This is a genomic window from Halorubrum sp. CGM4_25_10-8A, assembly GCF_005435025.1.
In the GTDB taxonomy this organism is placed as follows: Archaea; Halobacteriota; Halobacteria; order Halobacteriales; family Haloferacaceae; genus Halorubrum; species Halorubrum ezzemoulense.
The window spans coordinates 1-51,849 of the sequence record NZ_SGTX01000018.1 but is presented as its reverse complement, the minus strand read 5'-3'; the positions used below and the strand labels follow the sequence as shown (position 1 = coordinate 51,849).

The following is a 51,849-nucleotide window of genomic DNA, read 5'->3' as shown; positions in this document are numbered from 1 at the left end:
GAGAGCGAAGCGGAATTCAAAGACCTCGTTCAGGAAACTTTTGAGAAAATAACGAAACGCGTCAGCTTCGCAAAGAAGTGGTGTGAACAGTTCCTTGACTTTCGAATGTTATCTTAATCATTACCGGTGACGGGCGCGTGGGATAGCATCAAGTTGCTCGGTGTAGTCAGCGACGGCGGTGAGACGTTCTTTCTGCCGTGTGCAGAGAACTTCAACAGCGACACAACAATCCGGTTACTCGACGCACTCCAGACAGAGTTCGGCGAGAAAATCTGCGTCGTCTTGGACAACGCCTCGTATTTCACGGCGAACAAGGTGTAGGAATTCGTCGAAGACACACCGATCGAGCTGTGTTACCTTCCGCGGGGTTCACCAGAGCTGAACCCCGCGGAAGAGTGCTGGAGACAACTCGATCAAGAACTTGGGAACCGTCTGTTCGAGACGCTTGACGATCTCCGTGATGCTGCTCTCTCTGTACTCGACCGCATCGAAGTTCCTGATATCTTTATGTATTCATGTCTGTGAGTATCAGCAATCGTGATCTCTACCACTCGTAGCTACCACCGTTCACAGTGTTTGCTTGACAAATTCCGACACGATACGATCCTCTGCGGTTCGTAGTCGATATTGAACCGTAGAACGAGGTTCATCAAGTATCGACGCAAGATCGGAGACAGAAACTTCTCTCGGCCGTTCATAGTATCCGTGCTTGACCGCTGCCTTTAGCACTTCCCAGTGTTCTGGCGAGAAGTCTGTCGCGAGGCGCTCGGTCGCCTTCCAGTCGCTGCCAGTAGTGATATGGGACACCGAAACCGACACGCCCTCCCGAATCTGTGCTTCCATTGTATCGTAGATGTCTCCAATAGGAGAATCACTAGGGAAGAGAATGCGCCACCGGTACTCGTCACCGACCCGGCGGGATTCGAATATAGTTCCTGTCTGAATATGATCGAGTACAATATGCGGAAGTGAATGACAACTGTTAATTTCACGACGAAGTGTATAGATAGTTCGGCTAGTCTCTTGACGATCTAGGACGCGATATGATCGGTCCGTATCACAATCTACGACATCGAAGCACTCGTTACAGCGGGTTTTGTCAAGAAATACCTCATCGAACGCGTCCAGCGCTTCGCTCGTCCCCTTCGCATAATCGAGCCGCCACATATAGCTATCATTCACGAAGATCGCGGACGACCACAACGAGAGGCTCTCGTACTGTCGGAACACATCCATCAACTCATCGGCTCCTGACTCGAACTGGAGGACAAACTCAAACTCACGTGTCTCTTGCGCGGGTTCAGGCTTACCGTTCATTTATCTATTGCTAAATAGTAGATACACAAAAGAATTGTTCTTAGTGCTGTTTCATTCTTTTGGCAGATAATATCATCTATTGCTAAAACAATTCTGATTACTGTTACCGGGGTATGTAGAGATGCGATGGCAAACGAGAAAGAACACGGCAGCGGTTCCGTGGAACCGGGCGACACGAGCAAGCGAGTCGGTGCCGAGGTCATCCGCGAACGAGGCGTCGATCCCGAGGAACTCCGGGAGAAACTGATCGACGCGATCGGCGCCGAGTTCACGACCTACTACTACTACACGAACCTCCGAATGCACCTCGCCGGGGAGGAGGACTACAAGGAGATCACCGAGGACGCCCGTCTTGAAGACCGGGCCCACTTCGAGCTTGTCGTCCCCCGGGTGTACGAACTCGAGGGGTCGCTGCCGAACGACATCAGGGACTTCGCCGACCGGGCCTCCTGTCCCGACGCCGAGGTACCGACGCCGATGGATGGTAGTGGTGAGTTCGACACATCCGAGCTAGAAGTCGAAGACATTCTGGAAGTACTGCTCGAAGCGGAACGGTGTGCGATTCGTACTTGGAGCGAGATCTGTGATATGACTCGTGGGGCCGATCCGCGAACCTACGACATGGCCCAGCGGATCCTCAACGAGGAGATGGACCACGAGGCCTGGTTCATCGAGCTGCTGAGCAAGGAACGGGACGACGAGATTAATCCGGCCGGGCACTTCGCGCGTGGCGAGCCGGGCGACGCACCATATACGAAGAACAACCCGTTCAACGACTCCGCCTGAGCGAGTAACAACGGTCTCCACTCTCCCCTTATTTATGACACAGTCGTCGGACGATACGTGGACCATCACGATCGTTGTTCCCGAAGAGTCGTCGCTGGACGAAGCCGGTGAAACACACGAACTTGAGGTCAGTGAGAACGAGACGATTCTGGCGGCCGCGCGTTCGGCGGGTGTGTGGCTCACAGCTGACTGTCAACAAGGTTGGTGTATCACCTGTGCTGCTCGTTTGGTTGACGGCGACGTTGTCCATCCAAACGCGCGTCGGTACGATACTGAAGACCGAGAGGCAGGCTACGTACTCACCTGTACTGCGAAGCCGCGGGCGGACTCAACACTTGTCGTTGAACAGTACGATGAGTTCCTCGAATATAGAGCAGCCAATAACAAACCACCAGGAAATTCGAAGCTAAGTGACTAACATGTCCGAAAACATAACCCGAAAAGAACGAGATAGTTCGTTAACCACTCCGTACAGTGTTCGAAATCGTGGCATACAACTGGTATGTTTTGATGGCCAAGTACCTAGCAAAGAGACAGTATCAGATCAGGGTGTCCGAAAACAGACACTCAAGGCGCTTGAACGTGTTCGCACTGTCGCTGCTGAGGCTGGCGTCAATCGTCACGAACTAATGCGAACCACAGTATACCTGACTGACATGAGCCAATTAGAGGAAGTTACGCAGGCGTATGACGAATTCTTTGAGGGTCAACGACCGTCACGGACCTTCGTTGGCGTCAAGCAGTTGCCGAACGGTGCTACAGTTCAAATTGAGGCTACTGGTGTATGTGATTGAAATCCTACATCCGTCTTCAGTCAAGCCCCACACTTGGGTTGTGTAGCGGGGGTTAGTGTCGCTTGTAATCAGCCGTCCTTTGTGGATCTTCTGGGCACCTTCGATCAGCCGGTCAAGAAGTGACGGCGGTGAGTAGCTGAGATAGTCACTACGCTCCTGCGTAGCACATTGTTGATGACTTGCTGTGTTTCGATTTTGGTCCATCTTAAGTGAACACTCATTCGTCTTTAGTTAATATCTTCAGTAATACTCGATAGCTGTGGTTTTTGCTCAAATACGGCCCAGCCACACCAGATACGGCAAGAAAACGCCGTTTGTGATGGTTGCTTATCGCTCGATCTCGCCGGTACTGGTGTCTCATCTGTGGCTTCTCCTACATCTAATACTGACAAGCATACTTTTGGGAATTGTATTACTATCAAGCTTAACTAAAGACGAATGAGTGAACGCTGTTTGGCTTAGAGGCTGTGTTAAATCGCGATACAGCAGCGAGGTAGACTGCTAACGTTCGTGGGAGGTCGGATTGGCATATGATAAACAACAGTTGATTGGTTTCACCTACATACATATAATTGGATAATCCATATGTCTGGAGAACATTCAGCCAGCGGAAGTACAACACAGGATTGGTGGCCAGAATCACTCAATGTAGAAATACTTGATCAGAATGCCAGCAATGTTGGGCCGTACGAAGACGAGTTCGATTACGCTGAAGCATTCGAGTCTCTCGATTTCGAGCAAGTGAAAGCAGATATTGAGGACGTATTAACTGATTCCCAAGAGTGGTGGCCAGCCGACTACGGACATTACGGACCGCTCATTATCAGGATGGCTTGGCACAGTGCGGGCACGTATCGTACTGGTGACGGTCGCGGTGGTGCGTCAGGTGGCACACAGCGGTTTGCACCTGTCGAAAGTTGGCCAGACAACGCAAATCTAGATAAAGCCCGGCGACTGCTCTGGCCAGTCAAGGAGAAATACGGTCGAAAACTCTCCTGGGCTGACTTGTTAGTCCTCTCCGGAAACGTTGCCATGGAATCGATGGGATTCCAAACGTTCGGCTTTGGAGGGGGGCGTGAGGACGCATACGCACCAGACAAAGGCGTCAACTGGGGGCCTGAAGAGGAGATGATGGAAGACAAACGCCACGATGAGGAGGGGAACCTCCAAGGCGACCTCGCCGCAGACCACATGGGGTTGATTTACGTGAACCCAGAAGGTCCTGGTGGCAAACCAGACCCTCTCGAGTCCGCGAAGTACGTGCGACAATCCTTTGATCGGATGGCGATGAACGACGAGGAAACCGTTGCCCTCTGTGCCGGCGGACATACGTTTGGGAAGGTACATGGCGCTGACTCTGACGAAAATCTTGGTGGTGAACCTGAAGCGGCGCCTATCGAACAACAGGGCCTCGGCTGGAAAAACGAGTATGGTGAGGGCAAAGGTGCCGACACGATCACAAGCGGCATTGAAGGCCCGTGGACCCAGTCCCCAACTAGCTGGGATATGGAATATGTTGATCTCTTGCTGGATCACGAGTGGGAGCCACACAAGGGACCCGGCGGAGCTTGGCAATGGCGGCCCAAGGACGCGGAGGTACATGGCTCTGCAGAGCCAGCACACGACGAGATTGAGAGTGCAACTCCGATGATGCTGACGACGGACGTCGCACTGAAGCGGGACCCAGACTATCGGGAGGTTCTCGAACGCTTCCAAGAGAACCCGATGGAATTTGGAATCAGTTTCGCAAAGGCATGGTACAAGCTTATCCACCGTGATATGGGGCCACCGGAGCGGCTCCTTGGCCCAGAAGTGCCTGACCAGGAAATGCTCTGGCAGGGACCCATCCCCGACGCCGATTACGAACTCGTCAATGAGGAACAGGTAGCCAAGCTCAAAACGGAAATCCTTGACTCCGATCTGTCCCGTACTCAGCTTGTCAAAACTGCTTGGGCTTCAGCATCAACGTATCGGGATAGCGATAAGCGCGGCGGTGCGAATGGAGCCAGAATTCGCCTCGAGCCACAACGAAGCTGGGATGTTAACGAACCGAAAGAACTGGAAACAGTACTTGACACGCTTGAAGATATTCAACGAGAGTTTAACGACTCTCGATCAGACGGAGTCCACATCTCACTTGCCGATATTATTGTGCTCGGCGGGACCGCGGCCATCGAGCAGGCGGCAGCCGAGGCCGGATACGAGATTGAAGTACCGTTCGAACCGGGTCGGACTGATGCGCTTGCGGAGCAGACAGATATCGAATCTTTCCAAGCTCTGAAACCGGATGCCGATGGCTTTCGCAACTACTTCACCGATGGAGATGGACTAAACCGCTCACCTGAAGAACTGCTGGTCGACAAGGCAGATCTCCTGGACCTGACACCGGCCGAGACAACGGCCCTTGTTGGCGGCATGCGCACGCTGGGAGCCAACCATCAGAATTCGGAGCTTGGCGTCTTCACAGATGACGTGGGGGCCCTGACTAACGACTTCTTTGAAACCGTACTTTCGATGGATTATGAGTGGGAGGCAGCTGACAGCGAAGATAACAAACAGGTGTACGAACTCAGAAACCGTGAAACGGATGAAGTCGAATGGACGGGGTCACGTGTAGATCTTATCTTCGGGTCGAACTCACGGCTTCGTACCCTCGCAGAGGCCTATGCTGCTGAAGAGGAGAAGTTCATAAATGATTTTGCTGATGCTTGGCAGAAGGTTATGACGAACGATCGCTTTGACCTGAATTAACGTCCACCTTCTCGGCGCTTTTTATACGCTATATGAGGGTGTCATCATCCGTCTTTAGCTAAGCGAAGAACCGCGTGACAGCAGCGGCTTATCGAGGCTACTTTTCGGAAGGAATGAGGAGGTGTCGAGTGTGTACAACGAGACCTCCTCATCGAGAATCTTGCGTCGTCTCACTACACTGTTTCCCTCTGAGTTCCTTGAAGAGCACGCCGAGGAACTCGGCGTGGTCGAACGGGAGGGGAAGCTTCAGATTCCCGTCCTCGTGTGGGCGCTCGTGTTCGGCTTCGCCGCAGGCGAGAGCCGAACACTCGCTGGGTTCAGACGTAGCTACAACTCCACAGCCGATGAGACGATCTCTCCTGGTGGCTTCTATCACCGGTTGACGCCGTCACTTGCAGAGTATCTCCGCGACCTCGTCGAGCGTGGTCTCGACGAGGTCGCCGTTCCCGACGCTGTTGACGTTGATATCGACCGATTCAGGGACGTGATGATCGCTGATGGAACGGTGTTGCGGTTACACGAGTTCCTTTCCGACGAGTTCCAAGCTCGCCACGAGGAGCAGGCTGGAGCGAAGCTCCACCTGCTCCACAATGCCACCGATCAGACGATTGAACGGATTGACGTGACCGATGAAAAAGCGCACGACAGCACGTTGTTCAAGACGGGATCGTGGCTGCATGGACGGCTAGTTTTGTTCGACCTAGCGTACTTCAAGTACCGCCGCTTTGCGCTGATCGACGAGAACGACGGCTACTTTGTGAGCCGGTTGAAGCAGAACGCGAATCCGGTGATAACAGAGGAACTACGGGAATGGCGCGGTAATGATCAAGATAACTTCTGAACGCTAAGAAACTTCTCACACCACTTTCTGGCGTAGCTGACTCGCTGTGTCACTTGTTCAAATACGTCTTTGACGAGTTCGTGAAATTCGTCCTCGTCGTCGACGATGATCGGCGACATCGTCCATTTCAGCTGTTTCCAGACTTGCTCGATTGGGTTGAGATGCGGCGAACCTGATGGAAGGAAGATCAGGTCGATCCCTAGTTGATGTGCGCGCTTGCGCGTGTATTCACAGATGTGCGATCCGTGCTTATCTAAGACGAGCAGAATCCGCTGTCCCGGATTCTGCTCGCGGACCGTCTCTAAGACGCTACAGATCTTCTCTTTCTCTTCTGTTTCGGTCCAGCGAACCAGGCTTACTCCGTTCAATGCGTAGAATCCAACCGCCGAATCTTCGGTCTTGACTAGCTGCCGTTCAACGTGCGGATCATCGACGTACCACACCCGCCGCGAATTATCGTACGGCTGGGGGTGTGAGGCATCGAAAAAACCGACGACCGTACCGCCGTCTGTACAAACATCGTCGTCGACAATCCATCCGTCTTCTTCGTCACCCTTCTCCTTGTTATGGGGTTCGTCGTCAGTCTCGTCGAGCGCGTCAGCGACGCGCTCGTCGAGGACTTCCTCGGGATTCTCCGGCCTATTCGGCCGTTTCGGCCGGGGTTTCGCGTACGACAACCCAAGATCTCGGAGAAACTTCCCGAGGTAATCTGGGTGGTACTCGACACCGAACTCCTCAGCCAGAAGGTGCTGTATCTCCTGTGATTTCCATGGCTGCCCCTCTTGGAGAAGTTCAAGCAGTTCTTCTTGTTCGTTCTCAGCAAGTTTCGGGGGCCGACCGCCCCCGAAACTCGGCATCAATTCATCGACTCCGCCTTCGTTCCACGCATTCGCCCATCGGCGGCCGGTCGCTGCCGACCGAGCTTCCCGGTCGGCAGCTTCCGCAATCGTGTCGCCTTGGTAGAGATTCTTCACGAACCCGAGACGCCGAATCCTGTGCTTATCTTCGGCGTCACGGAGAAGCTCGTCGAGCTTCTCCTCCGAAAGGTGACGCTTGATCTCTTTGCGTCGATTGCTTCCCATTACCAGCACATCGAGTCCACCCCACAAAAGATTTCTCACTCATTACCGCGCCATTCCCTTGGAAGGCGAGCAGATCCAAGATGTGGTCGCTGACCTCTCACGGCAGTACATTGACGTAGAGGTCGAAGCGGAGTTCAAGCGGGGTCAGTACGAGGGAACACGGTCGCTAGACACGAAGCGGTTCCGCGTCGTCGGCGTCCGGGACGAGGACGCCGACGACTACCATCTGTACATCACAAATCTACCGAGAGAAGAGTTTCTCCCGGCAGATCTAGGGACGCTGTATCGGTGTCGATGGGAGGTAGAAACGCTGTTTCGTGAGTTGACGACGCAATACGAACTAGATGAGTTCGACACGAGCAACCCTGTTGTGGTGGAGATTTTGCTGTATGCGGCGTTGCTGTCGCTGCTAGTGAGCCGTGAGTTGTTGGATCTGGTCTCCGAGCAGGCTGACGACGAGATCGTGTTTCCACCGGAACGCTGGGCGGCGACCTTCCGGTCGCACGCCCAGCTCATTCTTCACGAACTCGGTGAGTTCCTCGGCTACTCACCACCGCCGCTGTTGGAGCGGCTGATCGAAGACGCACAGAAGATCCACCAGCAACGACCGATCTTACAAGAGACGCTCGCTACCGCTACTCAACCAAGGTGTGAGGCTTAGCTAAAGACGAATGGAGGGTGTCATAGAACATTCCATGCCCTGTGTATAGCGATTTGTATCAAGAGTAGGTTTATTTTCTGACCCTATACTTCAAACTCAACTGCGCAGATGCCCCCTCGTGTTATCCATATAACTGTTCTATGACACTCTCACTATATGATTTTTGAACCGACTTAGATTATGTCGAGATAAACGATATAGCCAGACAACGTCCGAATTCTTTGAAATCAGCGATCCAGTCCACAGACGGCCTCGTTATTCAACGGACTAGGGATTTCTGACTAGCCGTACAATCGTGCTCATAAGAGTGTTTAGTGTCTTTTATGAACAGCAAGTTTGTTCAAGAGTTACTCGCAGATCACTCGCAGAATCCCCGGAACTACGGTGAGCTTCCCTCTCCCGATGTTGAGGCAGCAACGACGAACCCACAGTGTGTCGGCCCAACGCACCCTGAAGGAGACCTCAGGTAGCTCTCAGTGATGATGGGACCACAGTCGAAACAGTCCGCTTCACCGGTGACGGGTGTACACTGTCACAGGCCGGTGCCTCACTATTGTCTGAGCAGATGGTTGGTGTCTCCGTCTCGTTGTTGTAATCACCAACTTCGAGCGGGGAGACGACCCTGGCCGCGAGAAGCTCAAGCTATGAGATGGTTTCTATGACAGGCTCTCGTATGGGTGTAACTCAAGGAATCCATACTCTGTTACCACGGGTTACTTTTCTGCTCACGCATTAGGTGGTCGCATGTGGATATCTCTCCTCACAGTACTGTCCAGGGGCGGCCTCCTCCAGTACACCGTGCCAGTCGTCGGCGCCGAACTGAGCCAAACGGCAGTCACCACGGTCGGTATCGGCTTGATTCTGCTTCTCTTGGTAGGGTCGGGATTCTTCTCGTCGTCGGAGATTGCGCTGTTCTCCTTGCCGTCCCATCAGGTAGATGCGATGGTTGAGCAAGGCCTGCGTGGCGCACGGGCGGTCAAATCTCTCAAGGAGGATCCCCACCGCCTTCTCGTAACAATTCTCGTGGGGAACAATATGGTCAACATCACGATGTCCTCAATCTCGACGACTATCGTTGGCTTCTATTTCGACGCGGGCACGGCAGTTATCGTCTCGTCGCTCGGCATCACGTCGGTGGTGTTAATATTCGGCGAGAGCGCACCCAAATCCTACGCCGTAGAGAACACTGGACTACACGCACGGCGTGTCGCCCGGGGGCTAAAGATCGTCGAGAAGCCACTGTGGCCGCTTATCACCGTATTCCACTACCTGACGGGCGTCGTGAACAGACTTACCGGCGGCAGCCCGTCCATCGAGTCGACCTACGTCAGCCGAGACGAGATTCGAAATATGATTCAAACGGGCGAGCGTGAGGGGGTCCTCGACGAGGAGGAACACCAGCGGCTCCAACGCGCCCTTCGATTCACCGATGCCACTGCCAAGGAGGTGATGACCCCCCGCCTCGATGTGGCGGCTATCTCCAGTGATGCGACCGTTGAGGAGGCAATCCAGAAGTGTATCTCAAGTGGTCACGCGGACCTACCAGTTTACGATGGGTCGCTAGACAGTGTGATCGGCGTCTTCGACATCCGTGACCTACAGAATTCGAACTACGACACTTTCGACGACCTCGACGTAGAGGACGTAATCGCTCCGACGCTCCACATCCCCGAGTCGAAAAACGTCGACGCGCTCCTCTCGGAAATGCGCGAGAAACGGATACAGATGGCTATCGTCGTCGACGAGTTCGGTGCCACTGAGGGCCTCATCACGATGGAGGATATGACCGAGGAAATCGTCGGCGAAATACTGGCGGGTGACGAAGACGATCCGATCGAATTCGTTGACGATGACACCGTCCTCGTGAACGGTGGGGTTAACATCGAGGAAATCAATGAAGCGCTCGACATTGTACTGCCAGAAGGCGAGGAGTTCGAGAGTATCGCGGGCTTCGTTTTCAACCTTGCGGGCCGCCTTGTCGAGCAGGACGAAGAGTTCAACTACGAGAACGTCACGCTCCGGGCCGAACAGGTGGATGACACACGTATCCAGAAGGTCCGGGTAACTGTCGACCGTGACACCGCCGAGATCGAAGAGGAGACGCCGGTAGGCGAGGGCAGTTCCGAGTGACCGGGAATACCTGAGCGCCCGAATCAGCAGGTCCTCAATGAGCGCGTCCATCCGGTCAAATGTCTGTGCTACGACGTCGATATGGTCACTCGCACACTCGTCCCGAATCAGTTCCAACCATCCTTAGGCCACACAGAGTGGGTTCCATAAATCGTGGCTGACGATGCTGGCGAACTCTTCCAAACGCTCGTTCTGTCGTTACAATTTTTCTTCGTACTCTTTCTGCTCAGTAATGTTGGTGGCGATGCCACAGGTGGCGTATACGGAGCCATTGTCAAACAGTGGGACAATCCGGGTGAGAAAGTACTGACGACCGTCGTCGGTCTGAATGACCTCTTCGATCTCGACCTGTTCTCTCGTCTCATACACTCTTTTGTCGTTCTGCTGAAATTTCTCAGCCACTTCCGCCGAGTGTAAATCTGCTGCCCGTTTTCCGGCGATGTCGGTATCGTCAGCAATGTCAAACAGGTCCCGATGATATTGATTCATATACACGTACTCGTGATCGGTGTTTCGAATCCACATCGCTGACTCAACGCTATCGATAACACCCTGTAGTTGGTTGGTGGTCTGGCGGAGTTCGGCTTCACGTTCTCGTTGCTCGGTGACATCCCGGAGTGTGCCGACCGACCCGTTGAACTCCTCGCCATCGTACGGAAGGACGCCCATATGATCTTCGCAGACGATTGGATCGCCTTCGCGGGGGTGGACCGTCACTTCGAATGTTACCGCTTCCGGGCCATCGCTCGATAGTAACTGTCCCAATTCCTGCTCGGCCCGTTGGACGGCCTCTTCGTCTTTGATCAGCGATGGTGTGTTCCCGAGAATCGTTTCCCGGTCGTAGCCGACTAATTCCACCAACTCGTCGTTAACGTAGGTGAACTGCCCCTTTTCGTCAACCACGTACACCGCATCACTGAGTGCCTCGATGATCGTCTCGTACTCTTCTAATTCAGTCTTCCGCCGCTCTCGGTCGGTAACATCCTGAAACTTCGAAAAAATCGTCTGGACGTCCCCATCTGCGTCGGTGACGACACGGTTGTGCCACTCGCAGGTGATTACCTCCCCATCCTTTCGGACGTTCCTATTGATCACGTGGGTTCCGCCGTCCGCATCAAGGAGTTTTTCTACAGCATCACCCACCTGTCCGCGGTCGTCACCAGCGACAATCCCCTCCCATGACTCGCCACACAACTCTGCCTCACTGTAGCCGAGAATCTCTTCGGCCCGTCTGTTCATCCGTTCAAACTGGAATTCAGAATCCCACTGGACTGCCCCAAGTGGTGATTCTTCAAAAAACAGCGATAATTGCTTCTGTCGCTGCCGAGCGGTCCGTTCGTGCTCCTCACGCTCAGTAATATCGTGACCGGCCCCCCGGAGCTTCGTTACCTCCCCCCCATTCTCGACAACCGGAGTAATTGTCATATCGAGGAGACGTTCCTCGCCGTCACCCGGTTGGAGTCGCCATGTGTCGTACAGTTCTTCGCGCGTCTCCAGCACCTTGTCGAGTGTATGCTGGATGTCTTCGCGGTCGTCTGGATGGAACAGTTTCAGCGCCTCCTCCAGAGACATTTCGTGTTGGTTACGACGGCCAATGATTCGCCGGGTACCTGCCGTCAGCACGACAGTATTGCTCTCTGTGTCCAGTTCGAAACCACCTGTATCACCGTTGAATTCCGTCAATCGCATCAACTGTTCTTGTCTGTCGGCCCGCTCGGCTTCGCGGCGGGTCCGAACGGCGTTGCGGATCCGGTTGGCCAAGAGTTCGTACCGTTCGGTGCCGCTCCCCTTCTGGAGATAGTCGGTGACACCGGCAGCAATGGCGTCACTGGCGACTGCCTCGCTGCCCTTGCCGGTGAAGAGGATAAACGGGAGGTCGGGATACTCCTCTCGGACAGCCTGTAGGAATTCGATGCCGTCCGTGCCGGGCATATTGTAATCCGAGACGACGCAGTCAGGCGGGCGGTCATTAATATTCTCCAACCCCTCGTCGGCACTGGTCGCTGTCTGGACAGCGAAGCGGTCGTCCTCGCGTTCGAGAAACGTCCCTGTCAGGTCCGTGATGGAGGGGTCGTCATCAACGTGGAGAAGCTGAATCTCTCGGTGTAAACTGAACGGCATGGTCTGTAATGTGTTATTATTATAAAAAAACTACTGGCTAACTATGAATTAATTTCTCGGTATCAACAAAGTCAATTTCTGTCCTGATTCTGCTAATTTGAAATAACAATGCTCTGATGCTGACTATAACCTCTATATTCAGCAGTCAGTAGCAGCCCATATCACATATCGAATCGTTATTTCGCCAGATTGGACAAGAGCCATCTACAAATTGGCCTATCATTAGGCGTATAAATCAGTACAAAGAACGCGACTGAACTGTCGGCTCAAAAACCGGATCCGCACCCGGGTCGGATTCGACGTTCCCCGAGACGAACGAGATCTTCTCGCGCTCGCGTTCCGCAGCTATCGGGCTCATCCCTCCGAGATAGTGGTTTCTGAACGTCTCCCAGTCTTCCCACCCGCCGAAACTCATCACGACGGCAGGAAGAATACCGCAGTCCCACAGCAAATGACCGCCCCAAGTACGCCGGAGGTCGTGGACATCGAGGTATGTCCACCCCTCATCGCTGGTCCCGGCGTACCGGCGCTCGCCGGCGCGCTTCACCCAGCGATAAATCGAGTTCGGTTCGACGTCGACGATCGGCTCGTCGGGGTCGCGTTCGTATGAGAGCGTCCGAACGGAACTGGCGAGTTCCTTCGGGATCGGCGTCTCGCGGTACTTCCCCCGCTTCGCGTAGTCGTTCCACACGCGGAGGAAGACAGCAAAATACAGTGAGAGAACCCGTTCAAGTCTTTCAACGCATTAACGTATGACCCCTTTACCTCGACAGTTCCCTCTACGGTATCTGCTCCAGCTGGTTGAATTGGCATCCCTTCCGACGATCCAAAGGGTGTCCGAATTACCCCAATTGACTCGTACTGATACTGGTCATTTGGCATATTATTCCGTCAGTCTTCGAATGAGAAATCAGTGTCGTGACCGATAAGCGCCCTGTATTCAGCAGGACCGCTAAAACACATCAACAAGCCAGGGATTCAATAGGCTCAGATAGGCCGAAAGTACCCTATCAATGAAAGTCAAATCCTGCGAGACCTCACTCATAGAGCGCTAATCGGACAGCATCGGACATTCCACTGATGCGAGCGGCGTGCTCCCATGATTCCTCGCGGATGCCGTTGGTGACGTATGCGAAGCCAACGTTGAGTTCCGGATCCCCCCAGCCGAAGATACTCCCGAGCCCGGCATGGCCGAACATCCGCTCGCGGCTGAAGGATCCGAACATGTCATTCGCCAGTCCGCCGGTCCAAAATCCGAGCCCATACCGGGCTGGCCGGGAGAGTGTGCCGTCTGCGTCTGTTTCAGCGTGAGTCTTGGTCGCTTCGGAAACTGTCTCCGCATCGAGCAGGCGCGTGCCATCGATTTCGCCGCCATTAGCTATACACGCGTAAAATCGGGCCATATCTCGCGCAGTGCTGATACCGTTTGCTGCTGGGATCACTGCCCGTCGAACGGCTTCATTATTGAACGCGTCCGCTGATTCGGACGCCGGGATCCCTAACCCCTCACCGGGATCGCGGCAGCGGTCGTACATCTCGAAGCCGGTTGACATCCTCCCCGCCCTGAAGGGCGAGGATTCCCGAGCGTTGGGATATTAAGATTCGCAACCCACCTGTTCCCTCGGGTGGAACGACCCAGAGGTTTGGTTGAACAGGTAGGCTACTGGCCGTGCCAAACAACCGTTACTCATATCCCGTGTGGGGGGATTCTGAGTTATCTTTCTGCGAATATTCACCGCGCCATTCACGTCCGCATTCATCGTTGTACCGCACGACTCACAGACGTACAAACCACGCTCCACACGGTTTGAGTCACACTTCCGACCACAACACGAACACGTCTTCGACGTGTCGCGCTCGCTCTTTCGGTCAACGAGGATACCGTGTTCCTCAGCCTTGTATTCGAGCAACGTGGTGAAGTGGTCGAACTCCCAACCGTGGAGCTTCTTGTTTCCACTTCGACCCCAGTTCCGAGACTCACCGTTCTCGTCCTCACGAATCTTGCTCAAGTCACCGATGGCGATGTGTCCGACCTCGTGGTCGATACACCGCTCTACGACGTGCTTGGCGAGTGAGTGAAGGAAGTGGTCTTTCCGGCGTGAAGTTTCTGACGGGCACGAAGGGCACGGCGCGACGGGCCATTCTCGCCCTCTGTGTCGTACTCGTCGCGGGTGAAGTAGTGCTTGTCTTGTTTCAGCACATTTCCCGGATACAACTCTGCCTCACCGTCGTCGTAGGCGATAGCGAGGTAGTTCTTGATGCCAAGGTCGATACCCGCCGTCTTCTCGCCGGGTGCGTCCTCAACAGGTATCTCGACCTTACAGACGAGGTGAAGTTCCCAGTTGTCGCCGTTCCACACGGCTCGCACTTGCTGGATGTTCTCCACGGTCACGTCCGGTCGCGTCTCGTACTCACACAGGATGAAGTCTGAGCGGTGGTTCTTCAGGTTGAAGCCCTTGCTCAGTCGGAGTTTGTTGTGTTTGGAATCGTGCTTGATGCCCTTCTGCTTCCACGTCACGGTGGAGCGCGGGTGTTCGTCGCCGTGTTTGCGATAGCCGGGTGGGTTGGCGTCCTCATCTCCGCGTTGGCGTGCTTTGTACCAACTGGTGAACGACTCAGCAAGCTCTTCGAGAACTCGCTGACTTGACTGAGAATGTAGGTCACTGTATCGTTCGTGTTCCTTGAGTTCGGATTTGAGTTCGCCGTCGTCAGGTATTTCCCCGTCTTCATCCCACCGACCTTGTGTGTAGTATCGGGCGACGTTCCACAGTTTTGATGCAGAGAACCCACACTGGTCAAGGTCGCCACTCACCTGAGAGTGGTTGACGATTTTCGCCCGATAGGTACGAGTGGTCTCCAGCATCAGACTGTGTTCATAACTAGTTATAGAAGATTACGTGTTAAAGTAACGACTGAGTGTGGAATATCCAGCAGTGCCATCGAACGTGGTTAGTGGAGGAATTGTCGGCTGTATCCCCGCCCTGAAGGGCGGGGTTTTAGCCTTGAATCTTCCATAATTCAGCGGTACACATATATGAGACCCGGTAGATAGACAGAGCGAATGAGTGGAGGGTGGGGCCAGTGTTCGTTTACACTCAGTGCGGCTGAGGACAATGAGAGTCAGTACCGCTGTACCCAGCCGTCGATGTCGGATACAGGATTGTGCGTCTGGCACTGTCCAGAGAGTGAGCGGCCGACAGATGGATTTCCGGATACGGTTCCACCCGACACAAAGTTGCGTGGTGCCGAGCTCGCCAACGCGACACTCCGAGGGGTGGAGTTTAGTGCCGGTGTTGATCTCAGCGACTCGACCTTCGCCGGAGCGACGATCCGCGAGTGTGACCTTGCTCGGACAGAACTCGACGGGTGTGATTTCACTGATGCGTCCGTCGTCGCATCGACGTTCCAACAGGCGGAGCTGAGTGAGGCGCGACTTGATGGGTTTACTGCCATCGATTCGTCGTTCGAGGACGCAGTACTGAATCAGACGGTCGCGGACGCAGGGGTTGAGTTTCGTAATAGCAACCTCGACGATGTGGTGTTTACCCGAGCGACTGTCGATAGCCTCACACTCGATGATACCGTTGCTACGGGGATTGATCTGACGGAGACAATATGCGGGGCTATCAGAGCCACTGACACTGATCTTTCCGACGCGATACTCATCACGACCGATGTCGGTGATATTCGAGTTGAAGGGTGCCGCGTTCGAGGGGCGGTTATCCGACGGACAGCACTTGATACTGGCTCGTTCGCAATGTGTGATCTCCGCGATGCCACACTAAATGGGACATCCGCTGTGAGTGTCGAATTTGATGCTACGCGACTTTCGGGTGCTCGCTGTCGAGAGTGTACTTTTAATGACGCTAGCTTTCGTGGGGCTGACCTGTCCGGTACCGACCTTACCGATAGTGATCTTACAGGGAGTAGCCTCAAGAATGCCGATCTCTCAGGTGCGGTCCTCGATGGAGCAACACTACAGGAGAGTGATCTCAGTGGCGTTCGATTACAGGACGCGTCGATCAACCGGAGTACTCGGTTCCCCTCGCTGACCGAGCTTGAACAGAGGGGTCTCGAGGTTCCAGAAATGCTCGGCTTGTACCGAACGCTTGTGGGGTTGCTTGAGGATGAGGATCTAACTGACGCCGCGTTTCGGCGTCGGTCGGAGTACTACACACTCCAACGCAGACAAGCACAGCTCGACGGTCAGTACGGACGCTATTTCGGACTCCTACTGAACGGAGTGGTGACGGGACACGGACAACGGCCGGCACGGGTACTAACAACGAGCATTGTGGTGGTCGCCTATTTTGCGGTTGTATATACTACGATTGGGATCGGTGTGGTACCGGGAGAGACAGACCTCATCGGGGCGCTGGTGTTCAGCCTCCAAGCGTTTAGCCCCGGCGTAACGACGAGCGTAGTCGAGGCGACCCGGATCGGGACGATGCTCGTGACGATCGAGTCGACGATCGGCTTGGTTTTGCTCGGTGTCTTCGCCGTCCTCGTCGCCCAGCGATTACAGACACTCTGATCACTCATGGATGGTTCCCTTCCCGACCACGCCGAAACGAGTACCTCTCTCCGAGAAGGTATTGAGGTGCTGATTTTGGAGTCGGTCGACTGGCAGTCGCTTCGGGATGGGCGGGTACCCAGTCAGATCGGGATTGATCCCGCGACAGCGGTCACAGTTTCGCTCACTGCGCTCTCAGTCATGTTCACTGTCGTGTACACCATGTACGACCGCCGAGCGACGGAAGTGAACACCGCCCTCTCCGATGTTAGAGACGATCTCTACCAAATCGCATCCGGCTGTAAATTAATCGGGCGGGGGGCATCTATCGAGGTGGAGTGGGAGACTGTTCAGCCGTGGCAGCGGGCACAGGTGAGTGAGGAACTACGAGCCGATATCGCTGCGTTTGAGCGCGATCTCCGTGAATTCCAGAAATTCGACGCAGAACTTGAAGGAGAATTACGCGAAGCGATTCGAGAATCAGACGTTGACACGGGCATGCTGCTGCCGGAGCGACTCACGCGGACAAACGGCAGGCAAGCACAATTCAAAAACGCGTGTCGTGCGGATAATCTCGATGGACATTACATCCAGGATGTCGAATGGATCCACTTGTGCGGGCCTGCCCTGTTCTCTAGGGATTCACCGGCACAACTCCGTGAGGAGATCCGATCACAGATCGAGGCAACGGGTGCGGAACGGGATTTCAACATCGACTTCTGGGACCGACTGAATGACTCTTGGGCTGAACACCTCCATCGGCAACTGGAGGCGGGAAACCCAGTCCAAGGAGTCCTCAATGAGTTCGAATCTAACTTTCAGAGGCGCCGCGAATGGCGGGAGGATCTCATCTCAGAAGCGGATCGATTACACGTTCAGCTACAAGCCGAGACTTCCCGCTGGTACCCACGGTTGATGGTGGACATTACTAACCCGTCTGGAGGGTTCAATCGTAGCACTGCTGCCTTGGCTGACACCGAGAGCGACCCTGACAGTAGTGATGAGTCGAGTGGAGATGTTGAACGGGAGTGGGTAATGGAACGTGGGTGAAACAGGCCTCACGTTTGGGTGTCACCTCAGACGGTAGCACGTAACCCACAGACTGTTTTCGTAGCTTCAATGCGGGCTGCTCGGTGTGTAATGTTCGAGGACCGTCGAGGGATAGCCGACTCAGGGGTAGTCGGTGAAGAGAGGCGGTCTTCAGATGATCCGCGAGTTCTGTGGTACCGCGTGGATGAGTGGGAGACTCGCCCTGCCAAACTTATCGGTGGGTACCCACCAGCATTGAGTGCGTTCACGAGCTTGATGCCAGCGGTTTCGTCTCTTCGCAGATCGACTGTGGAAAGACCGTCCCCCGAAAGGGTTCTCAAGGCAGTTCTGTAGTAAATTCTCCGAGCACACCGAGCATAACTGGGTCAAAAGAGAGCCCTTGGTCAGCGTAGTAGAGCGCAATGTTGGCCTCAAGATCGGTTTTCAGGTAGTGGTCGAGGACCTCACGATACCCAGTGATCACTCGCTCATCACCAGTTGCGACGACGTCTAGAAATGCTGGCCCAAACTCGTCGCCGAAGCGGGAATTATCGAGCGGGACGCCGTTTCAGGTCGTCTTCGGGACCGGGTACCCGTAACTGTCGAGACAGTCTTCAAGCGAGGGCCACTTTTCGCCTGCGCCACACGCTGCCTTTCGATCAGTGAAGAGGTTGATATGCTGGCCCGATGTCTGGAGGGCTGGTGGTGACGGCGCCAGATCGAAGTGGGCGCATCGCTTGGCAAGAAAATCCATGTTGAAGTCGATCCCGTTGTAGCCCACGAGCACGTCGCCGTCGAGTTCGTCGATATAGCTGAACACCGTCGTGATGAGGTCCTGCTCGTCTGAGATTCCGTGATTGCTGCGGGCGAATGTCTCGTACTGGGCATCGTTCCCGGGCGTCTCTGGCTCATGGTGACCGACCCCCGATTGCGACCGTTTCACATGGACAACGCTGAGACCGGCGAGGTCCATGGCGGTCGGGAGACATGTCCGTTGTGGCCTCGACACCCCGAGGCCGTCAGGGTAGTAGGCTATCTGGGTAGGCAGAGCCGGTACTACCCGGCAATGGGTCGCTCGTCTTGGTCGAAACCGCCGTACGAAAGGTCCGCGGTGTACACCTTCCCATCGTAGCGCACCAGCCAGGTGCCATCGTAGCTGTCGGCCTCAATCGCCGACTCCGCCGAGAACTGGTCCATTATCGACTGGAACGACTCGTCGTCGGTGCCCTCGGCGTAATAGACACCGTTGATCGCCTCGTTCATTACTGACCGCTCGCCTTCCGAGAGCCCTGACAGTCTGAATAGATGCTCATCGCGAAGCTGCTGCGCGTACGCGTTAGTGCTTTCGGCGACCCTACCGACGGTGTAACGGTACCGAGTCAGGGTTTCTTCTCTGCGTTCCTCCAGCACGAAGGGGTAGACGGTGCCATTGTACCGAACGGCGCTGTACTCGCCGGACAACAACACGCTCTCGTTGGTTTCTGACATTGTGTACTCCTCTGGGATGGCGATTTCGGGGCCGGGACTGAGCCGGGGCTCACGCTCGCTCATAGCCGTGAGTAGATTACCCAACAGTCGGCGGTCACGCTCTGAGAGTTCCTCGAATCCGACGGTCTGGTCGGCTGGTGCCGTCCCGTTGAGATCGACGCCGACAGCGAATGCGGTCCCGGGCCCGGTGCCGGTGACGTTCCAGTCGATCTCGTAGTAGCTGCCCTCGTATGCGAGCGGTAATCCCCGTTGGACCGGCGGATCAGTAGCCGTGGCTGTCCCCGAGCCATTCTCGATCGCCTCTCGAACCACCCGTCGGTCGTCGGGGGCCGGACTGTCCACGACGGCCGGCCGGCTGGCGGCTTCTGCTATCTCCGCGTCGTTCGCGGCCTCCATCGACAACGATCCTGTTGCTGAGCAGCCTGCGAGCGCCACTAGCGCCAGTAAGCCGAGCGCTGCGAGCGCTTTTCGTTCCATATCAGAAGTCGTTCTCTTTCTGGCAAATAGCTGGGGGCCGTGTTACACAGCCCGCAACAGCAGCGATAAATACAATCTAGTTAGAACTCGTCTACTTATCATACACTTTTGACTTAGCCGGCTCTGTGAGGCTGTCATACAACTCTTCTCAAACCTTGCTTGACTCTATTGCGCTGGTAAATACAGTGAATTGACGAACCGTGCTACTCCGGAACCTCCTCCTTGATTTTCGGCCATCCGGTAAAAGAAAATCCAGTGATTGCTGCAAGAGTGAGCGCCGTCAGAGCAGGAACTGACTGCCCCGATATGAACAACAGCAGGCTGCCGGTCAGGGCCCTCCCGACTCCTACCAAATGGAGATTCGTGAATTCACAGCCGAATCAGCCGATAAAACGCGCTTGCGAATTGACCGCTGAGATTCTTGATAGTTTGAGATAATGTTTGAAGACTCGTGCGAGGTACAGAGCGCGAGTCTTGCGGACTGTTTCCACAGAGAACGCCGGAAACGAGCGAAATGAGTTGAGTTGACTCACATCACCTCGGGTAGGATATCCCGGATTTATATGTTGTCGAGACAACATTCAGAAGATGGAAACACCACAACAATACGAGATTACTGGCCTTGGCCTATCTAGCACCAAATATACAGTCGAACAGACAGGACAAGACAAGAACTTTCGACCTGAGTATGAAGCCAGAAATATCACTGGCCAGACAATATTCCGCTGTACTTATAATACGTACGAGGGGGAAACTTCCTTCGTTGATGACGACGATAATGAGTTGCTGACTATAGCGCCTGGTGGTACGCTGGATATCGCTGGTGACTACCTGCTAACAGATAGCCAGACTGGAGATGATCTCGTCGTTCTGGATAATGACTTTTCTTTCTTCCAAGACACCTGGCGGATCCACGATGCTCAGGACGGCTCCCTCGTCGCCAAAGTCACCTCGGGTGGTGGACTTATTACTATAGCTCGAAAGTTCCTGCCAGTGGGACAATTTATCGGGCACAACTTCGAGATAGCTGATGCAGCCGGCAATTCTATTGGTACTATTGAGAGCGATTTCGCAATACGTGACCAATACGAGATCAAGCTCAGCGATAGTAGTTCGGTTCCGATAGATCCGATTGTGGTGGCAACAGTGGTTATCGATACAATCCAGGGCAATTGATCCATCGCAGACGCCACCGAATTGTTTGGACAACTCCACCAGTTATCTAACGGTTATATTTACTGCTCCCCGGTAAGGCGGAATCGGTTTGATTGCTGAACTCACGCTCTGTATCTCGCAAAGCGTTCCTAACAGAAATGAAGGAGGCGTCGGTCGACTCTGGTGTATGAATCCTCTGTACTGAGTGATCCACAGGTCAGTCAACGAGGTGTGAGAAGAGTTCTATGACACCCCCACAACCCTACTTACCAGACAGTTCATCGAATGCTGGAGTGAAACATAATTCTGTGTGAAACGTTCTATGACACCTTCGGCTCTGTTGAAACTCTCAACAGCTGATACAATTTCCCGCTCTGTGGGGTTACAACCGGATGCTACGCAGGAACGACGGGAGCGGTGTCGGGAGAAGTGATTGAACGGTATCTTGAGTATATAAAACATGGGTCGAGTGTTTGGCCTCTCTTCGACCCCGGTGGGTCGATGAGCTTGCCCTCGCAGATCATTTAGATTCGAGCGAGCATCGCATATATGAGGACGCTGAGTAAAATCATAAAAAACGGTGCGATCAACACCATGACAGCTGCCATTTCTGCGCCACTCACCTGAGGGGAGCCAAGCAGCAGTAGTGGAACACTAAGGAAAACTAGTGCCAACACGAGTGCGGCACCCACGACTGCGGGATCCTGCTCAGGGCGTTCCTCGTGTCTGATCGGCAGATCAAGTGTCTCGGTCGCGTGGTCAAGATCAGCGACAGGACCAAACTGAACTGTGTTTGTCGGGGCTGTCTCAACGTTTGAAATCTGTAGTGTTCCGGTACCAAATAGGCGGTCAGGAATGGCGTTCTTGATTTCAAATCGTGCTCGCGAGTGAATCGGAACCAGCCACTGTGGCGCATCAAGTACGGTGTCGTACGCGACAAGCATCTCACCACGCCGTTGGTACTCAATAGTGCCGTACCGGAAGTAGTAGCTCCCGGCGCGGATAATAAAAATTCCCAGTAGCACGGTGAGGCCAATGCCGACCCATAAAAAACGCGCTGTAACTATTGCGGCGACAACACCAGCCAGCAGCAGCGCGACACCGCGATTAACCACCGTGAGTAGTATCGTGGTACTGCTTCCAAGTAGGACAGATTGCGGGCTGACTGTCACTCGCGCCTCAACCGGCTCATCCGGGAGGCTTAGCTCTGGTTGTGACCGACTAAACTCACGGTCAGCACTGAGTCGGTCAAAGAGCTCTTGAAATGCGCTTGCTATTGGACCAGTAGATTCCCACGATACAGCGAGAATTGTCTTAACAATCACAAATCCTCCAAGTACAGTTACTCCGGCTGATTGGCCCATTGACAGGCCGATTATCCCCAAAAACATCACCCCAAGCGTGAGCTGGGACGGTTGTTGTAGAATTTCACGGGCGGACACATTCTTGTATGTCTTGGCTCCCAGATACTCACGGTGAAACTCGATGCCGTGTGCGACTATGAGGGCACCAACACTTACAGCGACCTCCCAAGAAAGCGCTATCGATGTCTCAACCAGCACCCAGGAGAGTATCGTAATAGGCAGTATGGTAGAAGCCCAGATACCGAGGATTGACAATGCGAAGGGCACATTGCGGGGATATATTGGTGGAAGCGTTGAGGGAGGGCGCCAGCCACCTCGTTTGTGCCGTAGTTCATGAAGGGGTTCTCGTTCTCCGACAACATCGGGGGATCCTTGCTTTGCGAACAACGACTTTAGCACGCCGAAGAGGACCGTGCTAAATGCTTCAATCCAGTAGAGTAGCAAAAGAGTCCAAACATTCCAATCGCCATAGACTATGCCAGCCAAAGGGAGCAGATTTGTACCGATGATCACAAGATCTGTAGCTGATCGGTTCGGTACCGTGGAGGGCACACCGCGCATATCGCGAATCATTTGCTCGTGGTAGATATGTTCCCGTGATATTGCGTCGATGTTTACGTGTTTGTCGTGGCTGATCTCTCCGGGTTCTCGACTGACTGACTCGACACAAATGATATCTTACTTATTTATTCATAGATGTGTAAAGCACATGAAGAGAAAGCACCGAACTCCCGGCAATTAGGCCGGCTATTCCACCATAGAGCGGAGCGATCTCCAAGGAGGGAGCAATCAAATACCCGCTAGCAAATCCTAGCGGGTCAAAAACTACTGCGAGGATTATCAATTGAACCGCAAGGTCCTTTGATTGGAACCACCTGATCATTCGTTTCTCTCCCTACCGCGGATAGTAATATCACCGTTCGTAGTAGTTGCTGTAACACGGTGCGTACCGTTTCCAACCATCCGGTCGACCGCTGACCCGGACTCAGTTAAATCTGCTTGGAACCCGTTGATTGTGGTGTCGCCATTGGTTGTGTCAAGCGATATTGCTGGCTCCGCGGTTGCTGGCAGGGTAATTGAGATATCACCGTTTGTGGTGTCGGTCTGGACTTCAACAAGTTCAGATGCTAAAAGTGTGATATCACCGTTTGTTGTATCGGCAGTGACGCTCTCGGCCCCGCTAGTTTCTATATCGACATCACCGTTCATCCCCTCAGCAGTAAGGTGTAATCCTTCAGGAACGGTCAGTGTCAGATCCATCTGTAGCGGGGACGAACCGAAGGGAAGGAAGCCACTATCCTCCGTGTCAACGGTGAGCGACAGGCGATCGTCGGATTGGTCGGCTTGTAGCGTGATGCGTTCTAGATCATCTTCGCTTGCTGCCCGCTTTGTGCCGTTGAGCTGGATCGTCTCACGCTGTGTATCACGAATCGCAATGTCACCGTTTACGCCTTGGACATTAATTTCTGAGATGTCGGTTCCGTCATACTCTCTGGTAACCGTAGTTTCAGCCTCGAGAGATCCGGACGTACATCCTGCGAGAGTGGCAGTTCCGGCAGCGATACACGCACCAAGCAGATTGCGTCTCGACAGTCTTTGTCCCGCCCAGTCAGGACTGCTCATACGGGCCCATGGCATACATCGATAATAAATCGGCTACTCGTGTCTCAGGCTCAGAAGCACGTACTCGCAAACCGGTGGGTGGCTGCTTAGCTATTGACCTCTTCCACGCCCTGAAGGACGTGGAATCCGTCCACCGGATTCGGGCTGTCAGTGCCCTTTGGTTTCAACCCGCCTCATGGGGAACCCCCCAAACATACGGGCGAAACTCTCGTTTTCTCTTCTTTATACGGCTGTGGCGCGGTCAACAACGCCCCATCGGAATCCGTGTCATTGCCGGGTGAACCTCCGCAGTTCACCGCCCCTTGTGGTTCGGGTCGGCATCTCACCGATTCCATAGTGTACACTATAACGCCATCACAGTAGTAAAATTACGGAGAAAGGATCTGTTGAAATCCCATTCTTCAGATATATTTTCGCCTGAAACAGCGGTTAATGAGAGCTGTATGTGTTGCGTAGTGAGAAATACGTCGAAATTACTATTCAATAGTCTAAACAATCGCCAATATGTCGAAGCTGTCTCTGATAAGTATAATACTGGGGATTGTGCTGCTCGGAGTTGCTGGATACATGGGATACTCTCAGCAACAAAGTCTCTCGTCCGGGGTACAGATTGAAGCCACGGTAGAGAGCAAAGAAGTCACCATGGATTCCTCAAAAAGGGGGGACAGGTACACCCCCCACGTCACTTACAGCTACACGTACAACGGAACCGAATACACTTCCGACAACATCAGACCGGGAATAGGAACAAAAGCGTCCGACACAAGGACTGCCGCGGGAGACAGAATTGACCGGTACAATGTCGGGGAGACAACCACGGCCTATGTCGTACAAGGCTCGCCCTCGAAATCGTATCTTAAGAAACAGAGTAGCCCTCTACCACTTATATTCGGCATCTTAGGCCTATTCCTGATCGGAAGACCAGTCTACAAATCCGTCGCTTCTTAACCTCGAACCGCTCCGTTAGGGTGATGTCCTTCCGCTTGGTTGCTAAATTACTACTTCATATTCTGGCTCTAAGTCTCGCACCTGATAAGTTCCAACACGCCTCCGTGAAACGCCGAGTTTCAGATAGTGAAACGCGTCAGTACAATGTATCACATCAACACGAGATGGATCTAGCGTGACACTCAATATTGGTTCATCGCTTGCGGGAGGAATCAGCCGTGTCGCGAATCGTAACGGCTTGCTGTTGCTGGTCGCATATTTGCTGATCGGGGCTGCGTGGCAGATTCCGTTTTATAGTGCTGTCGTCACGGGGCTTGAGCAGTCAGGTACGCCGACAGGGAACGTAGCTCTCCCGGCAATCGACGCCCCGCTTGCTGTTTCCGTGAGCGCAGCTATGCTCCTGTTGCTGGGGCTTCAATGGCTCACGATTGTCACGATTCGAACGTTTGTCGGCGGTCATACACAGGAAATTCCGTCAGAGTACTACACGCGAAACATTGTGCCGGTCCTCCTGAACTCGCTCGTTGGGGGGCTCATATACGCGGTTCTCATGCTCGTCGGGTCAGTGCTCTTTGTTATTCCTGGAATCATCGCATACGTCGCGTTCATCTTTACGCTCGTGTACGTCGCGGTAGAGGACAAGAACTTCATCGCCGGGTTTCGGAATAGCTGGCAGCTAACACGCGGTCATTGGCTGCGGCTGTTCGGATTATTATTAGTAGTTGTCGCTGGGATTGGGCTCATCTCAGGTGTGTTAACAGCCATGACATCGTTAGTGGTCGGTGCCATTGCCGGGGAAGGAATAGGAATCCTGCTGTCTGGTGTTGTCGGACTCCCGTTTTCGCTACTCATCCTTGCGACCCTAGCAGAAGCGTTCACCCAACTGCGAGAGAGTCAAAAAGAGATGGTGACATCGTAGATTGTATCGACGGTAATCGCAGTGGTACGGTTACGGAGAATTGAGGAGAAAGCCTCGCGTTTTAGCGCGGGGATGAATCCGACACTACCCTTCACAGTCCACCGTTCGATGGCACGGCTGGATATTCCACGCTGAGCAAATACATAGCTTCAAGCAAGTTAGTCTACATAGGTTACGTATAGCGAAACAGGTCGTTACCCGCACCTATACTGCTTCCATACGGAACCAGTCTCGGGTGTAAGACGACCTTGATTCGCTCGGGTTCGCCGCCTCGAAACTCTGGAACGTCGGACGGTGGACGTGTAGTCGGATCTGGGATGAAATCGGTCACATTCCCAACCACAACGAACTCACCACGTACCTCAAAACCCACGAACGCTATGATGACCTGTATTCGCAGTCAAGTCAGCGAGTCCTTCAAGAACTCGCTGAGGCGTTCAACGACTGGTACGGCAAACGACGTAACGGAGACACGAGAGCGAACCCGCCCAGCTACCGTAAACACGGCGACGAACACCCGCGCTCCACAGTCACGTTCAAGCAGAAAGGCTTCAAACTCGATACCCAGTACAACCGCGTCCGACTCTCAAAAGGATCGAACCTGAAAGAGTACTGGTCGGATTTTGTCCTGTGTACGTACCAAACTCGCCCCGACGTTGACCTCTCCGCCGTGGAGAACGTCCAACAAACCAAGATTGTGTGGACGGGCGACGAATGGGAACTACACTTCGTCTGTAAGGTCGAGGTTGACGTGGATGAAGCCCCCGGTGAGAAGACGGTGGGTGTTGATCTCGGTATTAACAACTTTGCCGCGCTCGCGTATGAAGACGGTCACAGCGAGCTGTACCCGCTGAACTGCTTGAAACAGGACGACTGCTACTTCAGCAAGCGAATCGCTCTGTGTGACGACTCGAATTCCGATCAGGCCACCGGGCTGAACCAGAAGAAGTCGGCTCGCCGTACCCACTACTTCCACACACTCTCGAAACGTATCGTCCAGCGGTGTGTTGACGAGGAAGTTGGAACTATCGTGGTGGGAGATCTCTCTGGCATCCGTGAGGATGAGGAGAACGCCGAGTCAAAGGACTGGGGCATACACGGGAATCTTGATCTACACTCGTGGGCGTTCGACCGTTTCACAGACCTTCTCGAATACAAAGCCGAAATGGAAGGTATTACGATTGAACAAGTGTCTGAGCGGGATACCTCGAAGTCGTGTTCGTGCCGTGGTCGGAAGCGTGACGCAACCCGTGTTGAACGCGGACTGTATGTCTGCGATGAGTGCGGGACTGTGGCGAACGCGGACGTGAACGGTGCTGAGAACATTCGGCAGAAAGTATCTCCAAGTCCCGCCACGGATGGCGGTGATAGGAGTAACGGCTGGTTGGCACAGCCATCGACGTTCTTGTTTGACAAAGAAACTGGTGCGTTTGTACCTCAAGAACAGGTCACGTCGTAAACCACAATATCCCAACCCAGCGGTGCGGTGCCGTGGGAATCCTCGCCCTTCAGCGCGGGGAGGATGTCAATTGCTGAAGAGTTCCACAAGGCCGCACTCTTCAATTAAAACTCACCTCAAAATCGTCTGTCTGAGGATCCAAGCTTCCTATCCACGCCCGAATAAATCCCATTGGGATCAGATATACCAGTAATGTAGGCAATGAGCTGAGGTCGCTATCGATTGTGAATGCGATACCGGCTAAAACCAACGTCACGGGGGCGAGTACGTATACAAATATCAAGTACAATTCAGTGAGTGGGGCGTACACAAACGCCAGCGGGTCTGTCGGTGATTTCTGTTTGTATGATTGCTCAGCAACAAAGTGCCGCCAAACACGGCTCAGCTGAAACAGCACGATGCCAGCAATCGCGAGGCCGACTGACACGGGTAGGTCCGAACCAAGACTGTATCTGGAGGCAACAGAGCGGATTATAACGCCGACAATCACGGCATTGAAGACAACTTTGGACCAGACAAATTTGATATTTCGCCAGTATACTGGTGGGAACAAGCCAATCAGCTGACGTGGGGTCGGGTCGGTGTCCCACATGTCTCCGTCCCGACCGTCTACTGGTTTCGGAGTAAACAACGCAATAGGAAAAAAGAAGAGCTGGATAATCGCTACCTCGATGAGATACACCAGTGCGATCTCAACGAGGTTCCACTGAAACACGACCACTCCAACAATGAGTCCAAAATTCAGTATGAGCCCAAAGAAAAAGTCGCTAGACTCTCCCAGTTCTCTGAACGTGGTATCAACAACCGATGTCCAGCTGCGTTCACCCATTTGCTAGTTGGTTTGTTTTCACACGTTCATGCTTATTTTCATTTCCAAACAGAACCTGCTAGCTAAGGTCTGTGGCCAGCACGTTTGGTGAAATAAGACGCGACTCCGGTGTCGCCTCGCCCCAGCAAACCCAATTCGATACAACCACTATTACCGGTCGAAACTGAGCAACATTGAACGACCCGACGATGAGTGAAGATATTATATAGATCAAGGAGAATACCTGCGGCTTCAGCCGCAGGATGAATCCGACAACTCGGAGTCAATCTACACTACAATAGCCACACTGAGATTTGGCAATCCGCATCTTAAAGTGACAGGCAATCCCACGTATAGATAGGAATCAGACTGGGAACAGAGCGACTCCCGTTAGTCCTACGATGGCGGCCTGTCCGCCCCAAGCAATGAGACAGTAATCGGAACCAGTTGGGTGAGCGGTCGGTTCTTATAATGAACCGATACAGTGCCCGACTGCTGTACGCACCACAGAAAGTAACTCCAAGTCCAGCGAAGTCTGCCGGACTCCCCGAGGCAAAAACAACTCCGGGAGTCCGAACACGATAGAGGATAGGAGTACCGGGGGCTTGGCACTCCCAGCAGTCCCACCCGTCACAGTCCGTGAACCCCACACGGATTCTCACCGTGTCGGAGTTCGGTGGAACTGTAAACCTGAAATCTCCAACGCTCAGGATTCCTCCGCGTTTACGCGGAGGATGTCAAATGCTTCGGATACCTTCCTGAATTATGACTGGGGCACCCCTCAGGCTCCAACGAGCGGACGAAGCCACTCTCTCTTATGTCGAAACTAGACTTGAAGCGAATGGCTTGCCGTCTCAGGACGTACGGTCGAAGCCAGACTGCTTCTACATCGGCTACGACGGCGACGAACGGATAGGCGTCGTAGGTATCGAATTGTATGGGACTGACGGTCTTCTACGGTCGGTTGTCGTCGAAGAAGCTGTGCGAGGCCAGGGATATGGAGCAGCACTCTGTGCGGTTGTGGAAACGGAAGCGCAGTCTGCCAGCGTTGATACGCTGTACCTGTTGACAACAAACGCTTCTAGTTTCTTTGTCGACTTGGGATACGTGGAAATAGATCGAAGTACAGCTCCAAGGGCTATTCAGCAAACTACAGAATTCGACGATATCTGCCCTTCAACGGCTACCTGTATGAAAAAAACTCTGTAGCACCAGACCTGTTCTCTAGCTCTTCTGTACTGAACGATTCGTGAGTCATCTGTACTGAGCGATTCCCACTATGTGTAAGGGGTCTTCGATGACCACCTGTTTGTGCCAACTCATGAGCCCTAGACACCCCCGAGAAGGATGTGCTCGACGACATCTGCGAATGTAACCTTTTCGCGCACCTGCTGTATCTCGACGGTGACATGCCACCGCTAGGAGCGGTGACACTGGCAGGTGCCGCCGCTTCCTTCGCTACACAGGGCGGAAGCGACCTGTAGGGACGCGCGCGGCGCGAGAAGTGCGCGATGGAGCATGACCCAAACGCGGCGACGCCGCAGCACGCCGCCTCTGTCCTCGTGGCGTGCGGCCTGCTCGCGACGATGCTCACTGCGGCATTCGCATTCGGGAGCGGTGGTCCGGCCACTGCGGCGCTGCTTGTTGCCGGTGCGAAAGGCGTGTGAAATATCGACCTCGAGGGGCCCGGAGAAGAGCCGTCAGTCAGTCGTGGGTCCGGAGGTTCGTCACGTCCATCAAGTCGGTGAGAAGTCTCGTCTCGAAGTCAAAATCGGCGACGATGAGTTCGGCACCGGTGGAGCGCGCTGTCGCGGCGATGAGGAGATCGCGGGCAGCCATGCGCTCACCGTCATCCATCAACTGGTCTTGTATCCGCGTGGCTTCGAGGGCGATCTGGTCGTTGAGTTCGAGCGACTGAACGCCACCGAAATCCTGCCGGATCGCGACGACATCGGTGGTCCCAGCACTGATTTTCCCGTTGAGCACCTCGAAGACGCAGAGCGCGGACGTGAGGTAGGGCTGTCCGCGGTCCTCGACGAATTGACGGTGTCCGGGACGCCTTCGAGCATGTCGATGACGACGGAGGTATCGAGGAAGATCACCGCTCAAAACTCTCTCGCGAGCGCTTGACGGCGTCACGTGCGCGGTCGGCGGCTTCCGGGCTCCACGCGCCGATGTTGATCGGATTCTCGGTCTGAGCGAGGCGTTCGAGCAGCTAGTCGAACGTCTCGTCATCCCGTTTCAGGCTCTCTAGCATCTCCTTCGTGTCGTCAGAGACGCGGATTGACGTACTCATGTGTATACAAACTGTATACACGAGTTATTATCTTTTGGCGCTATCGTTGGACCGCTGAACCGCCTCAGGGTCAAGCCCCGAGGCTTCCCGTGGTACAGTTATAGGTCACAGACAAGCCAGATCTTCGAACGGGCCTACGCGGAACCGTCGCGGAACCGTTCGATCGGGATATCGGAGACGTCATCATAATCGTCGTCACCGCCAACGAAGAGCGTCGCGTCAACATGTTCAGCCGTTGCCAGCGCGAACGAGTCGCCAAGCGTAGGATTATACTTGAGCGTATACTCCGAGGCGTCCGTCCAAGTATCGGCGACATCTACCGTTTTGATACCGAGATTAGTCAGCCAGTCGAGATACTCGTCGGCTGTGTCGCGGTCGTACTTTCGGGCGATTGTGTACCGGATCTCAGCGAAATTCACGTAGCTGGCGTAGCCGACGGTGTCCTCGACTGCGACCGCGTCGAGATACTCTTCTACAACCTCGCTGCCTAGTTCATCGTCGGCGTGTGCTATCAGCGGCTCAGCGCCGAAGACAACGCGGTCAGGAGCCGACATTATTCTTCAGTTGAGAACTGCGAGTCACGTTCATTCCGGTCCTGGTCGCGTTTCTCTTCGAGAATCTCGGACGCAGGCTTGTCTGTACTCGCTTCGCTACGGGCGGCAAAGCCGCGCATCTCGCTCGGTGAGCGGACCTGTTCAACGATCACCTCTCCATCTTCGGTTTCCCGGAACAACACCTTCCCAGGCGCTTCGATCCCGAGCTTTTCGCGGAACCGTTTTGGGATGGTCGCCTGGCCGTGCTTAGTGACGGCGACAATCTCTTTTTCAGAGTCATTTGGTTGTTCTGACTTACTCATAGTTCATAATTAGATCTCAATCATAATCAAATTTTCTTCTTATTGACAAATAGTTGTTACTCCTCTGTCGGATGTTTTGGTCGAGTTCGAGGTGTGGTTCGGCTTTTGAGGAACGCGAAATACTAGAGTCAAACAGTCCTCGAACGCAGCGGTTCGATTACCCGTTGTGGTCAATATATCCGGCTTCCCATTCAGTCCGAGCTTCGATCTCTCTCGTGCCCCGGCGAGTAGTGCTGTACTCGTTGGTCCGTCGGTCCCGCTGGCTTTTTTCGATGAGTCCCTTCTCAACGAGCGTGTCGAGGTTGGGATAGAGCCGCCCATGATGGATTTCCTTTTCGTAGTAGTCCTCGAGCTCGTCTTTGATCGCAAGTCCGTGGGGGCCATCACGTCCGGCAACGACGTACAGCAGATCGCGCTGAAAGCCAGTGAGATCGTACATATCGCAATTTTCGCATTCGAGTTTTGAAGTACTACTGATTTGGTGACTGCGTGTCATAGAATACGTTTCAAACCCTCTAGGCAGTGATTTTGACTGCTTCATCTCACGCTTGAGTCGGAGGAGCACCGTATTTTCGTCTCCATAGTCGGGCTATCGTGAGGCGGATGCTACAGCAGAGACTGGATCCCGGTGGAGAGTGTTTTCAGGTCTGCTGTCGCGAGCTTTCGGTTGCGATAAGGCGAAGTCGGGGGCAACCGATATTTATTGGGACTTTTTCAGTCTCGATGCGGCCAGCATCTTCGAGTGCTGATTTGGCCCGTTAGAAGGTCGCTTTCGAAGCGATATCCGTATCCTCTCCCCATTTGAGATGTCGTGGAGGAGGACCTTGTTACGGGCTGCGAGGATGGGCATGATCTCGACGATACTTGGTATTCGTTGCTGTTGGAAATCTCTTCAGCGTGTGTGAGGACTTCGTTCAGTTCGTCAGCGGCGTCGTCGCTAATCTCTTCTCGGAGCGTCTCTTTACTACTGTGAGGAGAGGTGTCCGAAGGTGATGCTGCTCGACAGCCTCGAATCTGGGGTCGGACTCGCCGTAGACTGATGAGACCAGTTCGGGATCCGAACTCGAGATACTGTGCTTCCCAGAAGGGCTCCGAGAAGACATTTCAATAATTTACTAGATATCAGTCCGATATCAGATAAGATAATTCGGCCGTAGCTTATTATATATACACCATCAAACAAACATATATTGATGGGTGTCCCAATATCAGAAAGTCACAAGCGTAGGGTATTCACCGCGTGATGGCTGGAGTGTTGACGACACCAGCGGGTATCGCATATATTAGTCTATTTTTTATTAGTGGCATCATCTGTTTTGCGGCTATTCCGCGTGCGAGGATGATCTCCGACGCCGACATCCGTCGTGGCTTGGTCGGAATGCTCGTAGCGACGGGAATCTGGGGAATATTCAAAACGGGATACTTTCTTGTGCCGGATCCACTCAAGGAGCCCACGTATATTATTGGACTCGTGTTCGGATTCGGGACCGTTTGGGCGTGGTTGTACTTCGCATCCGCTTATAGCGGCCGGCAACTACATCAGAACTCAAGTATACGTCTCCTCAGTACCGGCGTGTTTCTCACCGTAGGAACCGTGAAGGTTACCAATCCGTTACACGGCCTCTATTTTACAATCAGTGAAGCTACCACGCCTTTTCGCTATTTGGCGATCAACCACGGTATAGTCCACTGGATAGCAACTGGGTTCTCGTATGTGCTCGCAGCCGTCGGCCTGTTCATGGTATTCGAAGTATATGTGAAGTCGGAGTATGACTCACGGCTGCTGGCTGGCATGACCGGCCTCCTCGGCTTACCTGTTATCTTTGATCTCATCGCTATTACGACACCGACGTTGATTGAGTTCATTTACGCGCCGGTTGGGGTAGCAGGGTTCGCGGTCGGAGCAGTGTTCCTGTTCGGCGATCGGCTCCTAGCAGTCGGCGCGGCCTCCCAAGCCGGCAACTTGACCGTGATCGTCGACGACGATGGTCGGATCAAAGACTACTCAGCCGCGATGGTAGACTCGTTTCCGGATCTTGGTGGATCAGTCGGCGAGAGCCTCGAAGATGTGTTTCCGGAACTCCGTGCGGCCCAGAACGGGACAAAAAACGTCGTCACGCAGAATAACGGCACTCAGCCGAGCCACTACCTCGTGTCGTCACAATCAATGGGTGTCGGGGGACCAGAGACAGATGTTTTGACTCTCAATGACATTTCAGAACGCGAGCGGCAGCGTCAGCAACTGCTAAAGCGAGAACGCGAACTCGACCAACGCAACGAGCTCTACCGGGCCATTCTGGCTGCGAGCTTCTCGTTCGTGTTCCGAATCGACATCGAGATGCGATTCAATTACGTGTCCGAGTCGGCCGAATCATTCGTGGGATACGAGCCTGAGGAGTTGACTGGCGAGCACATATCAGTACTTGCCGCAGATGACGAGAGCCTCACAACAGCAGTGGAGCGTCTCGACGAGGTCACAAATGGCCAGACGGCTCAGATACGCGACCACCCTATCGTGACACAGTCGGGTCGCACCACTTACATCGACATGCGGCTCGTTCCAATTTACGACCCTTCTGTGAGCCGCGACAAGCGGACGGCCGACGACGTCACAGAAGTCCAAGTGATGGTTCAAGACGCGAGCCAGCGACGAAAGCGCGAGGGCCTGATCAGCGTATTAAATCGCGTGTTACGACATAATGTTCGGAACGAACTGACGGTGATTAATGGCCGTGCCGAACTGCTCGCAAACGAGCTTGACGGAGGTGCTAAATCGAGCGCTGAGACGATCGTTCAGGCTGGTGAACGCCTGTTGGACATTGCTGAGTCAGCGCGACAGATCGAAGAGAACCGGGAGGTCTCGCCGGAACTTCAAGCAGTCGATATTATTCCGACCGTCAGCGATACGATCGAAAGACTCGAACAGCGGCACCCGGAAGTGAGAGTGACAACCGAGCTACCAGACACTGCGGTCGCCGAAACTTTACCACGGATCGGGACGGCCATGTGGGAGTTGCTCGAAAACGTTGCGGAGCACACCGGCTCGGACCCGGTCGTCAAGATAACTGTAATCAAGCGTAATGACTCAGTTGTGCTGACCATCGCGGACGAGGGGCCTGGAATCCCGAAAGAAGAAGAAGAAGTTCTGGTTAAAGGAAAAGAGCAACCATTAGTCCATGGCCAAGGACTCGGTCTCTATCTCGCGTATTGGATCGTCGTCACGGTAGGGGCGGACATCGAAGTGTCCGGATCTGAATCAGGGACAACCATCCAGATCCACCTCCCAACCCCTACGGACTCCTCATAAAATATTCTCGACTGTTTAGCTTTATTAAATCATATTATCAATTCCGAGAAATATACTGCGGCTTTAGCTGTAGGATGATCCGGTGTGTCACCTCGCAAAGCCTACTATGCGACTTGACGACTATCCCAAACGAGACGGGAAGCGGGTCTGGCTCAGCCAGAGCGACGAGAACGACGAGGTCGCAGCGTTCATCGACGAGGCGAAGTCCCCAGAGCAGGAGATCGCGTTTCGGCTCGGCGTTCAGGCCGGACTCCGTCGCGAGGAGATCGCCAGCGTCACTGGCAACGACTTCACGTACGCCCCGACGGCTCCCTCCGCGTGTGGAACGACTACCCGAAGCGCGGGCAGTACCGCGAGACGCCGATTCCAAACGAACTCGCCAGTTCCGTCCGGACGCTCTCATACGAACGCGACCCCGATGAGCCGATCGTCGACGTCGAGCCGAACTCAATCTATCGCTGGGTGAAGCGCGCCGGCGAACGCCGGTACGCGGCGACTGGCGACGAGGGGTGGACTCTCCTCGACGTTCACGATCTCCGTCGGACCTGGGGTGTTCATCTGCTGTGGAACTGTGGTGCTCTTCCTGCCGTCGTGATGAGTTGGGGCGGCTGGGAAGACTGGGAGACGTTCAGAAGCCACTATCTCGGAATGATGAGCCCGGCAGCTGCGGAACGCGAGCGCGAGAAGATCTCGTTCGTCCCGGGGACCGTCGAGTCCGACCCGGGTGCGGATCAGGTTTTCGAGCCGACAGTTCAGTCGCGTTCTTTGTACTGATTTATACGCCTAATGGTGGGCCAATTCGGCTCTGCTGAAATATTCAGCGAGTGATATATTTTGACCCAGTCGCGGTCAGTACAGGCAATTCACGGGTCGCACAGCAGAGGATATCAATGGAGTGATTTGTTCTCCAAGACCAGTAGATATATTTTTGAATGTTAAAAGTTGAGAGTATGGATTTCGAAAGAACAGCAGATCTCGTTATGACTGTTCTTCCGCTCCCTGTTGCGCTCTGGATGGGACTTACTGGGAACCTAGTCAGCGTGCTTGGGCTTCTCTCGTTCAGTACGATTGCCCTCTTACGCCGTCGCTCCACAAGAGTCCGACAGTGGACGAATCAGCATCAGTGGTTGTTTTTGACAATTCTAACACCGATCGCAGTGGCCACGACGTTAGACGCGATGCGTTGAAGCGATCAGTACGCAGCTCTCATCGACCATTTGTTTCATATAATATTATATCTGAAGAATATGATTTCAACAGAGCCGCCAATTTGTAAATGGCTCTTGCCCAACCTGGCGAAATAACTATTCGATATGTGATATAGGCTGCTACTGACTGCTGAATATAGTGCGTGAAGTCAGCACCCACCTAGCGTCAACCTCACACTGAGATGTCCGCGTCGGTCGACTATCAACTGTACATATTTTCGGGCAAGTTTGTCTGAGGATGGGGCCAAGCTTGTTACAAGAGACCCCGGGGTGCGCTGATTGGGCCAACTGCTCTCTATGCGTGCCTGTTAAATAGTAGTCTCTGACTCACCAGTTGAAGATGCGTCAAAGACCGTAATTGTGACGGTGGTGCCGTTTGATGTGTCGAAAGAGACGGTACCGTCAAGAGTGCGGACGGCCCAGGTAAGTTGCCACAATCCCAGACCCGTGCCGTGTTGTAGTGCTGTCTCAGTGCTGGTTTCGAGCGCAGATAGTTCCGACTCGGGAATCCCCGGGCCATCATCGGTGACCTGGATTTCGCATCCGTCAGGCGTCTGCCGGAGAGACGTTGTCACGTTCGTAGCGTGTGTGACCGCATTGTCGACGGCGCTTTCTATAGCCGCTTCGAGGGCGGCACCGTCTGTCGAGATCATCAACGAGTCGGGTGCTTCGACAGCGACCAAGGAGTCGTAGGCGGCCACAGTGCCGCGGAGCAGCTCGGCGACATCGACGGCGACGTTTTCGTGCGTCTCTGAGAGAAGTCGGTCAATCGTCCGCGCGCGGTTACTCATGTGTGTGATGCGATCGGTCGCCTCAGTTGCGGCGTCCGCGTGGTCGTTATCGATGGCCTCGAGATGAGCGTTGACGACATCGATTTGATTACGTAGGTTGTGCCGCAGAACCCTGTTAAGCACCGCGAGTCGTTCTTTGCGAAGTTCTCGTTCGGTCACTTCTCGGAGGCTGATCACGGTACCCAACTGCTGGTCATGCTGGTCGAGTACCGTCGACACCTGCGGGTCAAACTTCGCTGACGTACCCTCAACATTGAGTTCGAGCGTCTCGGTTGCTCGCAGCCCGTCCACACTCGTTCCGACGGTATCTTCGACGGTAACGGTGCCGGTAGACGGGTCGGAGTCCCCCGACGCAGTGCGCGCACTCTCGTTTGCTCGCACCACGCGGTGCTCGTCATCCGCTATTAGCACCAAGTCGTCTGTCTCGTCTACGACATCCCGTTCGCCGACGACGCCGACGGCAGGGGATTTTTTGAACGCGTCGAACCGAAACACCGCGAGTCCAAGCCCACCCACCGCGCCGAGAGAGCCAAGCACATAGGCGGCCCCTCCCGCTGCTTGACCGAGTTGAGCAATATACGGAATATTGCTCCAGAACAGCCACATCGCCGCTGGTGCCACAGCAAAGGCAATTCCTTGCCATGCTGTTAGGTGGTCATACCGACGTGTCGCTCGCACCACCAGCACGATCCCGGCTACAGCCAGCGTCACTGCGTAATAACGGGTAGTAATTCCAAGGAGTCCGAGAACCTGCGTTGGCACTAGTGATACTCCGGTTAGTAGACCCTGTAGAGTAAGCACCAAAAGCGGAAACGCAATCAGCGCACCCGTCTTGAGCGAAAGCGAGACGAACCGTCCCGTGTACCGAAGTGCAAACATAGCCCACAAAGCGGCGGGGAGGATCCAGACAACTGCCAGCCACCGCCCGACCGCACCCCCAAAGTCGGTCACTGAGATAAGATCGGTGAGGATGCCGACACTGATGAGTCCGAGACCGACCCCGATCAGCGCAGTGTATCCTGTGAACCACGCAGCCCCTGGTTCGTTGTAACGGTGAGCGACCGTCGCACTGATAGCCGAGATACCCACTGCGTTCCCGATAGATATTGCTGCGGCGATTCCAACGATCATGAGGCATCATACATTCTCGCCTGCTAATAATGTGAAGCGTTCCGGTACAGGATATACAAATTATATTGACCGATTGACTGGGCCGCTGTCCTGACGAGAGCCAGCGCGAGACTTGCGCCCTGTATTCATCACGGAATATTCTATCAATTTGCGAATAGTAGTGTTTCACTGAGTTCGGGAAGAGGCTTGTAGATTTGATTTTACTGTTCAGAAAACCCCGTTTCCTGAACGGTTAGGCTTGGGGACACCTGTTTACTTCTCGTTGAGTTTCAAGATAATTCCCAAATTTGAGTGGTAGTGTGATGTGGTGTGTTTCAGTATTCTACTTCCACTCGCGTCGAATGTATGCTTCACGGGCCCGCAGCCGGACCGGTGGAGACCGTCGTGCTCGTGACCGCGGTCGCGGGCGCGCTCGGACCCTCCTGGACATCGGCTTCGCCCCGACGTCGACCGCCGCACCGATCCTCGTGGTTTCCAGCCTCACCGTCGGCATGCGCCTCGGCGAACGCGTGAGCGAACGACTCCAGCGCGAGGTCGTTCACGCCCTCTTCGCGATCGTCGGGAGCCGGCTGATCCTCGGTGGTGCGAGAGTCGCCTAGCCGGTACCGCTGGTCGCCGACGAGCCCTATCGACACGTACACAATGATATAGACGCCTCATGATACGACATACCAGCCGCTATATCCGATTCGCGAGACATCCCCATATGGCTCGCCATCTTCCAGAACTGTTCGCAGTCGAGACGCGACAACCGACGCACCGCCGTCGGGTGCTCAAGAGCACCGTTGGTATCACAACAGCGGGTGCGCTCGGGGCCGTGTACACCGACGGTGGGGTGGAACCCGAGGGCACTAACGAGACGAGTGACGCAACAGCCACGCAACGTCGGGACAGCGGGGCCGGTCCGGCAGACGCCACTCCACCCGGTGAACTCACGCTCATCGCGCACCGTGGCTTCGCGGGAGAGAACCCAGAAAACACCGTCACCGCTGCTCAAGCGGCGGCAAGCGAGAGCAGATCGACGGATGACGAGGGAACGACGACCCGCCAAGCCGATGTTATCGAGATCGACGTCGTTCCGACAGCCGACGACGACGTGGTCGTGTTTCACGACAACAACTTAGCAGGACGCAACGGCGGTGAGCGCGGACTCACGGACGAGACGGGCGTCGTCTGGGAAACCGAGACGATGACCGTCACTGGTGCGGAGGTACTCCGGAGCGGCGACACGGTACCGCGCCTGTCAACGCTCCTCGAAGCCGTCCCTCCCGAGGTCGGAGTCAACGTAGAATTGAAAAACCCCGGCCGGTACGACCTGCGGTTCGACGAGAAACTCTCTCCGGACGCGCTTGCTGACCGCAGAGTTGCTTGGCAGCCATTCGTAGACCGAGTTGTCGACATACTCGACGCTCACGACAACGAGTTTCTTTGTTCGTCATTCTGTGAGGGTGCGCTGGCCGCGACGCGCGACACGTCATCGTATCCGGTCGCTCCTATCGTCTACGAGTCGGTTGGCGACGGACTCGCTATCGCTCGGGCACACGACGCCGCAGCGATCCACGCTCCGATGAAGGTAATATTCGGAACTCCGTTCCACGATCCGGCGGTCACCGCCGGCGTGGACCTCGTCGCCGAGGCGCACGCGGACGGACGTGAGGTGAACGTGTGGACAGTCGATACGTGGTATCAGGCCAGTCGGCTTGCCGCCGCCGGCGTCGACGGCATCGCCGCCGACTACTCCGGTCTGCTCCCCGCTTCCGGTGAGACGTCTGCCGGAGACACGCAGTCCTGAGCACGACGCGAGCGGCCGGTCGACGGAGACCAGGTGTGAGCGCGCCGACGCGGCCCCACTTCTGTTAGCGGCGTCCTTCGATCGACTCTTGTTCGTCCGCCGTCGATTCTCGTCGATTAAGTCTTCGTGGCCACGACGAGTTAGTGTGCGGCGGTGTCGATGAGGTCGTCTCAGCGACATTTCTCAAAATACCCCAGAACTCTCTGGATCGGTATGTACAGGTACGTATTGAGGCCGAAGTAATTGTAGCAGTGCTTACCATTCACTACTAATCATTTCAAATATTATAAAATCTTAATATGAAACTAATATACCTCGATGTGTGGTCAATTCGAACGGCTCACACAGTGGTCGGCGTAGATTTCTTCAAACAACCGGTGCGGCCACAGTCGGCCTTGCTTCCGCTGGATGTCTAGGAGCAACATCAGGGGGTTCAGACGGCGCTGATGGCTCGGACGGCTCGTCCAGTTCCACGAATAGTGCGAGCTCCGAAAGCAGCGGTGAGACGACTATCACTTGGTGGCACGCGATGGGGGGAAACCTCGGCGACACGGTCGACGCGCTCGCGGCCGATTTCAATGAGCAGTCCTCCGGTGTGACGGTCGAAACAAGCTACAAGGGAAGCTATGACGAGACGCTGAACGCGGTCACCTCAGCGATCGGCGCAGGCGAAGCGCCGGAGCTGGCACAGATCGTCGACCTCGGGAGTCGCCTCGCGATCGACAGCGGTGCGTTCGTCCCGATGGAGGAGGCGCTTCCGAGCGACCGGATCGACTGGTCAGACTTTCAGGACCCAGTCATCGACTACTACTCGTTCGACGACACTGTGTATTCGATGCCGTTCAACTCCTCGAACCCGATCTTCTACTACAACAAGGACATGTTCGAGGAGGCCGGGCTCAATCCCGAATCGCCGCCATCGACGTTAGCCGAGATCCGTGAGGTGAGCGAGACGATCGTCGATCAGGGGATCGCGGAGCAGGGAATCACCTTCGCTAACGTCTCATGGTTCCCTGAGCAGTGGTTCGCGGAAGCGAACGTCCCGCTTGTGAACGAAGAGAACGGTCGTGCGGGGGACCCGACTGAAATCAACCTGGATACCGACACGGCTGACCGGGTGTTTGGCTGGTGGGCCGACATGCATGCCGACGGCCTGTACAACCATGCCGGCGTCGGCAACTGGGGCGCGGCACAACAGGCGTTCCTCAACGGACAGACGGCGATGTGGATCTCGTCCACGGCCGGCGTTGCTTCGGCGACGGCGGGAGCCGAAGAGAACGGATTCGAACTCGGGACGGGGTACTACCCGACGGTCGGCGACACACGCACCGGCGTCGTAATCGGGGGCGCATCGCTGTGGATGACCCGCGGTCTGTCCGAAGAAAAACGGCAGGGACTCACCGACTTCCTCCTCTGGCTGGCCGAGCCAGAGCAGCAGGCGTTCTGGCACCAGAACACCGGCTACTTCCCGATCAGTGACAGCGCCGTCGAGTACCTCGAAGAAGACGGCTGGTTCGACGAGAACCCCAACTTCCAGACCGCGTTCGACCAGCTTCAGGAGACGGAACAGACCGTCGCGACACAGGGCTGGCAAGCCGGACCCGCCTCGGAAGTCCGAACGATAATTCAGGACGGCTACGTCAGCATGATCAACTCTGACGTCACCGTCGAGTCGAAACTCGAGGAGATGAAGACGGAGGCCGACGACGTTCTCCAGAGCTACATCCAGAGCAAAGGCAACTGAAATGGGCGTACACGAGAACACGTACGATAGTTCGCTGGGGGCGTACCTCCTGCTACTACCGACACTGGCGGCGATCATCGCGTTCCTGTACTACCCGTCGCTACAGACGCTCCGGTTCAGCTTCTTCCAGACGTTTCTGTTCGGTCAGAACACCCGGTTCGTCGGACTGACGAACTTCACCGACCTGTTGGGGTCGCAGGTGTACCTCACGAGCGTCGGACTAACAATGGCGTTCGCGGTGATCGTCGTTATCGGATCGCTCGCTGTCGGCCTCCTGGTCGCGTTCCTGTTGTACGAGGTCAGCGACGGAAAGGCCGCGTACCTGATCGCCGCGATTTGGCCGTACGCACTACCGACAGCCGTCGCAGGAACGGTCCTGCTGTTCCTCGCGCACCCGAGCGTTGGTATCTACACGCACTACCTTGAGGCATGGTTCGGCATCGAACTCGACTGGTTCACCGTCGGGTGGCAGGGGTTCGCCGTCGTCACGGTGGCGGCGATCTGGAAACAGGTCGGGTACAACGTGATATTCATGCTCGCCGCATTGAACAACGTGCCTGAGTCGCTCAACGAGGCGTGTCGGCTCGACGGAATCGAAACGTGGCGTCGACTGGTGCGCGTGTACCTTCCGCTCATGTCGCCCACGTTGGTGTTCTTGGTCGTGATCAACACGATCTACGCGTTTTTCGGCAGCTTCGCCCTGATCGACCTAATGACGCAGGGGGGACCGACGAACGCCACCAACCTGATGATATATCAGTTGTACCGTGACGCCTTCCAGTTCAACAACCTCGGTCTCGCATCCGCGCAGTCCGTGATCCTGTTCGTGCTCGTGGCGGGACTCACGTTCGTCCAACTGCGCGTCTCAGACCGCTACGCACACTACTAATGTCACTCGACACTAACGACATCGCGACTGACGTTCGAGAGCGCGGACCGCTGTCGGCGATAGCCGACACACAGGTACTCCCGGCGCAGTGGCGCGTCCATCTCGGCCTCATCACTTCCGTCTTAGTGATGGCCTCGCCGCTCCTGCTCGCGTTCGTAATGAGTACCCAGACCGTTCCCGAAGTGTACGATATCACCGACATCAGTGTTGGCACCGACGGGCTGGCAAACTACGCCGAGGTGTTCACCAGGTACGGAATGGCATCGTACATGTTCAACTCCTTAGTGATGTCTATCGTTGTCACCGTCGCGAAGATCGCCGTGAGCCTCCTCGCCGCGGTCGCGCTCGTTTTCTACGACTTCCGGTTCAAGAACGCGATCTTCTTTCTGATCCTGTTCACGCTGATGTTCCCCGTCCCGGTACGAATCGTCCCCCTATACGAGATGATGGCCGCACTGGGGTGGACGAACACGCTGTTGGCGCTTACCGGCCCGTACGTCGCGAGCGCGACCGCTGTGTTCCTCCTCCGCCAGCACTTCATGTCGATCCCCGATTCGCTCGTCGAGTCGGCCAAAGTCGACGGCGTCGGTCCGCTCCGCTTCCTCTGGAAAGTGCTGATCCCGATGTCTCGGGGGATGATAAGCGGTCTCAGCGTGATCACATTCATCTACGCGTGGAACCAGTACCTGTGGCCGCTGATCGTCGTCTCTGATCAGAGCAAACAGGTCGTACAGGTCGGCATGAAATACCTCCAGTCGGTTGGCAACGCCGGCCAGACTGACTGGGGGCTCATCATGGCGGGCGCCGTGTTGACGCTGTTGCCGCCGCTGCTGGCGCTCATCGTCTTCCGAGGCCCGCTGCTGGAAACCTTCGGACTATCAGAATGACCGGAATCACAACGACAGACCTGGTGAAGCGCTTCGAAGATGTCACCGCCGTTGGCGGTGTCGACCTCAACGTCAAAGACGGCGAGTTCCTCGTCTTGGTCGGTCCGTCGGGGTGCGGGAAGTCGACTACGCTCCGACTGCTCGCGGGCCTCGAGTCTCCGACGAAAGGTTCCATCGAGATCGCCGACGAGGTCGCGACGACCGTATCGCCCGCCGCGCGCGACGTCGCAATGGTGTTCCAGAACTACGCGCTGTACCCGCATATGACCGCTCGAGAGAACATGACGTTCGGTCTCGGAACGGCCACCGATTTCACCGACGACGAGGTGGCAGAGCGGGTCGCAGACGCGGCCGAGATCCTCGACATCGAAGACCTCCTTGACAGGACTCCGTCAGCGCTTTCCGGGGGCGAACAACAGCGCGTGGCCATCGGGCGGGCGCTCGTTCGCGATCCGGAGGTGTTCCTAATGGACGAGCCGCTCAGCAACCTCGACGCGAAACTCCGCGTCCAGATGCGTGCTGAACTCGCCGAACTCCACGAGCAGCTTCGCACGACGACGCTGTACGTCACACACGACCAGGTCGAAGCGATGACACTCGGCGATCGGGTCGCGGTCATGTACGACGGCGAGATTCAGCAGGTCGCACCGCCACAGCGGCTGTACGATGCGCCGGCGACTCGGTTTGTCGCCGAGTTCATCGGTAGTCCGGGTATGAACACCGTCGAGGGAGTGCTCGAACGGCGTGGAGATTCCGTCCACGTGACGTGGGGCGAGAACAGCGTTCCGTTGCCGAGTCCGGTCTCCGACTCTGTGACATCTCACGCGGGAGACCGTGTGGTTCTGGGGGTCCGGCCCGAGGACCTGTCACAAGAGATGAACGGCCCGCTCAGCATGGATGTCACCGTCACCGAACCGCTCGGTGATTCGCTGTTGACCCGGGGCACAGTCGGTGACACCGAGATGGAAGTGAGCCTTCCGCCGCGGTCGGCGGTCGAAGTCGGTGACGTGCTGTCGTTGACCGCCGATCCCGAACGGCTCCACTTGTTTGACCCCGAGGCCGGGGGCGCGTTCTATCACTCCGCCGAGAACGTCGCCTCGGAGTCGACCGACCAGCCCGCGCACGAGGCCCAGTGGAACACGACATGAGTCGGGTCGAAACGCAGTACAACGCGATCGTCTTCGACAACGACGGCGTCCTCACCTATCCGACGGACGAGTCGGTCCTGACGGAAGCGTCGCAGCGGGCGTTCGCGGCGTTCGATGTCGACCCGACACCGAGCGACGTCCGGTCGCTCGTCGACGATCTCTCGGTGGAAACGGTGCGCAGGCTTGCCAAGCGGTACGAAGTTGACGCTGACGCGTTCTGGCGTCGTCACGAGACGGAACGCACAGCCCGCCAGTTGGCGGCGATCCGAGACGGTGAGAAGCCGCTCTACGACGATGTCGAGACGCTCGCCGATCTCGCGGTCCCGACGGCGATCGTGAGCAACAACCAGCACGCGACAATCGAACACATCGTCGCGGAGTTCGGTCTGGAGGCGATGTTCGAAGCGTACTACGGTCGAGAGCCGTCGCTTCGCGGACTGGAACGTCGCAAGCCGGACCCGTCGTATCTTGAGGCGGCGCTCGACGAGTTGGGCGTCGAATCGGCGTTGTACGTCGGTGACAGCCGTGTCGACGTGGCGGCGGCTCGCGCGGCTGGCGTCGACGCCGCGTTCGTGAACCGACCGCATCGCCGCGGGTATCGTCTCGATATCCGGCCGACGTATCGCCTCGATAGCCTCGCCGAGCTCGCGAGCCTTCCCACGAAGTAATTCACGGTCCGCTACCCAAATCAATATGAATCCGCGAATCGGTTTCGTCACCGCAGTCGCATCGGAACTGGAACCGCAGTTGCGCTTCGCCGGGAACAGCGAGTTCGACTACGTCGAGATACTCATGGACGGGCCTCACAGCCGCGAGCGTCTCACGTCGAATCGCGGGACGATTCGGCAGATACTGGACGATCACGGCCTCGGCCTACTCGTTCACCTTCCGTTCCCGACAGACATCGGATCGCCTTACGAGTCCGTCCGCAGCGGTGCCGTCGAAACGCAGTCGGCCTGTATCGATGCCGCGGCCGAACTGGGGGCAGAAAAGGCCGTTCTCCACCCAGAGTCCTCCGCATGGTCAGTCGCGTGGGACGACGCGGAGCTCCGCGAGTACATCAACGAATCAGTCAGCAAACTGAACGCGTACGGTAACTCACGTCACGTCGAAATCTGTGCCGAGAACATATTCGGAAGCCCGTACACTATCGAACACATCGACGGATTGCTCGCCGCGACGGACACCTCGCTGACGCTCGATACGGGCCACGCTCGGGTAACCGGTCACGACCCGACGGAGACAGCCGCGTTCGTCGCTGACCACGCCGACCGCATCTCGCACGTTCACCTGAACGACACCCGTCGGCCGGCGGACGAACACCTCCCGTTCGGTGCCGGGAACCTCGACTTCGGGCCTATCTTCGAGGCGTTCCCCACCGACTGGCACGGGACGCTCTCGCTGGAAGTCGGGACGCAGTCACTCGACTACCTCCGTGAGTCGCGCTCTCAGTTGGAGCGGTATCTCTAGACATCATTGAGAATATCTCATCGGTTGAAGTTTTTAATAGAGCCTGAATCCTACACGCACACGCGGTTCAGGGTTGAGGCCTCGCGTTAAGTTTGACGTGGATTGTGGTAGACGGCGAAGGCTTCGAGCCAGTTTTGAGTGCTGTGTTGAATAGCGATCTAATCAGCTGTTATCACGGAGCAGAAGGACGAAGCCGAGGAAATCGATTCTGTCCATGGAAGTCGATCTCCTCGACTTCGTTGAGCAGTGTCGTCGCCTAGTCAAACAAGCGTTGGGAAAGCACGCGGGCGAGCCCGCCAGCGGCGGGTTCGCCCGCTGGAAACACGTTGTGCTACACTGCCTTCGGCTCGAAGACGGCCACAGCTACCGAGAAACGCCGAATCGGCTGAAATACATGGCCGAGATTTGTGACGCACTCGGCTTAGATCCAGACGATCTCCCAGACTACAGCACGATCTACAAATCGTTTGATCGGCTGAAAATGTGGGTATGGCGGGCGCTGCTGCGCGTTTCCGCGCAGCAGCACCCGCAGTCTGGCCACGCTGCGCTCGACAGCACGTTCTTCGACCGCCGACGTGCGTCATCGTACTTTCGTCAGCGGGCAGGACGGACGATACAGACGCTAAAAGTGACGACATTGACTGATGTGGAATCGCTTGCTGTGCTTGATGTTCACATCGCAGCTCGGTGGAAGCATGATACGAAGACTGGACCGCAGGTCGTCCGCCGAAACGCGGACGACCTGCAGTCCGTCGCCGCCGACAACGGCTTCCAAGACTGGCATACCGAGTACGAAATCGCCGCATATGACGTTGAGTACCTTGTTCATTACCGCGGCTCCTCAGCGAAAGCAGCCGCGAACAACGCGCTCAACCGAGCAAATGGCTACTCTCAGCGGTGGATGGCTGAAACATCCTACTCGACAACGAAGCGCTCGCTCGGCGATGCCGTGCGAGCGCTGGGCTGGTATCGGCAGTTCCGTGAAATCGTCTTGATGTTCGCCATCACCAACATAGAACCACTGTGTGAGCCGCTGTAACCGTGACTCAGCATCTATTCAACACAGCAGTTTTGAGCGGTCTCTAACGCGCATTGCTGAAACTATTCGCAAACGATGATGTTCGTCGTTCTATCCCAGCCATATCAATCAACTTCTGACTGTGCTCCGAGACTGTTTCAGCGGTGTTCACAACATCGGGGCCAGTTGTCTGTTGTTCAATCAGCTCTGTACTCCACTTCACAACGCTCATCGTATTCTTTATGTTATAGAGGCTAGAAGGTGAATACACACGCCTTCAGGCGGGTGATGAAGCCGACATAGTGGGAAGCAATCCACTAGCCGAACGTCTGTACCGAGTTTCACAGACAGAGATTTAACTGACAGGCCGCTCTATGGAGAGCTAAGAATCGGTCGGAACGGAGCGGATTCCGAACCGTCCTTCGGAGGCGGCCTGTCCGGCCGCGTAACGAGGCAGTATCTGAAAGGCCAGTCGGTGAACGCCATATCCTCGAAGGGTGTGTCTGTGCCGACGGCTCAAAGCAAACCAGACGATACCCCCAAGTCCGTTGACGCTTGCCGGCGTCCCCGTGGCAAAAACAACACTGGGACGCCGTACACGGTTGAGGATAGGGGTAACGGCCAGTTGGCATGGCCAGCAGTCCACCAGTCCGACACTGTGGGACTACCCGTGCCCGAAAGGGCTGGTAGTCCACTGACTGGACTGTAAACCTGAAACTCCCACCGCTCGGGATTCCTCCGCGTTTACGCGGAGGAGGATGTCAAGACGGAGCACCCGGTCAGGAACCTGAAGTTGCTGCTCACGTTGTCTAACCTCGGTAAGATCATGAACCGACCCCACTACACCGGTAACCGCTCCATCGTCGTCCCACAACGGCGAAAGAACAGCCCGAACGAAGCGCTGTCGTTCACCCGTAGCGGCCTCAGTTTCGAGTTCCAAAACAACTGATTCTCTATCCAGCGCTTGTTTTATTGCGGGTTCAATCTTCTCAGCAGTACTTTTTTCTGCTCTGATGGGATGACAGCCTGCTAAGTCCCCAGGGTGCGTAAATAGGTACTGGGGTGGTCAAAGGCCGATGATTCAACAGCGTCTCAGAACGCGTGGCTCTGATTGGCCTACGTGCCAAGGAAGCACCATCATGGGAGGCCGCCCGGATGCTAGCGGCATCCGGGCGGCGAGCCCGAATAGGTGTTGCTCCATTTACGCACATACCACCCATCAGCGCAGCAGCTCGTATCGATCTTCCAGATGCTCGACCGCATGGAGGAATCTGATCCACAAGAGGTGAGTTACTGAGGGCCGCCGAGCCGGCGGCCCTCATCGGCCGGTCGCAGCGGCCGTCAGCTACAGCTATAGCATTCACGTTTTGACCGCCTGCCGGACGATTCCTGAGCTATCACCGTGACTGCTTGCGATTTCTCTCCATGGACACGATCGGGTCGATCTTGACGAAAAATATAGTATTGCAGACGTGGTTTGTTGCGCTAGCAGGCTTTCATGGGTGTTGAATAGCGGTGTTGACCGAGGAGGTCAAAATTTGAGTCGGTTTGTTAACGGTTGACGCTAGTGGTCTCAAGATCGGCATCGTCTCACCATGGCTCAGAGGTCGCTATTCAACAGAGCAGTATTCAGCAATTCTATAACTTACCTTCCCGCATGGGACATCCGATCTGACCAGTCGAGTCCCACTATTTCGTGGGACGGCGTCACACAAATACAGCTTTATGTTTTGAGTAGTATTTGGAATAGTGCCTTTGTTGACTCCTGTATGGTGTTCACTGGACAGGTGTATTCCATTCCAGATGACTCGGGTTGTCGTAATTACATCCAGCGGATAACGGGGGTGACACAGGTCAATGTAGCGGCGTGAGCTCCTCGGCTCTGTCGGGGCAATTAGTACAGTTGGTCTGGCTGGGTGTAGCTCCGTAATCGGCTCGGGTGACCCAGCGGAACGGGCACACACTGTGAGCGTGTATTTAGGTGATCGTGAACTCACTCGTGAGGTCACCGTCACGGTCACCAGTGAAGGCGGGTCTACGCTGTTCAAAAGCGAATACACTCTCTCAAATAGTAATGAAGCTGATGAGGACGCTACATTCCCCGCATCGGATGAGCCCGATACCGTCGTCGTGACAGTTGATGGGACTCGGTTTGAACGTGACTGGCCAGGGTTTGAACACCCGGATCTCCCGTGTGATGACCCAAACCACGCAGGGATCGAAATTTGGATCGAGGAAAGCGATGGCGGATCGCCGGCGATCCGATTAGAAGTGAACTGTCAGTCCGTAACGATGGACGGACAACCTGCCTGAGAGTCCCCGCCCGCGTCAGTCGTGATGTTTCGAATGAAGCCGCCTTGGCGAGTTCCCGGCATAGAGCGTGTAATCAGCACAAGAATTCGTTATTATTCCAAATGGGGCCCTGACTCATTCGAGAGAACGTGTCTACATCATGGGTGAGTAGCTTGGGACATTACTGATGAATCAGCCGGTTCAATTAACCGTATGACAAGTTTTTATAAGACAAAGATATATTATTATTTATCTGAACCTCTAGCATCACCATCTAATAGGGAGATCCAGGCTTGTTGAAATCCTCAGAAAGTGACATATCTGAGCTGGGTTCTATCCGTACAGGCTGTTCAGTAATCAAGCCGACCGCATGCGCATCGCTATCCATCTGACGACGGACCCCACAACGTAGCCGGTTGTTCCGACGATGACCGCAAGCGCCAGCCCAAAATTAACACTTGTTTCGAGTCCTCCAAGTAATTCGGCGCGGGCAGATCCGTATGCAAACCCCAGCATTCTCGGCGAGGTGTACCGGCCTGCCCCCATCCACTCACCAGAGAGATAACCGACGAGTGGTGGAAAGGCGTACCCCCAGAGGCTAATCAGCCAGAGTGTGCCGACGGTTGGGACTAAGCCCGCACCGAAGATCCCCGCAATGACGGCAGTTCCCGGAACGATCACAAGCCAGCCCCAGAAATCATAGAGGCGAACACCCACACCGAGGAGGAACGCGACAGACGCGAGACCCAAGAGACCGACAACAGAACCGATAACAGCCCAACAAGGAAGACGGTCACCGAAGAGGTGCCTCCGGACCCGACCACCGTCGAGATGTTCCATACCTGTTGTTTTCCTACCGTATTGTTAGTTGTTGGCCGAGTAAGCACTCTTCAGTGACCAGCTGTTTCAGACGGTAATATGTCTAAAAAAGAGATTTCAGCATCTTCAGGTCCAATTTCACCTCGATAACGGGGTCTTCATTTCGAAGGCGGTGTACGTCGAGCTACCCATGCTAGTTTGAGTTTCCGAGTTTGTTAATGAAGTCGGAAGCTCAAATGGCTAAGCGGCGCAATTAGCGCTACGAGCTACTTAAATAGATGAGCGAACCGGCGGATTCGGAAACTCAAAGCGAGCAACCCGTGTCTGGCTTACGCCCGAGCAGGTGGTTTCACACAGTCGAAATAGCATTACTGTGTCTTAGCAACGATTGATACTGTGGCATCCCCTCTGGGAAGATTGGGTTTCGGGAGCGGTGTGGGGTCGCCGCCCCCTACCCAGTAATGAGATGGCCCGTAGCGTCGATCGGACCGTGGTGGCGAACCTCGAGCGGTTTGTGTTCAGTGTTGGACTTCTGCCCAACGCTTATAGCGTTGGCCGGTGTCCCAACAGATGAGAGATGGCCCGGAAACCGCTGTTCCAGTACACCCACATCGAGGCCGGTCTCGTCGAGAACGTCGTGCTTCGGCCGACCGACGACACCGAGACGTACCCCTCGGGCTGGAAGTACACGCTCCATCTGGGCACTCTCGACGACCTCACGCTCGTCCGATACGACAACTCCCACGAGGACACGAAGGGCCACGAACACCACACCGCAGCCGGTGACCTCGACGACGTCGAGTTCCCCGGAATGGAGGACCGGCTTGTCGAGTTCTGGGCGAGCGCGGACGAGTACTGGGACGCCGTCGGCGGCGATCCGCCCCGGCCGCACTGATCGAACACCACCCGACACACCCCGACCATGACCACACTCCACATCACCGTCGATGACCGAGAACAGCTCCGTCAGGACGCGCTCCAGTTCGTCCAAGACGTCGAGGCCGACAATCTCGACGATCAGGATGGAACAGCAACGCTCCAGTTCGGCACCTACGACGACTTCGTCGACAGTCTCACGCCGCTGCGCCTCGAGCTCATTCGGGCGATCGCGGAAGAGGTGCCCGAGAGCATGCGCGAGGCAGCGCGTCTCGTCGAGCGTGACGTGTCCGACGTCCACTCGGACCTGAAGCAGCTGGAAGTACTGGGGATCCTCACGCTCGAAGAGGGCGGGCCCAGCGGTGCGATTCAACCCGTCGTTCCGTTCGACCGCATCGAGGTCCACATCGACTACCCGCTCATCGATAGCGGAGATGCCGATGGTACACCCGCGAGCGCGTAGTCACCACCCACCGCTCTCGGAGTGTTGTAAGGTTCTCTCAGAGTAGGCTGTACTGAGCGATCCGGCCTACTCGAATTGGGAGATGATTCCGTGTGAGATACGCGCTCTGTATTCAGCACGGCGTCAGCGAACTATCAGCGACCACGGATTTCAATAAAGCCGTCTCTGGGTGTGTTAGAATCCGGTATTTGTCTACCGATACGCCCCGATTCAATCCCAAATCGACGCCTTGCCACCCCGGTCCTACATGCTTTCTTGCCCTGTTGAACGCAAGACTGCGTCGGGGTAGGGTCAATAACTCACGGTTTCACAGCGTCAAAGAGCGGTTCTTGCGCTCAGAAGATGCAGTAACTGCCGCTGGCGGTGGTCGTCAAAGGGTCAAAACTATGGTACCTTGCTCCCTTGATCAGGTGACGATGGCGATGCCTCTCCCGGATACGTCCGGAGAAAGGGAGCAGGCGGCGAGCCTTAATGAGTATGAAAACTTTTGTTAGTTAAGCTTGATAGAAGAGTAATGGAGCGCTCACGTCGAAAAGAGATTGAGCATCACTTGACTGAGGAAGAAATCGATGAACTGCTACGTGAGGCCGAAGACG

The 51,849-nt window shown here is 55.3% G+C and carries 41 protein-coding genes and 10 pseudogenes; 29 read left to right on the top strand and 22 right to left on the bottom strand.

All coding sequences use genetic code 11. The features are described from left to right. Both EXE52_RS18860 and EXE52_RS15290 read left to right on the top strand, forming a co-directional pair. Positions 1 to 117: pseudogene (locus EXE52_RS18860) on the top strand (IS630 family transposase); the annotation flags it as partial. Then, positions 118 to 525 (top strand): annotated as a pseudogene (locus EXE52_RS15290) (IS630 family transposase); the annotation flags it as partial. It lies immediately after the preceding pseudogene. Between the two features lie 42 nt (positions 526 to 567). Here the strand turns inward: EXE52_RS15290 and EXE52_RS15285 are convergent. Then, a complete protein-coding gene (locus tag EXE52_RS15285; RefSeq protein WP_080508750.1) occupies positions 568 to 1,317 on the bottom strand; it encodes a helix-turn-helix domain-containing protein in 750 nt (249 codons plus the stop codon). A 126-nt stretch (positions 1,318 to 1,443) separates the two neighbouring features. Here EXE52_RS15285 and dps point away from each other — a divergent pair, with 126 nt between their 5' ends. The 3 genes from dps to EXE52_RS15270 are packed head-to-tail and all read left to right on the top strand — an operon-like array spanning position 1,444 to position 2,897. Further along, positions 1,444 to 2,103 (top strand): DNA protection during starvation protein, encoded by a 660-nt coding sequence (gene dps / locus EXE52_RS15280; protein ID WP_049933440.1) that lies wholly within the window; start codon positions 1,444 to 1,446, stop codon positions 2,101 to 2,103. Positions 2,104 to 2,137: 34 nt separating this feature from the next. Continuing rightward, positions 2,138 to 2,521, top strand: a complete 384-nt coding sequence (locus tag EXE52_RS15275; protein ID WP_080508749.1) for a 2Fe-2S iron-sulfur cluster binding domain-containing protein — start codon at positions 2,138 to 2,140, stop codon at positions 2,519 to 2,521. Position 2,522: 1 nt separating this feature from the next. Next, positions 2,523 to 2,897 carry a RidA family protein gene (locus tag EXE52_RS15270; protein WP_137703858.1) on the top strand — a complete coding sequence of 125 codons (375 nt, stop codon included), beginning with the start codon at positions 2,523 to 2,525 and terminating at the stop codon, positions 2,895 to 2,897. A gap of 20 nt (positions 2,898 to 2,917) precedes the next feature. On the opposite strand, the pseudogene EXE52_RS19205 reads toward EXE52_RS15270, so the two are convergent. After that, positions 2,918 to 3,077 (bottom strand): annotated as a pseudogene (locus tag EXE52_RS19205) (IS4 family transposase); the annotation flags it as partial. Positions 3,078 to 3,482: 405 nt separating this feature from the next. On the opposite strand from EXE52_RS19205, the gene katG reads away from it, so the two are divergent. Further along, the gene (gene katG / locus EXE52_RS15265; RefSeq protein ID WP_049933290.1) at positions 3,483 to 5,648 is read left to right on the top strand and encodes a catalase/peroxidase HPI; all 2,166 of its coding nucleotides are present in this window, start codon (positions 3,483 to 3,485) and stop codon (positions 5,646 to 5,648) included. Positions 5,649 to 5,808: 160 nt separating this feature from the next. Beyond that, positions 5,809 to 6,468, top strand: a pseudogene (locus EXE52_RS15260) (IS4 family transposase); the annotation flags it as partial. Positions 6,469 to 6,473: 5 nt separating this feature from the next. On the opposite strand, the gene EXE52_RS15255 reads toward EXE52_RS15260, so the two are convergent. Continuing rightward, positions 6,474 to 7,571, bottom strand: coding sequence for an IS630 family transposase (locus EXE52_RS15255; RefSeq protein ID WP_137703857.1), 1,098 nt, complete (start codon positions 7,569 to 7,571; stop codon positions 6,474 to 6,476). 46 nt (positions 7,572 to 7,617) lie between these two features. On the opposite strand from EXE52_RS15255, the pseudogene EXE52_RS15250 reads away from it, so the two are divergent. From EXE52_RS15250 to EXE52_RS15240, 3 genes and pseudogenes are all read left to right on the top strand, one after another. Continuing rightward, a pseudogene (locus tag EXE52_RS15250) lies at positions 7,618 to 8,232 on the top strand (transposase); the annotation flags it as partial. A 520-nt stretch (positions 8,233 to 8,752) separates the two neighbouring features. Then, positions 8,753 to 8,827 (top strand): annotated as a pseudogene (locus EXE52_RS19200) (hypothetical protein); the annotation flags it as partial. A gap of 149 nt (positions 8,828 to 8,976) precedes the next feature. After that, a complete protein-coding gene (locus EXE52_RS15240) occupies positions 8,977 to 10,362 on the top strand; it encodes a hemolysin family protein (RefSeq protein ID WP_137703856.1) in 1,386 nt (461 codons plus the stop codon). A gap of 198 nt (positions 10,363 to 10,560) precedes the next feature. Here EXE52_RS15240 and EXE52_RS18605 read toward each other — a convergent pair whose 3' ends face one another. The 4 genes and pseudogenes from EXE52_RS18605 to EXE52_RS15215 form a co-directional block, all read right to left on the bottom strand. After that, a complete protein-coding gene (locus EXE52_RS18605) occupies positions 10,561 to 12,483 on the bottom strand; it encodes a PAS domain S-box protein (RefSeq protein ID WP_199239166.1) in 1,923 nt (640 codons plus the stop codon). A gap of 235 nt (positions 12,484 to 12,718) precedes the next feature. Further along, positions 12,719 to 13,174 carry a tyrosine-type recombinase/integrase gene (locus EXE52_RS15225; RefSeq protein WP_049933286.1) on the bottom strand — a complete coding sequence of 152 codons (456 nt, stop codon included), beginning with the start codon at positions 13,172 to 13,174 and terminating at the stop codon, positions 12,719 to 12,721. A gap of 346 nt (positions 13,175 to 13,520) precedes the next feature. Beyond that, positions 13,521 to 14,027, bottom strand: a pseudogene (locus tag EXE52_RS15220) (serine hydrolase domain-containing protein); the annotation flags it as partial. A gap of 51 nt (positions 14,028 to 14,078) precedes the next feature. Then, positions 14,079 to 15,346 (bottom strand): annotated as a pseudogene (locus EXE52_RS15215) (RNA-guided endonuclease InsQ/TnpB family protein). Positions 15,347 to 15,544: 198 nt separating this feature from the next. Between EXE52_RS15215 and EXE52_RS15210 the strand changes: the two are divergent. Both EXE52_RS15210 and EXE52_RS15205 read left to right on the top strand, forming a co-directional pair. Continuing rightward, on the top strand, positions 15,545 to 17,017 hold the full coding sequence (locus EXE52_RS15210; RefSeq protein WP_080508708.1) for a pentapeptide repeat-containing protein: 1,473 nt from the start codon (positions 15,545 to 15,547) through the stop codon (positions 17,015 to 17,017). 180 nt (positions 17,018 to 17,197) lie between these two features. Next, positions 17,198 to 18,046, top strand: a complete 849-nt coding sequence (locus EXE52_RS15205; RefSeq protein WP_137703855.1) for a hypothetical protein — start codon at positions 17,198 to 17,200, stop codon at positions 18,044 to 18,046. Positions 18,047 to 18,593: 547 nt separating this feature from the next. Here the strand turns inward: EXE52_RS15205 and EXE52_RS15200 are convergent. Next, positions 18,594 to 18,998, bottom strand: a complete 405-nt coding sequence (locus tag EXE52_RS15200) for a 3'-5' exonuclease (RefSeq protein WP_137703854.1) — start codon at positions 18,996 to 18,998, stop codon at positions 18,594 to 18,596. 83 nt (positions 18,999 to 19,081) lie between these two features. Then, on the bottom strand, positions 19,082 to 19,990 hold the full coding sequence (locus EXE52_RS15195) for a hypothetical protein (protein ID WP_241988277.1): 909 nt from the start codon (positions 19,988 to 19,990) through the stop codon (positions 19,082 to 19,084). A gap of 588 nt (positions 19,991 to 20,578) precedes the next feature. Here EXE52_RS15195 and EXE52_RS15190 point away from each other — a divergent pair. Further along, positions 20,579 to 21,166 (top strand): hypothetical protein, encoded by a 588-nt coding sequence (locus EXE52_RS15190; protein ID WP_137703853.1) that lies wholly within the window; start codon positions 20,579 to 20,581, stop codon positions 21,164 to 21,166. Positions 21,167 to 21,669: 503 nt separating this feature from the next. Here EXE52_RS15190 and EXE52_RS18855 read toward each other — a convergent pair. Then, positions 21,670 to 23,070: a DUF6498-containing protein gene (locus tag EXE52_RS18855; protein ID WP_241988276.1), complete on the bottom strand. Its 1,401-nt coding sequence runs from the start codon at positions 23,068 to 23,070 to the stop codon at positions 21,670 to 21,672. 318 nt (positions 23,071 to 23,388) lie between these two features. Further along, entirely contained in the window at positions 23,389 to 24,132 is a 744-nt protein-coding gene (locus tag EXE52_RS15175) for a DUF4097 family beta strand repeat-containing protein (protein WP_094552384.1), read from the bottom strand. 504 nt (positions 24,133 to 24,636) lie between these two features. Here EXE52_RS15175 and EXE52_RS15170 point away from each other — a divergent pair. From EXE52_RS15170 to EXE52_RS15160, 3 genes and pseudogenes are all read left to right on the top strand, one after another. Then, positions 24,637 to 25,080: a DUF3592 domain-containing protein gene (locus tag EXE52_RS15170; protein WP_080508728.1), complete on the top strand. Its 444-nt coding sequence runs from the start codon at positions 24,637 to 24,639 to the stop codon at positions 25,078 to 25,080. Between the two features lie 175 nt (positions 25,081 to 25,255). Next, complete coding sequence (locus EXE52_RS15165) at positions 25,256 to 25,999, top strand: hypothetical protein (RefSeq protein ID WP_241988275.1); 744 nt, start codon at positions 25,256 to 25,258, stop codon at positions 25,997 to 25,999. 178 nt (positions 26,000 to 26,177) lie between these two features. Then, positions 26,178 to 27,458 (top strand): annotated as a pseudogene (locus tag EXE52_RS15160) (RNA-guided endonuclease InsQ/TnpB family protein). Positions 27,459 to 27,558: 100 nt separating this feature from the next. Here EXE52_RS15160 and EXE52_RS15155 read toward each other — a convergent pair. Next, entirely contained in the window at positions 27,559 to 28,287 is a 729-nt protein-coding gene (locus EXE52_RS15155) for a DUF6498-containing protein (protein WP_241988274.1), read from the bottom strand. A 744-nt stretch (positions 28,288 to 29,031) separates the two neighbouring features. Here EXE52_RS15155 and arsN2 point away from each other — a divergent pair. After that, complete coding sequence (gene arsN2 / locus EXE52_RS15150; protein ID WP_080508672.1) at positions 29,032 to 29,475, top strand: arsenic resistance N-acetyltransferase ArsN2; 444 nt, start codon at positions 29,032 to 29,034, stop codon at positions 29,473 to 29,475. Positions 29,476 to 29,970: 495 nt separating this feature from the next. Here arsN2 and EXE52_RS15145 read toward each other — a convergent pair whose 3' ends face one another. The 6 genes and pseudogenes from EXE52_RS15145 to EXE52_RS19190 all read right to left on the bottom strand — a co-directional run bounded on the left by EXE52_RS15145 (position 29,971) and on the right by EXE52_RS19190 (position 32,143). Next, entirely contained in the window at positions 29,971 to 30,405 is a 435-nt protein-coding gene (locus EXE52_RS15145) for a PIN domain-containing protein (RefSeq protein ID WP_241988273.1), read from the bottom strand. Continuing rightward, a pseudogene (locus EXE52_RS19195) lies at positions 30,365 to 30,562 on the bottom strand (antitoxin VapB family protein). The gene EXE52_RS15145 and the pseudogene EXE52_RS19195 overlap by 41 nt, the downstream one beginning before the upstream one ends. A 134-nt stretch (positions 30,563 to 30,696) precedes the next feature. Beyond that, positions 30,697 to 31,116 (bottom strand): PIN domain-containing protein, encoded by a 420-nt coding sequence (locus EXE52_RS15135; RefSeq protein WP_137692264.1) that lies wholly within the window; start codon positions 31,114 to 31,116, stop codon positions 30,697 to 30,699. Continuing rightward, on the bottom strand, positions 31,116 to 31,418 hold the full coding sequence (locus EXE52_RS15130) for an AbrB/MazE/SpoVT family DNA-binding domain-containing protein (RefSeq protein ID WP_099289277.1): 303 nt from the start codon (positions 31,416 to 31,418) through the stop codon (positions 31,116 to 31,118). The genes EXE52_RS15135 and EXE52_RS15130 overlap by 1 nt, the downstream gene beginning before the upstream one ends. 157 nt (positions 31,419 to 31,575) lie before the next feature. Beyond that, entirely contained in the window at positions 31,576 to 31,857 is a 282-nt protein-coding gene (locus EXE52_RS15125; protein ID WP_137703852.1) for a helix-turn-helix transcriptional regulator, read from the bottom strand. A gap of 202 nt (positions 31,858 to 32,059) precedes the next feature. Beyond that, positions 32,060 to 32,143, bottom strand: coding sequence for a hypothetical protein (locus tag EXE52_RS19190; protein WP_303645068.1), 84 nt, complete (start codon positions 32,141 to 32,143; stop codon positions 32,060 to 32,062). A 518-nt stretch (positions 32,144 to 32,661) separates the two neighbouring features. Between EXE52_RS19190 and EXE52_RS15115 the strand changes: the two genes are divergently transcribed. Both EXE52_RS15115 and EXE52_RS15110 read left to right on the top strand, forming a co-directional pair. Continuing rightward, positions 32,662 to 34,725: an ATP-binding protein gene (locus EXE52_RS15115; protein WP_137703851.1), complete on the top strand. Its 2,064-nt coding sequence runs from the start codon at positions 32,662 to 32,664 to the stop codon at positions 34,723 to 34,725. A gap of 318 nt (positions 34,726 to 35,043) precedes the next feature. Next, positions 35,044 to 35,499, top strand: a complete 456-nt coding sequence (locus EXE52_RS15110; RefSeq protein WP_199237915.1) for a hypothetical protein — start codon at positions 35,044 to 35,046, stop codon at positions 35,497 to 35,499. A 742-nt stretch (positions 35,500 to 36,241) separates the two neighbouring features. Here the strand turns inward: EXE52_RS15110 and EXE52_RS15105 are convergent. Both EXE52_RS15105 and EXE52_RS15100 read right to left on the bottom strand, forming a co-directional pair. Continuing rightward, on the bottom strand, positions 36,242 to 37,855 hold the full coding sequence (locus EXE52_RS15105; RefSeq protein ID WP_137703850.1) for a sensor histidine kinase: 1,614 nt from the start codon (positions 37,853 to 37,855) through the stop codon (positions 36,242 to 36,244). A 350-nt stretch (positions 37,856 to 38,205) separates the two neighbouring features. Beyond that, positions 38,206 to 38,496, bottom strand: coding sequence for a hypothetical protein (locus EXE52_RS15100; RefSeq protein ID WP_049933168.1), 291 nt, complete (start codon positions 38,494 to 38,496; stop codon positions 38,206 to 38,208). Positions 38,497 to 38,561: 65 nt separating this feature from the next. Between EXE52_RS15100 and EXE52_RS15095 the strand changes: the two genes are divergently transcribed. From EXE52_RS15095 to EXE52_RS15060, 8 genes are all read left to right on the top strand, one after another. Further along, complete coding sequence (locus EXE52_RS15095) at positions 38,562 to 39,647, top strand: glycerophosphodiester phosphodiesterase (RefSeq protein WP_137703849.1); 1,086 nt, start codon at positions 38,562 to 38,564, stop codon at positions 39,645 to 39,647. A 529-nt stretch (positions 39,648 to 40,176) separates the two neighbouring features. After that, the gene (locus tag EXE52_RS15090; protein WP_199237914.1) at positions 40,177 to 41,391 is read left to right on the top strand and encodes an ABC transporter substrate-binding protein; all 1,215 of its coding nucleotides are present in this window, start codon (positions 40,177 to 40,179) and stop codon (positions 41,389 to 41,391) included. A gap of 1 nt (position 41,392) precedes the next feature. Beyond that, positions 41,393 to 42,280, top strand: coding sequence for a carbohydrate ABC transporter permease (locus EXE52_RS15085; RefSeq protein WP_049933170.1), 888 nt, complete (start codon positions 41,393 to 41,395; stop codon positions 42,278 to 42,280). After that, positions 42,280 to 43,167 (top strand): carbohydrate ABC transporter permease, encoded by an 888-nt coding sequence (locus EXE52_RS15080; protein WP_049933172.1) that lies wholly within the window; start codon positions 42,280 to 42,282, stop codon positions 43,165 to 43,167. Before EXE52_RS15085 ends, EXE52_RS15080 begins: the two co-directional genes overlap by 1 nt. Further along, on the top strand, positions 43,164 to 44,315 hold the full coding sequence (locus tag EXE52_RS15075; protein ID WP_137703847.1) for an ABC transporter ATP-binding protein: 1,152 nt from the start codon (positions 43,164 to 43,166) through the stop codon (positions 44,313 to 44,315). The genes EXE52_RS15080 and EXE52_RS15075 overlap by 4 nt, the downstream gene beginning before the upstream one ends. Further along, the gene (locus EXE52_RS15070; protein WP_049933176.1) at positions 44,312 to 44,983 is read left to right on the top strand and encodes an HAD family hydrolase; all 672 of its coding nucleotides are present in this window, start codon (positions 44,312 to 44,314) and stop codon (positions 44,981 to 44,983) included. The genes EXE52_RS15075 and EXE52_RS15070 overlap by 4 nt, the downstream gene beginning before the upstream one ends. A 25-nt stretch (positions 44,984 to 45,008) precedes the next feature. Next, entirely contained in the window at positions 45,009 to 45,785 is a 777-nt protein-coding gene (locus tag EXE52_RS15065) for a sugar phosphate isomerase/epimerase (RefSeq protein WP_137703846.1), read from the top strand. 214 nt (positions 45,786 to 45,999) lie between these two features. Continuing rightward, complete coding sequence (locus EXE52_RS15060) at positions 46,000 to 46,824, top strand: IS5 family transposase (RefSeq protein WP_089309009.1); 825 nt, start codon at positions 46,000 to 46,002, stop codon at positions 46,822 to 46,824. A 643-nt stretch (positions 46,825 to 47,467) separates the two neighbouring features. Here the strand turns inward: EXE52_RS15060 and EXE52_RS19185 are convergent. Both EXE52_RS19185 and EXE52_RS15045 read right to left on the bottom strand, forming a co-directional pair. Further along, positions 47,468 to 47,818: a PAS domain-containing protein gene (locus tag EXE52_RS19185; RefSeq protein ID WP_137703859.1), complete on the bottom strand. Its 351-nt coding sequence runs from the start codon at positions 47,816 to 47,818 to the stop codon at positions 47,468 to 47,470. A gap of 1,634 nt (positions 47,819 to 49,452) precedes the next feature. Next, entirely contained in the window at positions 49,453 to 49,935 is a 483-nt protein-coding gene (locus tag EXE52_RS15045) for a hypothetical protein (RefSeq protein ID WP_199237913.1), read from the bottom strand. A 556-nt stretch (positions 49,936 to 50,491) separates the two neighbouring features. On the opposite strand from EXE52_RS15045, the gene EXE52_RS15040 reads away from it, so the two are divergent. Further along, complete coding sequence (locus EXE52_RS15040; protein ID WP_049933527.1) at positions 50,492 to 50,809, top strand: DUF6516 family protein; 318 nt, start codon at positions 50,492 to 50,494, stop codon at positions 50,807 to 50,809. 27 nt (positions 50,810 to 50,836) lie between these two features. Then, entirely contained in the window at positions 50,837 to 51,253 is a 417-nt protein-coding gene (locus tag EXE52_RS15035) for a transcriptional regulator (protein ID WP_049933529.1), read from the top strand. Positions 51,254 to 51,849 lie beyond the last annotated feature (596 nt).

Excerpts from the sequence above, each read along its gene's own strand:
- EXE52_RS15285 (WP_080508750.1), bottom strand. The coding sequence starts at position 1,317 with ATGAACGGTAAGCCTGAACCCGCGCAAGAGACACGTGAGTTTGAGTTT.
- dps (WP_049933440.1), top strand. The coding sequence starts at position 1,444 with ATGGCAAACGAGAAAGAACACGGCAGCGGTTCCGTGGAACCGGGCGAC.
- EXE52_RS15275 (WP_080508749.1), top strand. The coding sequence starts at position 2,138 with ATGACACAGTCGTCGGACGATACGTGGACCATCACGATCGTTGTTCCC.
- EXE52_RS15270 (WP_137703858.1), top strand. The coding sequence starts at position 2,523 with ATGTCCGAAAACATAACCCGAAAAGAACGAGATAGTTCGTTAACCACT.
- katG (WP_049933290.1), top strand. The coding sequence starts at position 3,483 with ATGTCTGGAGAACATTCAGCCAGCGGAAGTACAACACAGGATTGGTGG.
- EXE52_RS15255 (WP_137703857.1), bottom strand. The coding sequence starts at position 7,571 with ATGGGAAGCAATCGACGCAAAGAGATCAAGCGTCACCTTTCGGAGGAG.
- EXE52_RS15240 (WP_137703856.1), top strand. The coding sequence starts at position 8,977 with ATGTGGATATCTCTCCTCACAGTACTGTCCAGGGGCGGCCTCCTCCAG.
- EXE52_RS18605 (WP_199239166.1), bottom strand. The coding sequence starts at position 12,483 with ATGCCGTTCAGTTTACACCGAGAGATTCAGCTTCTCCACGTTGATGAC.
- EXE52_RS15210 (WP_080508708.1), top strand. The coding sequence starts at position 15,545 with ATGAGTGGAGGGTGGGGCCAGTGTTCGTTTACACTCAGTGCGGCTGAG.
- EXE52_RS15205 (WP_137703855.1), top strand. The coding sequence starts at position 17,198 with ATGTTCACTGTCGTGTACACCATGTACGACCGCCGAGCGACGGAAGTG.
- EXE52_RS15200 (WP_137703854.1), bottom strand. The coding sequence starts at position 18,998 with ATGGACCTCGCCGGTCTCAGCGTTGTCCATGTGAAACGGTCGCAATCG.
- EXE52_RS15195 (WP_241988277.1), bottom strand. The coding sequence starts at position 19,990 with ATGGAACGAAAAGCGCTCGCAGCGCTCGGCTTACTGGCGCTAGTGGCG.
- EXE52_RS15190 (WP_137703853.1), top strand. The coding sequence starts at position 20,579 with ATGGAAACACCACAACAATACGAGATTACTGGCCTTGGCCTATCTAGC.
- EXE52_RS18855 (WP_241988276.1), bottom strand. The coding sequence starts at position 23,070 with ATGCGCGGTGTGCCCTCCACGGTACCGAACCGATCAGCTACAGATCTT.
- EXE52_RS15175 (WP_094552384.1), bottom strand. The coding sequence starts at position 24,132 with ATGAGCAGTCCTGACTGGGCGGGACAAAGACTGTCGAGACGCAATCTG.
- EXE52_RS15170 (WP_080508728.1), top strand. The coding sequence starts at position 24,637 with ATGTCGAAGCTGTCTCTGATAAGTATAATACTGGGGATTGTGCTGCTC.
- EXE52_RS15155 (WP_241988274.1), bottom strand. The coding sequence starts at position 28,287 with ATGGGTGAACGCAGCTGGACATCGGTTGTTGATACCACGTTCAGAGAA.
- arsN2 (WP_080508672.1), top strand. The coding sequence starts at position 29,032 with ATGACTGGGGCACCCCTCAGGCTCCAACGAGCGGACGAAGCCACTCTC.
- EXE52_RS15135 (WP_137692264.1), bottom strand. The coding sequence starts at position 31,116 with ATGTCGGCTCCTGACCGCGTTGTCTTCGGCGCTGAGCCGCTGATAGCA.
- EXE52_RS15130 (WP_099289277.1), bottom strand. The coding sequence starts at position 31,418 with ATGAGTAAGTCAGAACAACCAAATGACTCTGAAAAAGAGATTGTCGCC.
- EXE52_RS15125 (WP_137703852.1), bottom strand. The coding sequence starts at position 31,857 with ATGTACGATCTCACTGGCTTTCAGCGCGATCTGCTGTACGTCGTTGCC.
- EXE52_RS15115 (WP_137703851.1), top strand. The coding sequence starts at position 32,662 with ATGGCTGGAGTGTTGACGACACCAGCGGGTATCGCATATATTAGTCTA.
- EXE52_RS15105 (WP_137703850.1), bottom strand. The coding sequence starts at position 37,855 with ATGATCGTTGGAATCGCCGCAGCAATATCTATCGGGAACGCAGTGGGT.
- EXE52_RS15095 (WP_137703849.1), top strand. The coding sequence starts at position 38,562 with ATGGCTCGCCATCTTCCAGAACTGTTCGCAGTCGAGACGCGACAACCG.
- EXE52_RS15090 (WP_199237914.1), top strand. The coding sequence starts at position 40,177 with ATGGGGGGAAACCTCGGCGACACGGTCGACGCGCTCGCGGCCGATTTC.
- EXE52_RS15085 (WP_049933170.1), top strand. The coding sequence starts at position 41,393 with ATGGGCGTACACGAGAACACGTACGATAGTTCGCTGGGGGCGTACCTC.
- EXE52_RS15080 (WP_049933172.1), top strand. The coding sequence starts at position 42,280 with ATGTCACTCGACACTAACGACATCGCGACTGACGTTCGAGAGCGCGGA.
- EXE52_RS15075 (WP_137703847.1), top strand. The coding sequence starts at position 43,164 with ATGACCGGAATCACAACGACAGACCTGGTGAAGCGCTTCGAAGATGTC.
- EXE52_RS15070 (WP_049933176.1), top strand. The coding sequence starts at position 44,312 with ATGAGTCGGGTCGAAACGCAGTACAACGCGATCGTCTTCGACAACGAC.
- EXE52_RS15065 (WP_137703846.1), top strand. The coding sequence starts at position 45,009 with ATGAATCCGCGAATCGGTTTCGTCACCGCAGTCGCATCGGAACTGGAA.
- EXE52_RS15060 (WP_089309009.1), top strand. The coding sequence starts at position 46,000 with ATGGAAGTCGATCTCCTCGACTTCGTTGAGCAGTGTCGTCGCCTAGTC.
- EXE52_RS15045 (WP_199237913.1), bottom strand. The coding sequence starts at position 49,935 with ATGGAACATCTCGACGGTGGTCGGGTCCGGAGGCACCTCTTCGGTGAC.
- EXE52_RS15040 (WP_049933527.1), top strand. The coding sequence starts at position 50,492 with ATGGCCCGGAAACCGCTGTTCCAGTACACCCACATCGAGGCCGGTCTC.
- EXE52_RS15035 (WP_049933529.1), top strand. The coding sequence starts at position 50,837 with ATGACCACACTCCACATCACCGTCGATGACCGAGAACAGCTCCGTCAG.